35 protein-coding genes and 1 pseudogene (1 of these 36 only partly in view) are annotated in these 56176 nt (G+C 36.9%); 16 read left to right on the top strand and 20 right to left on the bottom strand.

Going from position 1 to position 56176, the window contains the following annotated elements:
* From B0A80_RS20980 to B0A80_RS01025, 9 genes and pseudogenes are all read left to right on the top strand, one after another.
* Positions 1-2039, top strand: a pseudogene (locus B0A80_RS20980) (PorP/SprF family type IX secretion system membrane protein); the annotation flags it as partial.
* A gap of 135 nt (positions 2040-2174) precedes the next feature.
* Positions 2175-19655, top strand: coding sequence for a T9SS type B sorting domain-containing protein (locus tag B0A80_RS01060; protein ID WP_165769206.1), 17481 nt, complete (start codon positions 2175-2177; stop codon positions 19653-19655).
* A 44-nt stretch (positions 19656-19699) separates the two neighbouring features.
* Positions 19700-20674, top strand: coding sequence for a PorP/SprF family type IX secretion system membrane protein (locus tag B0A80_RS01055; protein ID WP_070906579.1), 975 nt, complete (start codon positions 19700-19702; stop codon positions 20672-20674).
* A 158-nt stretch (positions 20675-20832) separates the two neighbouring features.
* Entirely contained in the window at positions 20833-22020 is a 1188-nt protein-coding gene (locus B0A80_RS01050) for a phosphoglycerate kinase (protein ID WP_026109916.1), read from the top strand.
* A 110-nt stretch (positions 22021-22130) separates the two neighbouring features.
* On the top strand, positions 22131-23978 hold the full coding sequence (locus B0A80_RS01045; RefSeq protein ID WP_089076121.1) for a LysM peptidoglycan-binding domain-containing protein: 1848 nt from the start codon (positions 22131-22133) through the stop codon (positions 23976-23978).
* 46 nt (positions 23979-24024) lie between these two features.
* Positions 24025-24993 (top strand): DUF4837 family protein, encoded by a 969-nt coding sequence (locus B0A80_RS01040; protein WP_089076120.1) that lies wholly within the window; start codon positions 24025-24027, stop codon positions 24991-24993.
* 210 nt (positions 24994-25203) lie between these two features.
* Positions 25204-25842, top strand: coding sequence for a DUF1579 domain-containing protein (locus tag B0A80_RS01035; RefSeq protein WP_089076119.1), 639 nt, complete (start codon positions 25204-25206; stop codon positions 25840-25842).
* A 140-nt stretch (positions 25843-25982) separates the two neighbouring features.
* Positions 25983-26429, top strand: coding sequence for a GNAT family N-acetyltransferase (locus tag B0A80_RS01030; protein WP_089076118.1), 447 nt, complete (start codon positions 25983-25985; stop codon positions 26427-26429).
* 188 nt (positions 26430-26617) lie between these two features.
* Positions 26618-28285, top strand: a complete 1668-nt coding sequence (locus B0A80_RS01025) for a S41 family peptidase (protein WP_089076117.1) — start codon at positions 26618-26620, stop codon at positions 28283-28285.
* 13 nt (positions 28286-28298) lie between these two features.
* Here the strand turns inward: B0A80_RS01025 and B0A80_RS01020 are convergent, their stop codons facing one another.
* The 4 genes from B0A80_RS01020 to rnpA form a co-directional block, all read right to left on the bottom strand.
* Positions 28299-29102: an OmpA family protein gene (locus B0A80_RS01020; protein WP_017495794.1), complete on the bottom strand. Its 804-nt coding sequence runs from the start codon at positions 29100-29102 to the stop codon at positions 28299-28301.
* Between the two features lie 4 nt (positions 29103-29106).
* Positions 29107-30744, bottom strand: coding sequence for a S41 family peptidase (locus B0A80_RS01015; protein WP_089076116.1), 1638 nt, complete (start codon positions 30742-30744; stop codon positions 29107-29109).
* A 2-nt stretch (positions 30745-30746) separates the two neighbouring features.
* Positions 30747-31574, bottom strand: coding sequence for a DUF4349 domain-containing protein (locus B0A80_RS01010; protein WP_089076115.1), 828 nt, complete (start codon positions 31572-31574; stop codon positions 30747-30749).
* Positions 31575-31654: 80 nt separating this feature from the next.
* Positions 31655-32059, bottom strand: a complete 405-nt coding sequence (gene rnpA / locus B0A80_RS01005; protein WP_017495797.1) for a ribonuclease P protein component — start codon at positions 32057-32059, stop codon at positions 31655-31657.
* A gap of 125 nt (positions 32060-32184) precedes the next feature.
* On the opposite strand from rnpA, the gene B0A80_RS01000 reads away from it, so the two are divergent.
* From B0A80_RS01000 to B0A80_RS00990, 3 genes are all read left to right on the top strand, one after another.
* Positions 32185-32925: a lysophospholipid acyltransferase family protein gene (locus B0A80_RS01000; protein ID WP_089076114.1), complete on the top strand. Its 741-nt coding sequence runs from the start codon at positions 32185-32187 to the stop codon at positions 32923-32925.
* Positions 32926-32975: 50 nt separating this feature from the next.
* A complete protein-coding gene (locus B0A80_RS00995) occupies positions 32976-33968 on the top strand; it encodes an acyl-ACP desaturase (RefSeq protein ID WP_070906263.1) in 993 nt (330 codons plus the stop codon).
* Positions 33969-34156: 188 nt separating this feature from the next.
* A complete protein-coding gene (locus B0A80_RS00990; RefSeq protein WP_089076113.1) occupies positions 34157-34810 on the top strand; it encodes an HD domain-containing protein in 654 nt (217 codons plus the stop codon).
* A 247-nt stretch (positions 34811-35057) separates the two neighbouring features.
* Here B0A80_RS00990 and B0A80_RS00985 read toward each other — a convergent pair whose 3' ends face one another.
* The 6 genes from B0A80_RS00985 to B0A80_RS00960 form a co-directional block, all read right to left on the bottom strand.
* Complete coding sequence (locus tag B0A80_RS00985; RefSeq protein ID WP_070906265.1) at positions 35058-35990, bottom strand: alpha/beta fold hydrolase; 933 nt, start codon at positions 35988-35990, stop codon at positions 35058-35060.
* A gap of 729 nt (positions 35991-36719) precedes the next feature.
* Entirely contained in the window at positions 36720-36842 is a 123-nt protein-coding gene (locus B0A80_RS00980; protein ID WP_083342470.1) for a FeoB-associated Cys-rich membrane protein, read from the bottom strand.
* Between the two features lie 6 nt (positions 36843-36848).
* Positions 36849-38948: a ferrous iron transport protein B gene (gene feoB / locus B0A80_RS00975; protein WP_089076112.1), complete on the bottom strand. Its 2100-nt coding sequence runs from the start codon at positions 38946-38948 to the stop codon at positions 36849-36851.
* The gene (locus B0A80_RS00970) at positions 38948-39187 is read right to left on the bottom strand and encodes a FeoA family protein (protein WP_017495803.1); all 240 of its coding nucleotides are present in this window, start codon (positions 39185-39187) and stop codon (positions 38948-38950) included. Before B0A80_RS00970 ends, feoB begins: the two co-directional genes overlap by 1 nt.
* Before the next feature lie 146 nt (positions 39188-39333).
* On the bottom strand, positions 39334-39999 hold the full coding sequence (locus B0A80_RS00965; RefSeq protein WP_017495804.1) for an SCO family protein: 666 nt from the start codon (positions 39997-39999) through the stop codon (positions 39334-39336).
* Between the two features lie 202 nt (positions 40000-40201).
* On the bottom strand, positions 40202-41125 hold the full coding sequence (locus B0A80_RS00960) for a DMT family transporter (protein ID WP_089076111.1): 924 nt from the start codon (positions 41123-41125) through the stop codon (positions 40202-40204).
* Positions 41126-41326: 201 nt separating this feature from the next.
* Between B0A80_RS00960 and B0A80_RS00955 the strand changes: the two genes are divergently transcribed.
* Positions 41327-43387: a M13 family metallopeptidase gene (locus B0A80_RS00955; protein WP_089076110.1), complete on the top strand. Its 2061-nt coding sequence runs from the start codon at positions 41327-41329 to the stop codon at positions 43385-43387.
* A gap of 272 nt (positions 43388-43659) precedes the next feature.
* Positions 43660-45720, top strand: a complete 2061-nt coding sequence (locus B0A80_RS00950) for a M13 family metallopeptidase (RefSeq protein WP_089076109.1) — start codon at positions 43660-43662, stop codon at positions 45718-45720.
* A 53-nt stretch (positions 45721-45773) separates the two neighbouring features.
* On the opposite strand, the gene B0A80_RS00945 is transcribed toward B0A80_RS00950, so the two are convergent.
* The 3 genes from B0A80_RS00945 to hemB all read right to left on the bottom strand — a co-directional run bounded on the left by B0A80_RS00945 (position 45774) and on the right by hemB (position 47690).
* Complete coding sequence (locus B0A80_RS00945; protein WP_017495808.1) at positions 45774-46220, bottom strand: GyrI-like domain-containing protein; 447 nt, start codon at positions 46218-46220, stop codon at positions 45774-45776.
* Between the two features lie 74 nt (positions 46221-46294).
* Positions 46295-46696, bottom strand: coding sequence for a c-type cytochrome (locus tag B0A80_RS00940; protein WP_070906272.1), 402 nt, complete (start codon positions 46694-46696; stop codon positions 46295-46297).
* A gap of 1 nt (position 46697) precedes the next feature.
* On the bottom strand, positions 46698-47690 hold the full coding sequence (gene hemB, locus B0A80_RS00935) for a porphobilinogen synthase (protein ID WP_089076108.1): 993 nt from the start codon (positions 47688-47690) through the stop codon (positions 46698-46700).
* 321 nt (positions 47691-48011) lie between these two features.
* Here hemB and B0A80_RS00930 point away from each other — a divergent pair, with 321 nt between their 5' ends.
* Together B0A80_RS00930 and B0A80_RS00925 are read left to right on the top strand one after the other, a co-directional pair.
* Positions 48012-48644 carry a hypothetical protein gene (locus tag B0A80_RS00930; protein WP_017495811.1) on the top strand — a complete coding sequence of 211 codons (633 nt, stop codon included), beginning with the start codon at positions 48012-48014 and terminating at the stop codon, positions 48642-48644.
* Between the two features lie 3 nt (positions 48645-48647).
* Positions 48648-50462 (top strand): hypothetical protein, encoded by a 1815-nt coding sequence (locus B0A80_RS00925; protein WP_089076107.1) that lies wholly within the window; start codon positions 48648-48650, stop codon positions 50460-50462.
* 72 nt (positions 50463-50534) lie between these two features.
* Here the strand turns inward: B0A80_RS00925 and B0A80_RS00920 are convergent, their stop codons facing one another.
* The 7 genes from B0A80_RS00920 to hemE form a co-directional block, all read right to left on the bottom strand.
* Positions 50535-51422 carry a fructose bisphosphate aldolase gene (locus tag B0A80_RS00920; protein ID WP_089076140.1) on the bottom strand — a complete coding sequence of 296 codons (888 nt, stop codon included), beginning with the start codon at positions 51420-51422 and terminating at the stop codon, positions 50535-50537.
* Between the two features lie 53 nt (positions 51423-51475).
* Entirely contained in the window at positions 51476-52417 is a 942-nt protein-coding gene (locus B0A80_RS00915) for a DUF4421 family protein (protein WP_089076106.1), read from the bottom strand.
* A 404-nt stretch (positions 52418-52821) separates the two neighbouring features.
* Complete coding sequence (gene tnpA / locus B0A80_RS00910; RefSeq protein ID WP_089076105.1) at positions 52822-53286, bottom strand: IS200/IS605 family transposase; 465 nt, start codon at positions 53284-53286, stop codon at positions 52822-52824.
* Positions 53287-53400: 114 nt separating this feature from the next.
* Positions 53401-54333: an oxygen-dependent coproporphyrinogen oxidase gene (gene hemF / locus B0A80_RS00905; RefSeq protein WP_089076104.1), complete on the bottom strand. Its 933-nt coding sequence runs from the start codon at positions 54331-54333 to the stop codon at positions 53401-53403.
* Positions 54323-54874 (bottom strand): GNAT family N-acetyltransferase, encoded by a 552-nt coding sequence (locus B0A80_RS00900; protein WP_089076103.1) that lies wholly within the window; start codon positions 54872-54874, stop codon positions 54323-54325. The genes hemF and B0A80_RS00900 overlap by 11 nt, the downstream gene beginning before the upstream one ends.
* Positions 54874-55254 carry a hypothetical protein gene (locus B0A80_RS00895; RefSeq protein ID WP_089076102.1) on the bottom strand — a complete coding sequence of 127 codons (381 nt, stop codon included), beginning with the start codon at positions 55252-55254 and terminating at the stop codon, positions 54874-54876. Before B0A80_RS00895 ends, B0A80_RS00900 begins: the two co-directional genes overlap by 1 nt.
* 89 nt (positions 55255-55343) lie before the next feature.
* Positions 55344-56176, bottom strand: the 3' portion of a protein-coding gene (gene hemE / locus B0A80_RS00890) for a uroporphyrinogen decarboxylase (RefSeq protein WP_089076101.1). Its footprint extends 193 nt past the window's final position; the window shows 833 of its 1026 coding nt (coding positions 194-1026); its start codon lies beyond the right edge, outside the window — the gene reads right to left on this strand; its stop codon occupies positions 55344-55346.

Below are 56176 nucleotides of genomic sequence, written 5' to 3'. Positions count from 1 at the left end.
AAGCCGATGCAGAAGCTCTTCAGGCAAAACTAGCTGCCGACGCTAAAGCGAAAGCCGATGCAGAAGCCCTTCAAGCGAAGTTGGCTGCTGATGCGAAAGCGAAAGCCGATGCAGAAGCACTTCAAGCTAAGTTGGCTGCTGATGCTAAAGCCAAAGCAGATGCAGAAGCCCTTCAGGCGAAATTAGCTGCCGACGCTAAAGCGAAAGCCGATGCAGAAGCTCTTCAGGCGAAATTAGCTGCTGATGCTAAAGCCAAAGCTGATATGGAAGCTTTACAAGCTAAATTACTTGCGGATGCGAAGGTAAAAGCGGATGCTGAAGCAACTGCGAAAGCGAAAGCAGATGCAGAAGCAAAACAATTACAGGAAGCGGAAGAAGCTCGTTTGGCAAAATTAGCTGCTGATGCAAAAGCAAAAGCAGATGCTGAAGCACTTCAGGCTAAGTTAGCTGCTGATACCAAAGCGAAAGCAGATGCTAAAGCGAAAGCCGATGCAGAAGCTCTCCAAGCGAAGTTAGCAGCAGACGCTAAAGCCAAAGCCGATGCAGAAGCCCTTCAAGCGAAGTTAGCTGCTGATGCTAAAGCGAAAGCCGATGCAGAAGCTCTTCAAGCGAAGTTAGCTGCTGATGCTAAAGCAAAAGCAGATGCCCAGGCTCTTCAAGCGAAGTTAGCTGCTGATGCTAAAGCGAAAGCCGATGCAGAAGCTCTTCAAGCGAAGTTGGCTGCTGATGCTAAAGCTAAAGCAGATGCAGAAGCCCTTCAAGCGAAGTTAGCTGCTGATGCTAAAGCGAAAGCAGATGCCCAAGCTCTTCAAGCGAAGTTGGCTGCCGATGCTAAAGCTAAAGCAGATGCGGAAGCACTTCAGGCTAAGTTAGCTGCTGATGCTAAAGCCAAAGCAGATGCAGAAGCCCTTCAAGCGAAGTTAGCTGCCGATGCTAAAGCGAAAGCTGATATGGAAGCTGCACAAGCGAAGTTATTGGCGGATCAAAAAGCGAAGGCCGATGCTGAAGCAACAGAAAGATTAAAAGCTGAGGAAGAAACAAGACAGTTGCAATTAGCAGAAGAAGCTCGTTTGGCAAAATTAGCTGCCGATGCTAAAGCTAAAGCCGATGCGGAAGCTCTTCAGGCTAAACTTGCTGCCGATGCACTTGCAAAAGCTGCTTCAGCTCCAAAAGATGATACAGCGAAAGCAATAGATAACTTATCTCAGTCTATCGAGAGCGCAAGTAAAATGCAGAAAGATTTATTGTCACAGTTTAATACAACAGTGGCAAGTAAACAAAAAGACTTGAACGACTTAAGAGAAGAGAATGATTTAAGTGAAAAAGGAATTTATAAAGAACCAAAACCTTTCAAAAGTGTGGCGGCTGAGAACAGTCAGCTAGAAGCTTTAAAATCTCAACTTGCTGAAGTAAATAAAGCACAGAAAGATGAAATTGCGAAGTTGACTAATTTATACAATGAAAGGCTTAAAAAGTTTCCTAATAAAAACGATGCTTTGAATAAGGCTTATCTGGAAAAGATAAACGAGTTAAAAGCAGCACAATTGAAAATGGAACAGGATAGTGCAACGTTACTTTCTAATTTAGAACGTATCAAGGCTGAGACTGAAATTGAGAAAAAACGTCGAATCAAACGTGCAGCATATGAGAATGATCAGGGCCGATATGCACAGGATGTTGCCGCTCTTAAGCGTATTAGAGAAACAACAAAATTAAGCAGTACGCCTCTAACAGCAAGTGATTTTGATTTCGGTGAAGACCAATCAAATATGCAGATTATCAAGAATATTAAGAATGCTGATGGTGGATATTATTTAATTATTGCAGTTCACAGCAGTGTTGAAAAACGCGATCAGTTCCTCGCTAAAGCAGTTGCAGCAGGACGTACAGATGTTAATTTCTTCTACAATGTAACGACAAGTAAGTATTACATCTATTATGAGAAATTTGACGGACTGTCAGAAGCTACAAAAGCGCTGGAAGCAAAAGGGACTAAGCCATACAATGGAAAAATGGCAATTGTGAAAGTGGAGAATTAATATAATTATTGAGAATAAAGCCCCGTCCTTTTTATTTTTGAGAAGGACATCTATTATAAATGTTTCAGAATGCTTTGATTTATTTTTTAACGCCCCTTAAAAAATAAAAGAGAAGGCAAAAACAAAATGAAGATTATGAAAAAACCTACTAACCTAAGATTGATTTTATTAGCTTTGATTTTTTTTCAAAGTTACGTTGTAATTTCTCAGAATCTTAAGTCATTTACTCCGAGATTTGACAAGAGGCTAAAAGGAGACATGTTGCTTATTGGTAATAATATTCTAAATAGAAATACCAATAACAGGGATCCGGAAGATGCCTATAATGGTTCCGGATACAATTCTGATTTCAGTATGGAATATATTGATATCGATAATGACAACAGTACTTTCAGTTCGAGTAGTGCGACTTTAACTGTACCAAAACCGGCTTGTTATAAAATTGTTTATGCAGGTTTGTATTGGGGAGCGATCCTACAGCAAAATGATCGTACAGGCATTGAAAAAGTAAAGCTTAAACTACCAACAGGTGGTTATAATGATATTACAGGTCAGATCGTGTATGATGCTAATGCAGCCCCAATTGGTGGTGACAATAACAAAGCATATGCATGTTATGCAGATATTACTTCTTTAGTGACCGGACAGGCTAATGCACAAGGTTTGTATACCGTTGCAAATGTTAAGTCTAGTGAAGGTTCTAATGGAGGAACAGGTTTATCAGCAGGTTGGTCTATTTTTATCGTTTATGAAGACCCAACTTTGCCAGCTAAATACATTACATCATTTGACGGTTTTAGCGGAATTGGAGGGGCAACTACTTTAGATATTCCTGTTTCAGGGTTCAAGACCATTCCTAAAGGTCCGGTTCGTGTAAAATTCGCTTTTGCTGCTTTAGAGGGGGATCAGCCGATTGCAGGGGATTATCTGCAAATTAACGGAATTCCAATTAGTGCTACAAATGCAGCAAATACAGCTATCAGAGCTTCAAATAACTTCTTTAATAGTAGTGTAACTTACGTTGATCCGGCTACGGATAAAACAGAAGATTTCTTAAATCGAAACCCTGCCAGTACTAACACCTTAGGGTATGATGCGGGTATTTTAAATATTAATAACCCCGGTACCCTTTTGAAACCGGGAGGTATTGTTATTGATAATAATGAGACTTCGGCAAATATTAGATTAGGAAGTACTCAGGACGTTTACTTTTATTATTTTAATGCATTTGCAGTAGATATTATTGAGCCTCATATTGTACTGACGAAAATTGTTAAAAATTCGGCAGGAACGGATATTGGAGGCCAGAATGTAGTATTAGGGCAACAATTAAATTATGAAATTGGTATTAGAAACTCAGGTAATGATGATGCTAAATCTTTAACCATTAGAGATCAGCTGCCAATTAATATTATATTTAATTACCCTGCAGATTTAAACCCGCTGCCAACGGGAGTAACGGTGCAAAGTTATGATCCTGCAACCAGAAGCATTGTTTTTAAAGTAGACGAATCTATTGTTAAAGCCAATACTCTAACAGAAAAAGTGATCAGCTTTAAAGTTAAAGTTGTTCCGGATTGTAATTCCTTGAGTGAAGCATGTTCTAATAGTATCGATAACTCTGCATATGCCACTTACAAAGGAACTTTAAATCCTGATTTCCAAATTTCAGATGATCCGAGTGTCAATACTAATACAGGATGTATATTAACTCCAAAAGCGACTAACTTTTTAGTAGGTGTTGATGGTTGTAAGTATACAGCAAACGTTACTTTATGTAAAGACACTGTAGATTTAGTTGCAGCAAACGGATATACAAGTTATACCTGGTATAGTGACGAAGCCCGTACAAAACAAATCGGAACAGGACAGACACTTACTGTTAAAGATCCGGGAACTTATTATGTATACAATTTGGCTGCGGCACCTTGTAGATCAATTTATCAGGCTATTACAGTAACCAGATTTGGTGCTACAAATACCAACCCTGTAATTCCTTATGCAAAAGCTCCGTATAAAGGAGAGGTCTTAATTTGTCCAAATAATGGAAAAGAGTTACCTAATCTTTTCTTATGTGGTGCAAATGATTCGAGACTAATTGAAACGCATATCTCAGATGGTTCTACCCTTGTTTGGGAAAAACTAGATGAAGCAAGCTGTACAGCGCCAAGTAGTCCAAATTGTGCTAACGAAGGAACTTCTTGTTCGTGGACTCAGGTTGCAACGGGACCAAATTATTTGGCTAAAATTGCCGGACAATATCGATTAACATTAAACTATGCCGGTGGTTGTTTTAACCGTTTTTATTTTAATGTTTTCACCAATTCATTAAGTCCTACAGAGAAACATACGGACATTATTTGCGGTAAACCAGGTACGATTACAGTAGGAGGTGTTCCTGCCGGATATGAGTACAGTATTAATGGAACAACTTATCAGGCTAGTAATGTATTTAATGTTACGACTGCGGGCTTCTATACAGTATATATAAGACTGGCAGGTGTAACAGGTAACACGTGTATTTTTACAGTTCCGAATATTCAAATCAGACAAAGGAATTTTAACGTAGTACAAGAGGTAACACAGCCATTGTGTTATGGTGAAAAAGGTAAAATTAAAGTAGCTGTAAACGATGCTAATGCACAATATTATTATAAACTTTATAATAATGGAACTTTATTATCGAATGTTGGACCGGTGCCGGATTCTGAATATACTTTTGATAATTTAAATACAGACCAGAATTATGTCGTAGAAGTTACAACAGATGATGGTTGTAAAGATACTAAGTACATATATGTTGGTAAGGTTTGGAATGAGTATAAAGCGACAGTTGCTTTAGTAGAACCTCTTACTGCATGTAGTGATGGAAAAATCAGAATCACAACAGAAGGAGGTAATTCACCTTACAACTATTTTATAAACAGCGATACTGTTTTTCAAACCAGTAATGAGTTTGTGGTAACAGCTCCGGGACTTTATACCATTAAAATTGTAGATAAAAACAACTGTACCATAGTAAGAACAATTACAGTTCCTGATAATGCAAAACCTGCTTATACTATTGATCATACCAATAGTAATTGTTATGATGGAAGCTCTAAGATAGAAGTAAAACTTACTGCCGGAGCAAACGGGTACACAATGGGGTATAGTATTAATGGTGGTGTAACTTTTCAATCTAATCCTGTTTTTTCTAATTTACAGCCGGGAACTTATGACGTAGTTGTAAGATACGGTATAGGAACGCCAATCAAGTATTGTACAGATCCTATACAAAAGATAACAATTACAGGACCAACTTCTGCTATTTCGGCTTCTGCCGGAGTTGCGGCTTTGGCCGGATGTACACTACCTGACGGTAGCGGTGCAAACCAGGGAGGAAAACTGCGTATCAATAACGTTCAGGGTGGAACTCCTGCTTATCAATTTAGTTTTGATGGTGGTCTTACATGGCAGGCATCAAATGAAAAAGACGTGTTGCCGGGTAATTTTATTTTACAGGTTAAAGACGCTTTAGGATGTATATTCGAAATTCCTTATCAGGTTACTTTAGATCCTAAACCTGCCGATCCAACGATCACAGTGGCTGATCCTGTTTTTGGGTGTAATGGTATGGCATCAACTACGGTTACGGTTACAAATCCGTCAAATAATTATACGTACGAGTATTATATTAACGGAACGCCTAACACGCCAATTACAAATAATGTCTTTACAAATGTTCCTTCAGGAACACATACTATAAAAGTTAAATACAAAGTTACTACGGTACCTACTTACAGTAACTTGTTAACAGAGGATTTTGGCAGAGGACCAGATACAACAACTCCGGGTATTCACCCTAATTATTGTTGGGAAAAGCAAGATGCTGTAGAAGATTGCGGTATTGGAGGTTATATGCCAATTTTGCTTAATGATGGGGAATATGTTGTGACTCAGGCTCTGTTGCCACAGCACGTAGCAGGTTTTAACTGGAATCTGCCTAAAGATAATACGGCAGTTATTAATAATACACCACAAATAAAAGACGGAAGATTTTTAGCCGTTAATGTTGGAGGTGTGGTACCAATAGGTGGTGTTTTGTATAAAAAAACCATCAATGACGTTATTCCAAATCAGGACATACAGGTATCACTTTATATGCTTAATTTATTAAGTAAAAATAATAATTTACCTTCTCCAAGATTAACCATACAACTTCAGAAAAACGGAGTTCTTATACCAGGAGCATCAAAGGATACACAAAGTATTCCTAGAGATGAGAAATGGCATAATACAACTGATCTTGGAAGCGGCCAGGTATTAACATTAAATCCTGGAAATAATACTTCTCTTGACTTTGTTATCTTATCATACAGCCAGGTTATTTCTGGTAATGATTTAGCGGTTGATGATATTTGGGTACGTCAGATTCCGGAGGTTTGTGGAGCTGAGAAAGATTTCCCAATTGTTATTGGAACAGATAAAGCATTTAAAGCTTCAATCGTAGGTCATAAAGATGTAACCTGTAATGGTGCTAATAATGGAGAAATTACCTTATCTGCACAAAATTTTGATGCCACTTATGGTTTTGATTACTCTTTAGATAATGGTGCAACATGGGTAAATTCTAAAACTTCACCGGTTACAGTTAAAAACTTGACGAGTAAAACGTATAATATTTTAATTCGTTATGATAATAAAGCCGGAACTTGTAGTTTTCCATTCGATCAGCCAGTAGGTACTCCTGCTGCATTAACAATTACGGCAAGTGTTACAAAAACTGCTACTTGTACTACAGGAGCAACTATTACAGCAGTTGCAGGAGGTGGAACACCAGCATATCAATATGAATTAAGAGCAGCAAATGGTATTACGGTAATAACTGCATTCCAGAATTCTGGCGTATTTGCAAATGTTCCTACCGGTACCTATACAGTTGTAACACGTGATGCATATACATGTTCTTCAAGCGCATCTGCACAGGTTAATGTTGTTGCACCAACAATGCCAACAGCATCTTTAGCTGCTACTAGTGATTATTGCGTTACCGGGACTAAAGGAGCAACTCTTGTTGTTACGGCTACAGGTACAGGAGCTCTAACGTATAGTTTAAATGGTGCACCTGCACAAACCAGCAATACATTTACAAATGTTGGAGCAGGAACACATACTATTACAGTTACTGACAGTAATAATTGTCCGGTTACCATAAACGGAATTGTAATTGCTCCTGAGTTAAAAGCAGCAGCTTCTATTACAAAAACATTGGATTGTACAACTCCAAATGCAACGATTAAAGTTGACATTACAGATGGAGTTGCAGCCTATACTTATAAAGTTAAAAAAGATGCAGGTGCTTACGGTGCCAGTGTAAATGTTACAGGTAATACGTTTAATTATCCTGCACCAACAGCCGGACTTTATACTTTTGAAATTACAGATTCTAAAGGATGTAAAGCTTATATAGATGCTACAATAAGTCCTATTACAAATCCAACAGTTACTGCTAATCTAACACAAATTACTTGTAATGGTCTTAAAAATGGTAGTGTACAGTTAGTTGGAGCAGGAGGTTCAGGCGGATATGAGTACAATTTTAATAATTTAGGTTGGTCAACAACTTCATTATATTCCGGTTTAGATCCAAATATTAGCTATTCTTATCAAGTAAGAGACAGTAAAGGATGTACTTCTGCTGTTGGAAATATTACATTAACGCAGCCAACTGCTGTGTCTGGAACTATTGGAGCTACTATTATTAAATGTGGTACACCAAGTACTGTACCAGCGGTAGTTACTGTTACTGGTTCTGGAGGAACGGGTGCTTATACTTACAGTTTCAACGGAACTGCAAACTTTACAACAACGAATACTTACTCAACAACAGCTGCCGGAACAGTTACGGCATATGTTAGAGATGCAAATAACTGTCAGTTTGGACCATTGTCAATTACAATTGGCGCTTTAGAACCAATTACAGATATCACTATTGTTGATAGTGGATATGATTGTTCTACAGTTCCGGCTGGTGGACGTGTAACTTTGACAGCGGTAAAAACTGGAAGTACAGCAAATGTTATCTATCAGATTATTTCTGGTCCTGCCGGATTTAACCCTGCGACAAATACAACCGGAAACTTTACATCACTGACTCCGGGAGATTATATCTTCCAGGCAACCGATACGGCTACTAATTGTTCATTCACAAAAGGACATACTATTAAAGCAACGTCAGATATTATTACAGGTGGTTCAGTACTTACAAGTATTCAATGTTTTGGTTCTACAGGAACTATTGAATTTACCGTAAATGGTGTTAAGGCAAACGGATATGATTATGTTATTAAAAACGCTGCCAATACAATCATTCAGCAAGCAACTGGTGTAAGTGCAGCTACAACTACTGTTGCAGTTCCTACTGCTCAGCCTGTAGGTGCATATACGATTACTGCAACAGACAGATTAACGAAATGTCAGTCTTCTTATACAGTAACTTTAACGCAGTCAGCTGCAGCTGTTGATGTGACTGCTGTAGCCACTACAGTAAATTGTAACAAATTTACAGCTGAGATTACAGCAACCGGAGCAGGAGGGACACCAAATTATACTTATGCTGTAGCAAGACAAAGTGCTCCGGTTCCTGCGGTTTATGCTTCAAATAATGTTCTAACAGTTGATACGGTTAACGGAACAGTATTAAACTGGGTAGTTTATATCAAAGATGCAAATGGTTGTTTGGATAACGTTCCTGTAAAAATTGATGTTGACGCTAAACCGGTTATTACCAGTGTGGTGGTTGACAATCAATGTCAGACAGGATCCGTTTCAAGTTTTACAATTACAGCTACTGCTACAGGATTAGTGCCTTTAACATATAGTATTGATGGAACTAATTTCCAGACTAGCAATACTTTTACAGTAAGCGCAGGATCTTATACCGTAACGGTAAAAGATAAAAATGGTTGTACAACAGCTGCTGCAGTTCCTGTAGTAGTTTATCCTAAAGTTGGTGCCTTAGCAGAGGTTACTAAAGAATTAGATTGTAGTGCAACTCCAAATGCAACGATTAAAGTTGATATTAGCGGAGGAAAAACTCCATATACGTATACTGTAGCGAAAGGTTCAGGAACTCCTGGCGGAGTTATTAATGTTACCGGAACATCGTTTACAATTTCTGTTGCTTCTGCTAATGCTGATAAATATACATTTGCAATTACAGATGCAAACGGATGTACTACTGCAACATCTGCTACCGTAGCTCCTATTGCACCTCCTACAGTAACTGCTGTAAAAGTGGATGCTTCATGTAACGGTTCTGCAACAGGTACGGTTCAATTAACAGGTGCTAATGGTTCAGGTGGATATACCTACAGTAAAGACAATGTTACTTTTGCAGCGGCTTCATTATTTGAAAATCTGTTAGCAGGTAACTACACTTTCTATGTAAAAGACAGTAAAGGATGTACAGGAAGTGTTAATGTTACAATAGGTGAACCTGTAAAATTAACAGCAAGTGCTACTGCTACTAACTTTACTTGTAGTGTTACCAATACGAAACAATCTGCGACTGTTACCATTACAGCAACAGACGGTACAGCTCCTTATACCTATAGTTTTAACGGAAGTGGATATACTGCTGCAAATACGTTAACAGTAAACGATAACGGAGCAGATCAAATCATTAGTTATTCTGTTAAAGATGCTAAAGGATGTACCACTGCAGTTCAACAAATTACAATTAAAAAACTAGACCCTCCTGTTATTGTTTCAATATCAGGTAGTGCAATTCTATGCTCACCAGCTGCAAGTACTACCAGTACTGTAACTGTTACAACAACAAATGGAGTAGGAGCTTTAGCTTATGTTATCACAGCACCAGCTTCTGCAACTTCAAACGTAACAGGTGCTACGACCGGAGTATTTACAGGATTAGTGGCAGACACTTATACTTTTAAAGTAACAGATGCAAACGGATGTTTTGCTATTCAATCTTATACAGTACTTCCATTAACTCCAATTGCAGTTGCTGAATCAAAATTAAGCGATGTTTTATGTAAAGGAGGAAATACCGGTTCTGCAAAATTCAGTATTTCCGGATTTAGTGCTACAGGAAATTATGCAGTAGTAATAACATCTACTCCTGCAGGATTGCCATATACAAATGTAACAACAGGAGATGTGATTACCTTAAACGGATTAGTTGCGGGTACTTACAACCTTGAAGTAACAGATAATACAACAAATTGTAAGGCAAACAAATCAATAACGATTACAGAGCCAGTAAATCCATTAGGAGGAACGCTTACAATTGTAAATGCTAATTGTAATGTTCCAAATGCACAGGTAACAGTTAATGCTACTGGTGGAACGCCAACATATTCTTATGCATTTGTACACAATAATGTGGCTCCTGTATCGACAGATTATAAATCAAGTAACACAGCTAATCTTGATCCTGCTATCTCAGATTGGGATGTTTGGGTAAAAGATGCAAATGGTTGTGTGATTAAATTAGACGCAGCAATTATTAAAGATGCAGTTCCGGATGTTACGGCTTCGGTTACTAACCAATGTACCTCTACAGGAACTTCATTTAGTATCAAAGCTGTGGGAACAGGAGGTATTGCTCCTTTAACTTACTCTATTAGCAGTGGTGTTGCACCATCTCCTGCAGATACTTTTACAGTAACGTCACCGGGTACTTATGTGATTACGGTAAAAGATGCAAATAACTGTACAGATACGGTTACAGTGACAGTAAATTCTGTTTTAACAGCCAGTGCAGTTTTAGTGAAAGATATTACTTGTGCGGCTCCTGTTAATGCAACAATTACAGTTAACGCCGGAGGAGGTTTAGCGCCTTACACTTATTTAGTTTCTACGGATGGTGTGACTTTTGGAACATCTCCTGATTTGATTGGAAATACATTTACAACAAATACTGCCGGAGATTATTATTTCCAGGTAACAGATGCTAGTGGATGTACAAAAATAACCAACAAAGTTGTAGTGACATCACCACAAACAGTAACAGGAACTGCTGCAAAAGTTGATCCTACCTGTAACGGTTATACAGATGGTTCTGTAACATTGACAGCTACAGCCGGAGTTTCTCCATTTACGTACAGTATTGATGGAGGTACTACTTTTGTAACTACAAAAGTTTTTGGAGGATTAGCTTCCGGAACGTATACTTATGTAGTAAAAGATGCTAAAGGATGTACTTCGGTACCTGCAACAATTACTTTGGTTAATCCAGCTCCAATTGTTGTTAATATCGTACGTAATGCTATTTTATGTAATTTAAATACGCCTGGTAGTTTTGATGTTAATGTAACATCAGGAGGAACAGCTCCGTATGTATATACATTATATGATAATGCTTTTACACAAATTGCAACCTACACAGAAACATCTACAGTAAATCCAACACCTGTTTACAAATTTGCAGGATTGAATTTTGGAGATTATTATATTACTGTTGTTGATGCAAATGGTTGTGAATACAGAAGTGGTAAATTGAGAATTGAAACTCCTCCTTACTTAAAGATGAGCGCTGTTGCAGATTCAAATAATTGTGCTACAGGTGTGAATGTTACCGTAACTACTTCAGGTGGTACGCCGGATTATAAATACTCTATTTTTGGACAACCTTTAACAGAAAGCCCTGCACAAACGAGTCCAACTTATACCTTTTTAGGTTTAAAACATGGAACGACTTACTTTTTACAAGTAAAAGATATTAATGATTGTATTTCTATTTTAGAATTTACAACGCCTCCACCACCATCAAGTATAAAAGTTACGGGAACAACTGTGACAGATGTTACTTGTAATGGAACTTCAACAGGAATATTGACGTTTACTGTAAGGGATTTTGATCCATCAATTACTACAGTAAATTATGAAGTATTAAATGCTTTAACCTTGTTACCGGTTTCACCGGCAATTAATAGCACATTAACTGGTCCATTAGGCGGTCCGGTTTCTGGAACTATTTCAACATTGAAAGCAGGAAATTATGTTCTAAGAGTTACTGAGGCAGGAGGAACACTTTGTTCTACTACATTTAGTTTTACAGTATCACAACCGGTTCAACCGCTTAAAACAACAATTACAAAAAATGTAAATGCTACTTGTAATGTTGGTGCACAAGTTACACTAACCACTATTGGTGGTACGGGACCTTATGAGTACGCAGCGGGTGCTCCTGGATTTACACCAACAACTTTTGGAACTAGTAATGTTTTGGTTTTAGATTATACTACAAGACAAAATTGGGATATTGTTGTACGAGATGCAAAAGGATGTATAGACAGAGTTAATACAACAATAGGCTTGGATCCTAGTCCGGTTATTGCATTATCAGTTGTAAATAAATGTGTGGCTGAAGGAGCCTATGTGGTTAGAGTTTCTCTTACTACAGCAGGAATTTCGCCTTACGAAATTAGTGTAAACGGTGGCGTATATGCACCTGTTACTATTACAACAGCTGTACCATATGACGTAACGGGTCTTAATTCAGGATTAAATACAATTAAAATTAAAGACGCAAACGGATGTGTTGATACTAAATCAATTACGATTGATAAACCACTAGGTGTAACACCAGTGATAACAGCATTGCCGACTTGTGCGAACAATGACGGAGTTATAACATTAACACCAATTGGTGGTGCAGGACCGTTTACTTATAGTATTGCGCCTCCTGTTGGAACTGTTGTTGGGAATGTTATTTCGGGAGTTCCTGCCGGAACTTACACCATAACGATTACAGATACAAATACGCTATGTACTGCAACAGCTCCGGTTGAGCTTTCTGCACCAACACCGGTAGATTTTGATGCTGTAGTAACGAATGCTACTTGTAATGGCTCACGTAACGGAACTATTACCGTAAACTTAGCTGCCGGAAGCGATAACCCGGTTTATACCTATTCTATTTTGCCTGTTCCGCTAGGAATGGTACAAACAAATAATGTATTCTCAAATCTTCCTGCGGACACTTATACAATTACGGTGTTTTCAGGCAGAGGATGTTCAGCATCTAAACCGTTTACAGTAGGTCAGCCACTTATATTAGATGCCACTGCAGCGGTTACAGACTACGCTTGTAATGCAAGTAATGTTGCACAGCCAGCTGTGGTAACAGTAAATGTTACAGCAGGTACAGGAACAGCACCTTACAAATACAATTTTGATGGTTCTGCTAACTATTTTGACGCTAATACGTTAACAGTATTAGACAATGGTGCAGTACAGACTATTCACTATTATGTAAAAGATGCTAACGGATGTTTATTTGATAATACAGTAACAGTTAATCCATACCAAAAAATTACAGATTTAACTTTTACGGGTGCTGCAATTACTTGTAATGCTCCTGCAACAAGTATTACAGTTACTGTAGCGGGTGGATATGCGATTACGAAATATGAAATCGTTTCGCCAACTGCAAGTGCAGTAAATAATGGTACTGTAAATGTTTTCAATGGTTTATTGCCTGGTACTTATGTTTTCAAAGTAACAGATGCTAATGGATGTTCATTCCAGAAATCATTAACAATAAAACCGGTAACTAATATTACAGTTTCTGGTCAATTAATTAAAGATGTAAGTTGTAACGAAGTAGCAGCAACACCTAATGGTTCTGTTGAGTTTACTGTAGGCAACTTTGCAGGAACTTATACGTATTCTATTAACGGAGTTGCGGTTGCGGGTACACATACTAATCCTAAAGTTACACTTACTAATTTAGCAGTAGGTAATTATAAAATAGATGTTGTTGACGTAGCTACTGGTTGTGTTGCAACAGCAAATGTGGATGTTAGCGAACCGGCAACACCATTACTATTAACACTAGTTTCTAATGTTAATGCGAATTGTAATTTTGGTGCAAAAGTAAGCGTTGTAGGTTCAGGTGGAACGCCTGGTTATACTTACGCTTATGCTGTGAGCCCAACGGCACCGGCAGCAGGAGCTTACAATACTAGTCCAAGCGCAGTTTTAGATCCATCTAAAGTTTGGATTGCTTATGTAAAAGATGCGAACGGATGTATTGCTCAGTTACCATTGACTATCGCGACAGATCCTCTACCATCAATTGACCCAATTACGGGTGTTTGTTACGATGGTTCTCCAGTAAATGTTACTTTGGTAGGTCATGGAGTTGGTCCATTAACATACAGTATTGGTAATGGATTTAAAACAAGCCCAGACTTTGTGCTTAACGCACCGGGTTCATACACTTTCTACGTGAGAGATGCTAACGGTTGTGATGCAACAACTCCATATGTTTACCAATTGGATCAGAAATTATTATTAGACGCTGTACTTCAGGATTTAACTTGTGCGGCTCCTAATATGGCAACTGTTACATTAACAGCTACGCAAGGATCTACTGTGTATACTAACTATGAAGTTTCATTTAATGGAGGTGGTTTTACACCAACAACATCTCCATACACAACTAATATTGCAGGAACCTATACTTTTAGAGTTACAGATAGTAAAAACTGTCAGTCAGTTTCAAAACCTGTAGTGGTGAATCCTATCGTGATGCCTACTATAGCTACTTCGGAATTCAACGTAAGTTGTAACGGAGGAAACGACGGAAGCATTACAATTACTGCCGGTAGCGGACTTGCTCCTTATGAATATAGTATTGATGGTACAACATATCAGGCATCGAATATTTTCGGAACATTAGGTCAAGGTTCTTATACAGTATACGTAAGAGATGCTAAGAAATGTGTAGTGAGTAAAACAGTTTCTATTTCAGAGCCAACTATTTTGAATGCTACTGCTGCAGTTACTCCATTTGGATGTACTGTAACTAATACACCACAGGATGCTGTAGTAACTTTAACGGCTACTAATGGTACACCAGGATATAAATACAGTTTTGATAATGGTGTTACTTTTGGAGATGCTTCAACATTAAATGTAAGCACTATAACAGCTCCTAGAACAGTGTTCTATGTTGTAATTGATGCGAATGGATGTAGAGTTTCAGGAAACGTAACGGTAAATCCTTACACGCCTCCTACTGATATGAACATTACAGCAACACCAATTTATTGTAATACTATGGGAGGAGTTTCTACTGCTACCGTAAATACGGTAACAGGTGGTGTAGGGCCTTACAAATACGAAATAGTTTCACCGGCAGCGGCTGTTACTAATAATACAACTGGTATTTTCCCTGGATTATTACCAAATACTTATCAAATTAAAGTTACGGATGCTAATGGTTGTAGTACAACAAAAGCTATCGTGATTAAAGAATCTGATAAAATTAAAGCTACTACTCAGTTATTAACGGATGTGTTATGTAATGGAGGAAGCACCGGTACGGCATCATTTGTTGTAAGCGGTTATATTACGCCTGCTGATTATATCTATTCATTGGCACCAGTTGCCGGAACAGCGACTAAAACAGGTGATGTTATAAGCTACACTGGTTTAGCTGCAGGTAAGTATACATTTACAGTAGTAGACAGAATTTCAGGATGTCAGGATCAGGTTGTTGACTTTGAGATTAAAGAGCCTTCAATTTTAGATTTTACATCTACTGCTACAAATACAAATTGTAACAATAAAACGGCTCAAATAACGATTACAGCAACCGGAGGTACTCCTGCTTATCGTTATGCTGCAGTTGTTTCATTGTCAGCGGCTCCTACGGTTTTTGGAACAAATAATGTTATTACTGTTGATACTAACAATGGTGCAAATAGAAATTGGGATATTTATGTACAAGACCTTAACGGATGTCCGGTAATGAAAACTCAAACTATTGTGGAAGATGCATTACCAACAACTCCGTCAGTGGCACCATTTAGCCAATGCCCGGATCCATTAAACGGAACGTATACCTTTACAATTACAGGAGTTACAGGTGTAGCACCAATTGAATATAGTATTGGTGGTGGATTCCAATCCAGCCCAACATTTACAGTAAGTACATCTGGTACTTATGATGTAACCGTAAAAGATGGAAATGGTTGTGAAGTAAAAACGACGGCAGTAGTTAATATTTTCCCAGCTTTGGCTTTAGATGTTAAGATCACAGCTTTACCAGACTGTAACACTAACAATGGAGCTATTACAGCTACAGCTTCTGGTGGTTCAACCCCAGCAAATTATAGCTATAGCCTAAATGGAAACTTTGGTCAGACATCAGGAATATTTACCAATATCGGTCCTGGAAACCACACAATTACTGTAACAGATGTGACTACAGGTTGTACCAGAACCGTTAAATTTGAAATTATACCTGCGACTCCAATTAAAGGATTTACTTTAGCACACACAGATGTTACTTGTAATACATTTACTAATGGAACGATCACTGCAACTATTGATGAAACAGGTGGAAATGACAACCCAATTTACTATTACAGTATTACAGCGGGACCAGTTCTTAGACCTAATCAAACTTCAAATGTGTTCACAGGATTACCAAAAGGTCAATATACAGTAACAGTTACATCTGGAAGAGGATGTAAAGATTTAGAAGATGTTGAAATTTTTGAACCAGCTCCAATTGTTGTTTCTAATGTTGTATTTACTCAGTTTGGTTGTACAGCAGGAACAAACACAAATACAAATGCGACAATTACAGTAAATACTGTAACTGGAGGATCTGGTAAGTATGTTTTATATCAATTCATGAAAAATGGGGTTGAAGTTCAAAATAGTACTTCAAATACTTATACTGTATTTGATCTTGCAGGAGGAATTTATACTGTAAATGTTTTCGACGATAAAGGTTGTGTTGGATCATCGACATCGGTAATCGATATTAAGCCTTTTATTAGCCTGGACGATGTTACAGTAACAGTGGATAAAGACATTACTTGTGTAAATAATGAAGACATTACTGTTAAAGCTGTTGTAACGGGTGGTACACCGACACCGACTCAAATAGTTTACACTATTAAAGGAATAGGCGGAAGTACTTTTACTGATACTAACACGACAGGAGTGTTTACAGCATTACCAATTGGTAACTATTTAATTACAGTTGAGAATTCGTTAACTGGATGTAAAATTGAGAAAGCCCATTACGTAACTAATCCAAATACATTCGAGATTAAAGCTACTCCGGTAGTAGCTGAAATTTGTTTTGGAACTGCTGATGGAAGTGTGAACTTAACTTTTGTTGATAATCAAAAACTTCCAAGTGATGATGCAGGTATATTTGATTACACAATTACAGGTCCTGTAAATGTTCCATTAACTCGTTCAGCAAATGCTGGTCCGGTTTCTATTACAGGTCTTCGTGCAGGTCAGTATACGGTAAACGCTACTTTAGTAGGCAAACCATATTGTTCAGTTTCAACTATTTTCTCAATAGGACAGCCTACCGCTGCTTTAGTTGTAACAACAACAAAATCTGAAATCACTTGTGTGGCAGGTAATAATGATGGCGAAATTTCAGCTACCGCAACAGGTGGATGGGATACGAATTACCAATATGAGTTAGTATTAAACGGAGCAGTTATTGCAAATAATACAGACGGTAATTTTACCGGATTATCTGCAGGTAATTACACAGTTAATGTTAAAGATGGTAAAGGATGTCAGGCATCAGCAACACAATCATTGAAGATTCCTGATCCAATTGTGGTTAGTGCAACAGCAACAGCTTCAGTATTACCATGTTTCGGAGACAGATCTGGAATAATTACGGTAAACCCTCCAACAGGTGGTCAGGGAAGTAACTATATGTACACCTTGAATATGTTGTCAGAAAATCCGGTTGTTTCATCAGGTCCACAAAGTAACCCTGTTTTCACAGGCTTACCGGCAGGAACTTACAGTATCACAGTTACTGACGGATTTACATGTTCTGCAACATCAGCAAATGTTGTAATTACAGAACCAACAGAAGTAGTTCCAAGTTTAGTGCTGGCAACGACACAAACTTGTAATACACAATCAACACTTACGTTAAGTGCAACAGGAGGTTCTGGTCCATATACATACAGTACCGATCAGACTTTTACAACAACAACTGGTTCATTTGCAACTTCTGTTACCTTCGCGGTACCAGTGGGTAAATACCAATATTATGTAAAAGATGCTAAAGGTTGTGTGGCGAAAATTTCTAACGAAGTTAAAATCGATCCATTAGAGCCATTAGTAATAGAATTAGATGTGACCAATGCAGTAGTAAAATGTATGGGCGAAGCTACAGGAGTTATTGTAGCAAATGCAAAAGGTGGTTTAGGAAACTATATCTATACTTTAGAAAATACTGCAGGTGGTGTGGTTAGACCGGCACAACCTACTGGCAGATTCGAAGATCTTCCAATAGGAACGTATGTTGTAAAAGTAGCTAGTGGTGATTGTCCTGCGACATCAGGCGCTATCGAAATTAAACAACCTGCTACAGCTATTCAGGCTACATTTACACCAACCAATGTTTCTTGTTTTGGAGAAAGTAACGGTCAGATCGTAGTTGCTGCAACAGGTGGTACAGGAGTTATTAAATATGCAATATCACCGGATTTAGATCAGTTTGATGTTAAAAACACATTTGATAAACTTGCACCAGGTAAATATACAGTTATAGCTCAGGATGAAAATGGTTGTTATGTTATCGATGAGATCGAAATCACTCAGCCAAAACCTTTAATCGTTACAGAACTTCCAAACTCTATGATTCCGGAAGTTTGTAAAGGAGATAAAGATGGAGCATTCAGTATCGAAGTTAAAGGAGGTACTGCACCATATAGTGTAAGTCTTGACAATAAAAACGGAACGTATACACAAGGTACGGCAACTCAAACTATATTTGATTTTACTAATCTTTCAGGAGGAGTTCATACCGTTTACGTTAAGGATGCTCAGGGATGTGTGAATGAATTTGTAGAAAACATGCCTTTACCGGTTGTTCTTGATCCAACTACCGTAACCAATTATGATTGTGTGAACAACGCTCAAACAAATATGGTAACCGTTTCAGTAGATGAGAGCAATACAGATCTTACACAAATAGATTATTCACTTGATAGTGATGTAGGTCCTTGGCAGGCAGCAAATATCTTTACCAATATTGCTCCTGGAACGCACTACATTGTAGCAAGACATACGAATGGATGTAAAGTACCAACGGCAAGTTTTGAAATAAGAGCTTATGAGAAGTTAACACTTGCTGAGTCAACAGGAAAACCTGAAATGAACATCATTTCGGTTACTGCAGCCGGTGGAGCACCTGCTTACGAGTACAGTTTCAACGGAGAGCCGTTTACTTCTTCTAACAAATACAAAATCTACAAAACAGGAGATTATGTAGTAGTAGTAAGAGATCAAAACGGATGTACAGCAACAATAACAGTTCATGCAGTTTATGTAGATGTGTGTCTTGACAACTACTTCACTCCAAACGGAGATGGTGTTTATGACACTTGGGGTCCTGGTTGTACAAACATTTACAACAACCTTGAATTCTCAATCTTCGACAGATACGGTCGTGTAATTGCCAAGTACCGTTACGGACAAAAATGGGACGGTAGATACAATGGTGCCGAATTACCATCAGGAGATTACTGGTATGTTCTTAAATTAAATGACGAGAAAGATGCACGTGAGTTTGTAGGACATTTCACTTTATACAGATAACAAAATAAGAGCCCCTAATGATGTTATCTAAAAAAATTATTACAATGAAAAAGTTTATTTTATCTTTAGTACTCATGGCTGTAACAACAAGTTACAGCCAAGAGTTAAACCTACCGGTTTTTACACAGTATTTAGCCGATAATCCTTTTGTTATTTCTCCGGCCTTCGCAGGTATCGGCGATAACCTTAGAATTAGAGCCAATGGACTTACCCAATGGGTAGGGATAAAAGATGCGCCGGACAACCAGTCGCTTTATGCCGATTTTAGAGTTTTGGACCGTTCAGGAGTGGGTGTCAATGTGTACAATGATAAGAATGGATATACGCGCCAGACTGGAGCTAAGATCTCCTTTGCGCACCACATTATTCTGGATTATTATTCGAAACAATACTTGTCTTTCGGACTTTCGTACAACTTTAATAGTTTCCGTATTGATATTGACGAATTCAATAACACCATCGAGCATCCTATTTTAGATCCAAGTGTAACGGACAATCGATATACCGCAAACAGCAACTTCGATGTAAGTGCTTTGTACCGTAACAAAGCATTTTATATCAGTTTTAATGCGAATAACGTACTAAAGAAAAACACTAACAAATACAGAGGAGTAGAGCCTAGTTTACTTTCCAATTATCAGGTATATACAGGATTTGTTTTTAAAGACGGAGAAAACAGCCGTATCGAATACGAACCATCGCTTTACTATCAATACTTTGCAAGTGATAAACGTTCTACAACCGATTTTAACTTCAAGTACAGACGTTACAACCGTTACGAGGATTATTACTGGATTGGAGTTTCTTACCGTTTCTTAAACGATCAGTTCCCAAAACCATTATCCGTTGGGCCAATGGTAGGTTTTATGAAATCTAAGTTCTACTTTGGGTATTCGTATCAGGTAATGTTTAACAATTTAGGGAATTACAACACGGGAACACACTCGGTAACTATTGGTTTCGATTTCTTGCAAGCCATTAGTAACTGTCCTTGTACACAAAGTCCGGTTCACGACTAAGCAAACATTTTTAGCGTTTTTAAAGTTAATTTGTTTTTTTTCATAAATTATATCGTTTTCGCTGTTACAGCGGGTTTATTTTTATATTTTTCAAATTTGTTGCAACCCTAAAAGTTCTATATTTGTTTTTCTATCAGAAAAAATTAAAAAATTATCAAATGAAAACTCTAAACGATTTCGACTTTAAAAATAAAAAAGCAATTATCCGTGTGGACTTTAATGTGCCATTGGATGAAAACTTTAATGTAACGGATGCTACACGTATCGAAGCGGCAAAACCAACTATCGATGCAATTTTAGCACAAGGAGGAAGTGTAATTTTAATGTCGCATTTAGGCAGACCAAAAGGAGCAGAAGATAAATATTCGTTAAAGCACATTTTAAAAACAGCTTCTGAAATCTTGGGAGTTCAGGTGAAGTTTGCTGAAAATTGTGTTGGAGAAGTAGCAAAAACTGCTGCTGCAAATTTACAGCCGGGAGAAGTTTTGTTGCTTGAAAATTTACGTTTTCACGCTGAGGAAGAAGCCGGAGATGTTGCTTTTGCAAAAGAATTAGCATCATTAGGAGACATCTATGTAAACGATGCTTTTGGTACAGCACACAGAGCACACGCTTCAACCACAATTATTGCCCAGTTTTTTCCAACTGAAAAATGTTTTGGAACCTTATTGGCAAAAGAAATAGAAAGTTTAAATAAAGTACTTAAAAATAGCGAAAAACCGGTAACAGCAGTTCTTGGAGGTTCAAAAGTATCTTCAAAAATTACCGTTATCGAAAACATCTTAGACAAAGTAGATCATATGATCATCGGTGGTGGAATGACATTTACATTCGTTAAAGCACTGGGTGGTAAAATCGGAGAATCTATTTGTGAAGATGACAAACAGGATTTAGCACTTGAAATTTTGAGATTAGCCAAAGAAAAAGGAGTTCAGGTTCACATTCCGGTTGACGTAATTGCAGCAGATAGTTTTTCTAATACTGCAAATACTCAGGTAGTAGATGTAAACGCAATTCCTGACGGATGGCAAGGTCTTGATGCAGGTCCTAAATCTTTAGAAAACTTTAAAAAAGTAATTCTGGAGTCAAAAACAATTTTATGGAATGGCCCATTAGGAGTTTTCGAAATGGAGTCATTTGCTAAAGGAACGATCGCTTTAGGTGATTATATTGCTGAAGCTACAGAAAATGGTGCCTTCTCATTAGTAGGTGGTGGAGATTCTGTTGCAGCAGTAAAACAGTTCGGTTTTGAAGATAAAATGAGTTATGTTTCTACCGGAGGTGGAGCTATGCTTGAAATGTTAGAAGGTAAAATTTTACCTGGAATCGCCGCGATTTTGGACTAAAAAATCACAATTAACATTTTTTTACATAGTTTTCTTCAATAAACTGTTTAAGTTTGTAAAACTAAGGTTTCTGTAATTTATTGAATTATAGAATTTTAAAAAAATGTTATATGATTGTAAAAAAAATAGCAATAGTGGTTTCCGCTTTTTTTTCTATTTCTGTGGTCGCACAGAATGTTGCAAAAGCAGATGCTGAAATTAAACCGGTTGTAAAAATATCGTATTTAGATTCTGTTAAAAGTACCTTCAAAAAAAATGAACTGGCAACACGTGTTGACAGTCTTTGGATGAACGAATTAGTAAGTCTCGATATTTACGACGATTTAACAAAAGACATTCAAACCATTAACACAGATGTAACAGTTGATGAAGAACTGCCTACAGATTTGCTAAAACAGCGATTGCAGGCAATGAATGGGAAATCACCTTTTAATATTGAATACAATCAGGGATTAGAAAACATCATAAAGTCATTTCTTAAGAATCGTAAAAAATCGTTTTCACGATTGATGTCTTTATCAGAATATTACTTTCCAATTTTTGAAGACGCTTTTGCCAAACAAAATGTGCCTTTAGAAATTAAATATTTAGCCGTTGTAGAATCTGCTTTAAATCCTAAAGCAGTTTCTAAAATGGGCGCCACCGGACTTTGGCAATTCATGTACGGAACCGGAAAACAATACGCACTTAAAATAGATTCTTATATCGATGAACGCAGTGACCCGCTTAGAGCAACTGCCGCGGCATCAGAATATATGACTAAAATGTTCAGCATCTTTGGTGATTGGGAATTGGTTCTGGCCTCTTACAACTCAGGACCAGGAAATGTGACCAAGGCCATTCGTCGTTCCGGTGGAAAAACAAAATATTGGGACATTCGAAGCCATCTTCCAAAAGAAACTCAAGGTTATGTCCCCGCTTTTTTAGCCACCATGTACCTTTTTGAATACCATAAAGAACACGGAATTAATCCACAAAGAGCCGTTGTTAAAAATTTTGAAACGGATACTGTTCAGATCAAAAGCCAAATGTCATTCAAACAAATTGCTGATTTGTTAGACATGCCGCAATCTCAAATTCAGCTTTTAAATCCATCGTATAAATTAAACGTAGTTCCCTTTTATCAGGGTGAGGAGCATTATCTGCGTTTACCGAAAGAGAAAATTGCCACCTTTGTTTCAAACGAAGACAAAATTTATGCCTATGTAGCTTACCAAGCGCAGAACAAAACCATTCCGGTTCAATTGGCGATGAGGACAGCCCCAAGAGCCAAATACATTGCGAAAGCCAAAGAAAAAGAAGAATCTCCTAAAGAAATTCAGTTTTACAAAGTTCGTAAAGGGGATAATCTGGGAGCAATTGCCGAAAAGTATAACGTAAGCATTGTAGATCTGAAGAAGTGGAACAACCTGAAATCAAACTCAGTGGCCTTTGGAAGAAATTTAAAAATTAAATCTGAAATAGAGGCAGTTGTTAAAAATCCTAAAGAAGCTAAAGCAACACTTGCAATAGATAAAAAATCAGAAGAGGCTATTGCTTCAGCAGATGATAAAGATAAAAATAATGCACAACCGCAGGAATATGTAGTAGCTGCCGGAGACAATTTAGGCAGTATTGCAAAGAAATTCGGTACGACTATTGCGGAGTTGAAAGAACTTAATAGTCTAACTTCAAATAATATTGGTTTGGGGAAAACATTAGTGATTTCTAAAGCAGTTCCTGAAATTGTAGATGAGAATGCTGTAACAACCGCTATTGCGTCAAACAATTCAATTGATTCGTTTAAGAAAAAAGCAACATCAAAAGCTTTGGGTGAAGACTATTATGTTAAAAAAGGAGATTCGTTGTATAGTATTTCTAAAAAATATCCGGGAGTAACCATTTCCGATATTAAAAAATGGAATAATATTAAAGACGGAGACATTAAACCCGGAATGAAACTTAAAATAAACGGATAATTCAAAATCTTATATAAATTTGGGTTTTATTTCATAACTTAAGAGAATGAATAAAACCCATTTTTTATTAATACTACTTCCGCTGCTGTTCATTTCATGCTTTAAAAATGACAAGCAGACTGAATCTGTGTCTGGAAAAACCAATACTATTTCCGTCATTATAGACGATCAATTGTGGTATGGAGAAGTGGGCGACAGCATCCGAAATAAATTTGCCTCACCGGTTTTAGGACTTACACAGGAAGAACCAATATTTACCATCAATCAGTATCCAGCTCGTTTGCTGGAAGGTTTTGTTACCGACAGTCGTAGCATTATAGTGGTAAAAAAAGCTGCTGCTGATAAGTTTGAAGTCACACACAGCGCCTCGCTGCCTCATAATACTTTTAGAATTTACGGAAAATCGGTAGATGATATCATTTGCAGTATCGAACTCAATTCAGCACAAATTATTAAGGTAATTCGTGATACCGAAATCAAAAAGATTCAGGAGGACAACAGCAAATCCCTGTTGAATCCGGCCATTATAAAAAACAAATTTCATGTCGATCTTCAGATACCCGTTGGATATGAATACATGTTGCACAAAAAGAACTTTATCTGGCTTAAAAAAGACATCATTAGCGGAAATACCAGTCTGCTCATCTATCAAATTCCGATTCGCAGTTTTGAAAAAAGCTCAAATGTAGTAGACAACATTATTCGCATGCGGGATTCGGTTGGTTATTACATCAAAGGCAAGGAACCCAAAACACGTATGATTACAGGAGAGGCTTATGCTCCCTATTTCTCGACGATTTTATTAGATGGAAAAAAAGCTTTTGAAACTAAAGGCACCTGGGAGCTTAAGAATGATTTTATGGCCGGACCTTTTATCAACTATGCCATTGTTGACGAAATGTATAACCGAATTCTGGTAATCGAAGGATTTTGTTATTCACCCTCCAACGAAGAACGTGATTTAATGTTAGACCTGGAAGCAATTATAAAATCGGTTAAAATTGATAAGAGGTAAATCCGTCGCTCTGAAAGAGCTTCAGCTAAAGCATAGTGCAACGCACTATGAAGCATGTAAAAGTTTGTTTGCGCCCTGAAAGGGCAAAAGCCCAATACCAAAATTATCAATTTGCAGCTTTTTATAGAAATCCTGTTAAGTTTTTAGTAATGAGGTGACAAACTAATTTTTCTTAATTTTGTTTTACAACTAACATTAAAACAGATCATTATGAAAAATTTAATTGCAGCATTATTACTAATCATGTGTTTTGCTTCCTGTAAAAAAGAGGCAAAGACAGCAACTGAAACAGTAGGCTCTTCGGATAGTATTAAAAAGGAAGAACCAATAGCAGAACAACCGGTTGATTCGGCAGCACAAATGAAAGCCTGGCAGGAGTATGCAACCCCTGGGGCTCCTCATAAATTAATGGCGGATGAGGTTGGAACCTGGAATTGTGACATGACTTTCTGGTCAGAACCAAACGGGAAACCTGAAAAAGCCACTTCAACAGCAAATGTTAAAATGATTCTTGGAGGGCGTTATCAGGAATCGAATTATCAGGGAACCATGATGGGGCAAGCTTTTGAGGGTAAAAGTACATTAGCTTATAACAATGCCAGTAAAGAATACACCACCACATTTATTGATAATATGGGAACCGGTATGCTGGTGGCAATGGGAAAGTACGATGAAAGTACCAAAAGTATGGAGCTAAAAGGAGACATGGTTAATCCCATAAACGGTAAAAAGACACCCTACAGAGAAATTTATACCATTGTAGATGCTAAAACACGTAAAATGGAAATGTTTGATGTAAAAAATGGGGAAGAGTTCAAGAGCATGGAAATCATTATGAAGAAAAAATAAGATTGGCATTTCATCATAAAGTATAAATCCTGGTTGCAGTTTGTAATCGGGATTTATAGTTAAGAATATTTGGTATAATTTTGTTTTTAGCGTAAGTTAAAACCGTAAACAATAAGACAAAAACAATAAACAAAGAGCAAATGGAGCTAAAATGGAAAATAAAGCCTTTTGAGGCGTTAAATGTAAACGAGCTATACGATTTACTCAAATTAAGAAGTGAGATCTTTGTAGTCGAGCAAAACTGCGTTTATTTAGACCTTGACGGTAAAGACAAGAAAGCATTACATCTGATTGGGGAATACGACGGCAAAACAGTAGCGTATGTACGTTTATTCGATGCGGGGATTAGTTTTGATAATGCTTCGATCGGACGTGTGGTGGTAGATGCCAATTACCGCGACCGAAAATGGGGACATGATCTGATGCGTGAAGCAATTGCAGCCATAAAATCAAATTTTGATAAAGATGCGATTACGATTGGAGCTCAATTGTATTTAAAAAAATTCTACGAAAGCCACGGATTCGTGCAAACCAGCGAAATGTATCTGGAAGATGATATTGAGCACATAGAGATGGTCAGAAGCTGATTGATAGTGAAGACGATTAGTTAGAGAATTATTTCTTTAGATTTTAAATTTTGTCAGAATCATATAGAAGTCTTATTTACTTTGTTAAGTAGATAAGACTTTCCTTTTTTTATGATTTGGATAACATTTTTGAAGACTGGATTTCTCTAATTTAGGTTGCGATTAATGTCTAATAAAATAAATAGTATATGAAAAGAAGAATACTGGTTTTTGTGTTTTTAGTTTTTAATGTCTTATGTTTTGGTAATAGTAGGGAGGTAAGTAGTGATGAAAATCAACGCATCGAAAATTTGGCGAGCCTTGCAAAAATTTGGGGATTTTTAAAATATTATCATCCCAATGTCGCTAAAGGTAATTTCAATTGGGATGAGCAATTGGTTACAATGATTCCTAAAGTTGAAAGCGCAAAGAACAGAGAGGATTTATCAAAAGTTTATTTGGACTGGATTGCAACCTTAGGCGTTGTAGAAGAATGTAAATCATGTAAAGATGTGTCCTCAAAAAATTATTTTGATAAAAACTTTGATCTTTCCTGGGCGGATAATTTAGCTGTTTTTACACCGGAGCTTTCTCGTAAACTTAGATACATTGAAGAAAATAGAGCACAAAGTAATAGCTACTATGTCACCAAAAGTTCAAGAGATAATGTTGAAGTCAGAAATGAATCAAAATATAAAGATTTTGAATATCCGGATAAAAATTATCGGTTACTAAGTTTGTTCAAATATTGGAATACAATTGAATATTTCTTCCCCTATAAATATTTAACGGATCAAAAATGGAGTACAGTTCTGGAGGAAATGATTCCTCAGTTTGAAAAAGCCAACAATGCGACTGAATATCAATTGGCATTGCTTGTAACCGTTATTAAACTTGACGATACACATGCAAGTTTGTATACGGATAAGAACTTTGAGTTTTTTGGGAAAAAATATATTCCGGCTTTCAGTAATGTAATTGAAAATAAAGTTGTTATCGTTGGAATTTACAGCGATTCACTCGCGAAAATAAATGATATCAGAAAGGGGGATATTATTGAAGAAATTGAGGGTGAAAATGCTTTGAAAATAATGGCTGATCGAAAAAAATACGTAAACGGTTCAAATAATAGCACCAAAGCTAAGAATTATAACCATTATCTGTTTAATGGTTCAACGGATTCAGTAAAAGTAAAAATAAGAAGAGATGATGTTGTTCTGGTAAAAATGGTAAAACGTTACAAAGGATCAGATTTAAAATCAAACTTGAGTCGCACCAAAGAAAAATTTAATTTGGATGCAAACAATATAGGATATATTAATTTGGCTAATATAGAAGTAAATGATCAGGACGAGATTATGGAAAAGCTGAATTCGACAAAAGCTTTAATTATAGATATTAGAAACTACCCTCCACTGATGCCTTATAGAATTGCCAGAAGACTAAGTTTTGAAAATAAAGAGTATGTCAAGTGTATTGCCCCTGATTTAAAATATCCGGGAAGGTTTATTTGGAAAAAATCTCTCGTGATAGAGCCATTAAAAAAATCATATTATAAAGGAAAAGTAGTTTTGTTGGTTAATGAAGAGACCCAAAGCAGAGCGGAGTTTGTGACTATGCTTTTACAAACGGGTGATAATGTTACGACTATTGGCAGCCAGACTGCGGCAGCGGACGGTGATGTGTCCCGACTTGAATTTTCCGGCTTTGAAACGGCTATAAGTGGACTAGGTGTTTTTTACCCCGATGGAACCGAGACACAAAGAAAAGGGGTCAAGATCGATATAGAGGTTCACCCAACAGTTAAAGGAATTCAGGAAGGGAAAGATGAGGTTTTGGAGAAAGCAAAAGAATATTTAGTAACAGAAAAGAGCTAGAGGATTATTGTTTTTAAATCTTAGTAATCAAAAATTCAACACGACGATCCAGATTATCTCCTTTTCCCAACGGGTATTTATTCCCGCAACCCTGATAAGTCATTCGGTTTTTGGAGATTTTTTTGGAGCTGAGGTAGTAAAAAACAGTTTTGGCACGGTTCCAGGAAAGCCTTCTTTCATTGGTGGCTCTGTCAATTCCGTCGGAGTAGATATCAGGGGTGCAGCAAACATGACCTCTGATTTCGAATTTTAAACCATTTTGTTTTTCTAAGATTGCGGCAACCTTATCTAATTCCTTTTTAGAGTTTGAAGTAAGTTTTGAACTTCCGATATCAAATAAAATATTGTCTAAAAAGATCTTGTCACCAATTTTAAGTTTATTAGGAAATGAGTTGTAAATTCCTTTACCAAAGCTGTTTTTCTTTACAGCAATTAAGTCAACCCGCCGGTTTCGGGTACGGGTTTCATGTAAGTTTTCAATAGTGTCAGGCCGTACAACCACACGGCCTTTTCCTTCCAGAATAACAATTTTGCCCTGGTTGAAGCCTGCGCGAACCAATAAGTTTTGGATGGTGGCTGCGCGATTGTTAGACAAACGAAAGTTGTATTCGTCGTTTCCGCGATCATCACAATAGCCATATATTTGTACCGACTCAACTTTAGAGGTGTCGATACTTTTAATAAAACGGTTTACAACTTCGGTTTGTTTCGGTGTAAGGTCGAACTTGTCAAATTCGAAATAAATGGTTTCAATAGGTTTTTGCTGTGCCGATAAATTGTAAATAAGAAACAGAAATAGAACTCTGTAAAGCTTCATTTTTTTACATTTTTAAAATCGTTTTATACTCGGTCTGGTTATTTAATACGTTTACTGCTTTTTTAATTTCTGAATTGTTTTTAATGTAATATTGATACAAACCTTCCTGATACTGATATCTTTTAATCAGTTCTTCCTGTATCAGGTTTCTGATCTCTTTTTGATTTTTATCCAGCAGAGTGCTTTCGCTTTTTTCAAGAGCAGCTTGTAACTGTTGGTATTCCGTAGCAATAGTTTCGTCTATTTTTTCATTTTTGGCTGCAGCCATCATATTTTTCAACGCCACTTCCGATTCCGTGTCAAAACTAATTTTGTTGGTTTTCAGGAACTGCTTAAAACTGCTGTAATCAGCATCTGTTATCGTTGGTGTTTTGTCTCCTAAGTTTGGATTCTTATAATAGTACGTGGTAGCATAATCAAAGATCCCATCATTTTTTAGCAAGGCCGTTGTAATCGGACTCATTTTGGTTTCGTCCAGTTCGATATCCGGTAAAACACCGCCTCCATCATAAACCGTTCTTCCTTTTCGGGTTTTAAAAGCATTGAAATTTTTAGCATCCGTTTTTTGAGCCACACCATTTTTGTCTTTATGGGCATAATCCAAAGCCTGAATACAACGTCCGGAAGGCGTGTAATATCGTGAGATTGTCACTTTCAACTGAGTTCCGTAAGTTAAGTCAACAGAGCGCTGCACCAAACCTTTTCCGAAACTGCGGCTTCCCAGAATTACGGCACGGTCTAAATCCTGTAAAGCTCCGGAAACAATTTCTGAGGCTGAAGCACTTCTGCCATTGACTAAAATGGCCAAAGGAATCTCAGTATCGACAGGTTCTTTAGTTGTTTTATAAATGTTGTTGTGTTTTTCGATTCTTGATTTTGTTGTTACAATAACCTCATTCTTCGGAACAAATAAATTACAGATATCAATAGCTTCATTGAGCAAACCACCCGGATTCCCTCTTAAATCCAGAACGATTTGTGTAGCACCGTCCGCTTTAAGTTTTTCCAGTGCGTCTTTCACCTCGTTGGATGCCTTTCTGCTAAAGTGCGCCAGAACAATGTATCCGGTTTTAGCATCGATCTTTCCAAAAAACGGTACCGATTTAATATCCACTTCATCCAAAACGAGTTGAGTGGTGAAGGTTTGCCCTTGTCGGAGATATTTGATGTTGATTTTCGTGTTTTTAGTTCCCTTCATTAATTGCGAAGCATCATCTTTAAAATCGGCGATCAAAACATCACCAATCTGAATGATTTCGTCTCCCGCTTTCAGTCCGGCCTTGTCGGCAGGATAGTTTTTATAAGGTTCACGAACAATTAAACGGTCTTTTTTTCTTGAGATCAAAGCGCCAATCCCGGTATATTCTCCGGTATTGTTGATTTTAAAATTCACCACATCCTGTTCGTTAAAATAAACCGTATAAGGATCCAGACTGCTCAGCATGCTTTTAATGGCTTTGTCCATCAAGTCACCCGGGTTGGTCTCGTCAACATAATTCGTGTTTACGGCTTTAAACAGCGTAGTGAAAATTTCGATTTGTTTGGCAATTTCAAAAAAGTCATCTTTGAAACTGGTTCCGATAAATAAAAACCCTGCAGCAACAGCAGGTATGATGAATTTCTTCTTGAAATAAGGATACATGATTATATTTTTTTTCTTTTAAATCTTTTTCTAATAAAGTAGACAAGTACGCAAAATACGATTATAAACGGCCATATACTAATGATCGAAATTAAAAAATCGGACAGGTTGAAAAATCCGGATTGAATAGCAGTCCATATTTTAGAACCATAAGAAATCTTAACGCCTTGTTTTTGAGCTATGGTTTTGTAAAATGATATCGTTACAGTACTTTCTGAAACGCGGCTTTCGAGGTATTTTAACTGACCTTCTTTGGCTTCAATTTCTTCACGAATAGCCGAAATTTGTTTTTCAATTTCCAATATTTCACTAATCTTAGTAGCTTTTTGTAAAATCTCTAAATAGCGGGCTTCAAGTTTACGTTTTGTGTTTAATCTTGAAGTTAGGTCAATGTATTGTTCGGTAACATTTTCTGCAGAAATCTCTTTTTGTTCAAAGTACGAAACACCCTTAGAAACCGCATTTATAAAAGAATCAAAGTTTGCACTGGGAACGCGAATCGTTATGGTTCTGTAAATGTTGTCATATTCTTTGCCTTCAGAATCATTCTGAATGGTGGCTTTATTGGCAACAATCGCAGTTTGGATTTGTTTGAAAGTATCCTCTAAATCATTGGTTTCGAATCGAAGTGAAGCCTGCTTAATAATTTTTTGTGATATCTGTGGCGCATCCGGGGCAGCGGGGTCATACTGTGCATCTGACGCTGCAGCGGATTCATTTTTTGGAGGAAGCTTGACGGCGCTAACCATCATATTAGCAGATGATTCCTCATTTTTACTGCAACTTGAAAAGCCTAAAAAGAGCAAGAATAAAAATAAAATATAGCGCATAATATTTCAAATTAAATTTAAAACTACAATTTTTTTATAATTTTTCGTATAATTTGATAAATAAAGTTGCCTTAAAACGATTACAATTCTGTTTTATTTTCAGAATCAGGGGTTTTATTTACCTGTTGAAGAAATTTCTCAAAAAGCTGAATGGTCTTGGTGTTGATTTCGTCATAAGACAGTCTGTCTTTCGTTTGATAAAAAAACATCAATGAGTAGGGCTGTGAAATGTTATCCAAAAGTAAGTGTTTGTTCAGTCGGTACGTTTCTCTTAGAACCCGTTTGAAGTAATTTCGGTCTACGGCCTTTTTGAAGTATTTTTTAGAAACCGAAACGCCAATTTTGATTTTTTCTGGTGAATTTTCTTCTGCCGGAGCATAAACCAAACGCAAAGGATATTTTGAAACCGATTTCCCTTCAGAAAACAGTAAAGTTATTGTGGTTTTGCTCTTTAAGCGTTCATTTTTAGGGTAAGTGAAGTTCATTTAATTCAGAAAAAATTTGCAAATTTTAGGGCAAAGGTACAATTAAACCAGAAAAACGGTTATTGTTTTCAATTTTTATACCGCTAAAAATTTATTTATTACTTTTGGGCATTAATTTTTTAAGCATGCAAAAGATAATTTCGTACCCCATTTCCTTAATTTATTACTTGTGTTTTGGTTTTTGTCTGGCGGTATTTCACCCGATACAATGGTTCTGCCTGAATGTTTTTGGGTATCAGGCACATAAAAAAAGCGTAGATTATCTGAATTTCTTCCTGTTAAGATGTACCAATCTGGTGGGAACAAGATACACCGTTAGTGGAGTAGAGGGTATACCAAAGGGAGTTCCAATCATTTTTGTTGCGAATCACCAAAGTATGTACGATATCGTGACAATGATTTGGTACTTTAGACGATTTCATTGTAAATTTGTAAGTAAGAAAGAGTTAGGAAGCGGAATCCCGAGTGTGTCTTTTAATTTACGCCATGGAGGATCTGTCTTAATCGACCGAAAAGACCCTAAACAAGCGATTCCGGTAATCAAAGGCTTGTCTGAATATATCGAAAAAAATACCAGAGCCGCTGTAATTTTTCCTGAAGGAACAAGAAGTAAAACAGGAAAACCTAAAGAGTTTGCACAAAGTGGTTTAAAAATCTTATGTAAATATGCGCCGTCTGCTTATGTAGTGCCGGTAAGTATCAATAATTCATGGAAAATGGTTCGTTTTGGAATGTTTCCGGTTGGATTAGGAAATCATTTAACCTTTACAGCACATAAAGCAATGGCCGTAAAAGATTATGATTTTGCCGATTTAATGGCTTTGACAGAAAAAGCAGTGGTAGAAGGAGTAAATGAGTATAAATAGATTTTTGTTTTAGTACAAACGAAAACTTAAATCCCAATCTTAAATAAGTAATGTCTATAAAAAACATTAGATTAGAAGTAATGCAGTTTTTGGAAAAAAACGTGGATAGCTTCGTTGAACAGTATTTAATTCCAGTGGAAAAAATTTGGCAGCCGTCAGACTTTTTGCCTAATTCTGAAGGAGAAAATTTCTTTGAGGAGGTAAAAGAGTTACGTGAAATTGCTAAAGAACTGCCTTATGATTTCTGGGTAACTTTAGTGGGGGATACCATCACTGAAGAAGCTTTGCCAACATATGAGTCATGGTTAATGGATGTAGAAGGAGTCAATCAGGTAGAAAACGGTGGAAATGGCTGGTCGAAATGGATCAGACAATGGACCGGAGAAGAAAACCGCCACGGAGACCTTTTAAATAAATACTTGTATTTGTCCGGTCGTGTAAACATGCGTGAAATCGAAATGACTACTCAGCATTTAATCAACGACGGTTTTGATATTGGAACCGGATCTGATCCGTACAAAAACTTTGTGTACACCAGCTTCCAGGAATTGGCTACTTATGTGTCGCACAACAGAGTGGCACAAATGGCAAAGAAATTTGGGGATAACAAATTGTCTAAAATGTGTAAAATGATTGCAGGCGACGAAATGCGTCACCATCATGCTTACAGCGAGTTTGTTACCCGTATTTTTGCCGTTGATCCAAGTGAAATGATGTTGGCGTTTCAATACATGATGAAACAAAAAATCGTTATGCCAGCGCACTTTTTAAGAGAATCAGGTCAGAAAATAAGCAGTGCTTTTGAGCAGTTTTCAGATTCAGCACAACGTATAGGGGTGTACACCGCTAACGATTATGTTGATATTATGCAAAAGCTAATCAACAAATGGGAAATTGATAAAATTTCAAATTTGACAGACGAAGCAGAGAAAGCGCGTGATTACCTGATGAAATTACCGGCCCGTATGGCAAGAATTTCTGAAAGACTTGTAATCCCTGCAGAATCTCATATCTTTAAATGGGTTGAGCCTGCCAGATTGTAAAGTACAGATTTCTGATTTTAGAGTTTAGATTTGTGAAACTTTAAGCAGAATAGCTGAAAAACATATTGTTGATTGTTGAGGTTTCAAAACTTTGACAATCAACAATTTTTATTTAAAGTACAAAATACCAGAGTAAATCTGTTTCACCAGCTTGAGGTGTGTGACATTTACCGCAAACTATAAATACTATGAATAACTCCGAACTTATAAATAAAACGATTGCTTTCGTAAAAGAGAAATTAAATGATGCCGAAGGTGGGCACGATTGGTTTCATATTGAGCGTGTTTATAAAAATGCACTTTTAATTGCCAAAGGAACTGACTGTGATCTTACCGTAGTGCAATTGGGAGCTTTGCTTCATGATATTGCCGACAGTAAATTTCATAATGGAGATGAGACTATTGGCCCTAAAACAGCTCGTTTATTTCTGGAATCAGAGGAAGTTGCTGAGGAAATAATTCAGCATGTAGTAAACATCATCGAAAACATCTCCTATAAGGGCGGAAATTTTGAAAAGAGGTTTTCTTCTGTAGAATTAGATATCGTTCAGGATGCGGACCGTTTAGATGCAATTGGGGCCATTGGAGTAGCAAGAGCATTTAATTATGGAGGGTTTAAGAATAGAACGCTCCATGATCCTGCAATTGCACCCATAACCAATATGACAAAAGAGGAATACAAAAAGAATACGGCACCAACGATCAATCATTTTTATGAAAAGCTTTTGCTCCTGAAGGATAAGATGAATACCGAAACCGGTAAGCAAATTGCCGCAGAGAGACATCGTTTTATGGAAACATTCCTGGCGCAGTTTTATGCGGAATGGGAGGGGGAGAAGTAGTATTTAGTCTCAGTTTTCAGTTTTTAATAGAGAAGAGGCTTAGACTCCGCTCAGCCTGACACCAGCAGAATGCTAGTGGAATGTCCCCCTGAGCGAAGTCGAAGGCTTGCGGAGTTGTAGTTTTTTTAGTCCCGGTCTCCGTCTCAGTTTTCAGTCTAAACAGCCATGGTGTCACCCTGAGCGAAGTCGAAGGCTTATGGAACCGTAAGTTTTTTTTAAACCTAAGTTTCAGTTTTTAGGCTCTCGATTACTTTGATGCCGTTTTCTGAACAAATGCCTGCACAGCGTTTTTAAATTCTTTGTTCTTCTCGTAATATAAAATGTGACCTCCTTTTATAATCTTTACTTCCCGGTTTGGAAATTGAAACATACGGTAGTGATCCGGTCCAATACTATGATCCTGCGATCCTGTGATTATAAGAACAGGTACTTTTATCAGTGAAGTTTGTTTGGTAAAATTGCTTAAGTAAACGGGCATGCTTAGTGCCTGCTGTCCAAAAGAATAATTTCTTTTAAAACTACTGTCGATACTATCGAGTTTTTCTACGTTCTGTTTGCTGTCAGATAATATCATGTAATCCTTGCCTGCTTTTTTAATGCGTTTCTTTGAAGCTATAAAAGTATCGAGTGCAGTTTCATTATTTTTTACCGTTATGTTTTCACCAAGTGTTTTGCCCATAAAATCAATCTGATTCAGCAACGAATCGTTGATATCCAATGTTGCATTTAAAAGAATTAAGCCCTTAACATGTTCCGGGTATTTTTGAGCGTATGCGGAAGCTAAGATTCCTCCAAAGGAATGCCCCATGATAAATACTTTTTCGGTATTCAGGGTTTTACGAATGTCTTCAATATCTTCTAACATTCTGTTGAGACTGTAATTGTTATCCGGGGAGGATGCGGAACGGCCACAGCCTCTTTGGTCAAAATAGCAAATAGTCAGTTTATCTTCAAGAACATTTCCTCCCATTTCTTCAAACGATTTGCTCCATGCGCCGGGACCACCGTGCAAAAAAATACAGAGATCACCTTTACCGGAAACTTTTAGAAACAAAGGAACTCCATCAGAAGTAACAACGGTACTATCGTTTAGTCTTGCAGGAGTATTGCTTTTCTGGCTGTGTCCATGATATCCAAAACACAAGAGCAAAAGAAAAAGGAAAGAAACTTTCGAACTCATTTTAGAATTTGTTGTTTGAGGTTGAACTTATTTGGTTTTTTAAAACCTGCTAAAAGTATAATTAAAACCACAAATTAAAAAATTAAAAGAGATCCTTTTGATTAGTATTTAGTTGATATATAGAGGAGTAAAGGTTTTTTTTCCGCCGAGACACACTAAGAAAACACAAAGCTTCACAAAGGATTTAAAATCTCTGTGAAGCTTTGTGTTTATTTGGTGAATTAATTATTCTTCTAAATTTAGGGTTTAAGTACTTTTAGTTTATGCGGTAAACCCAATCTATCTGTAAGATTGTGGTCATTATAAAAAGCAGATAAATTAGAAAATCCTTTTGTACAAAGACATATATACCTTTATTGAAATAATTAAAAGTGTTCTTTTTGGGTTCCATTAGCTTTAATAAAAGGTCATTGAAGTAGAACCAGAATATTAAATGAATACTAAAAAAGGATATCGTTCTAAAATCGGATGAATTTATTTTATTGTCAATGAGATTGTATTGGTGCGCTAAATAAACAATTATAAAAAAAGCAGCAATGCCTAAATTGATGTATCGGTTTAAAAGGACTTTTTTAGAAAGAATTAAAAATATGGACAGATTTAAGGTTATGAAGAATAGATAATAAATTAAATTAGTCATCTTTTAAATTTGCTTTTTTAGAATATCTGCCAGCTGTAAGGCTGAGCAAAGTTGTATGGTTTTAAATCTTTGTTCCTATGAATCTCCTTCTAAGAACATCCACAATTGTGATCGCCACAATCTTTCTTCTTTTTAGATTTCCAGAAGAACTTCTTGATGAGGTACCCAACGGCAATGAATAATATGATAAAGGCAATAATTTCTTGTACCATGATCGTTTATTTTAAAAGTTGATACGTTATAAGTGCGACAAAATAAGCAAGACCACTCATCAGGACAAGCTGCATGGCAGGCCATTTCCAGGAATTGGTTTCTTTCTTGGTGATGGCAAGCGTACTGGCGCATTGCATGGCAAAAGCATAAAAAAGCAATAAGGATATACCCGAGGCAAAATTAAAAATCTTATGACCCGTTTCCGGATTGATCTCTTCCTGCATTTTACTTCTTATGGTAGATTCGTTGTCCGTATCTCCAACACTGTATATGGTTGCAAGAGTTCCCACGAACACTTCACGTGCGGCAAAGGAACTAATTAGTGCAATTCCGATTTTCCAGTCGTAACCTAAAGGCGAAATAACAGGTTCTATGGCTCTTCCCATCAAACCGATATAAGAGTTTTCCAGTTTTTGCGAAGCGACTTCATTTTCAAACTGAGTTTCATCTAAAGTGGTATCTGCAAATCTCTCTTTTACAATAGTCTCGGCCTCATTAAAATCTTTTCCGGGACCATATGAAGCTAAAAACCACAAGATCACAGATATAGCTAAGATAATTTTACCCGCACCCACTACGAAAGCTTTTGTTTTCTCTACAACATTAATTGCAACGTTTTTGAACAACGGCAATTTATAGCTTGGCATTTCTACCACAAAATAAGTCTTTGAACTAATTTTTAATATTTTGTCCAGAATGTAAGAAGCAAGAATTGCGGTTGCAAAACCTAGTAAATACAATAACATCAACGCTAATCCCTGCATATTTAAGATTCCAAAAAGGCGTTCGTCCGGAATTACCAATGAAATAATGATTGTATAAACAGGCAGTCTGGCAGAGCAGGTAGTAAAAGGAGTGACCAGAATTGTAATCAGTCGTTCTTTCCAGTTTTCGATATTTCGGGTAGCCATAATGGCCGGAATAGCACAGGCCGTTCCTGAAATTAAAGGCACGACACTCTTTCCGGACAAACCAAATTTTCGCATGATTTTATCCATCAAAAAGACCACACGGCTCATATAACCACTTTCTTCTAAAATCGAAATGAACAGAAACAAAAAGGCAATTTGTGGGATAAAAATAATCACACCGCCAATTCCCGGTACAATTCCCTGAGAAAGTAAGTCGGTGAGAATTCCGCTTGGCAGTTCTGCGGCAACCCAGCTGCTTAAGGAAGCAAAAGAGCTGTCTATGAAATCCATAGGAATAGTTGACCAACTGAAAATAGACTGGAAGATCAAAAATAAAATAGCCAGGAAAATGACATAACCCCAAACTTTATGGGTTAAAACACGATCCAGTTTCGCTCTGATATCCTTTGCCATTGAGGCATCTACTTTTAAACCTTCTTTTAAAACATCGTTGATAAACTGATATCGTTTGATCGTTTCCTTTTGCTGTAAGCGTTTTAGTTCCGAATGTGATTTGGTAAAAGTGCTTCTGATTTCATTTCGATCCAGGTTCGAAAAATTCACATCCTGTGTAATTACCAGCCAAAGTTTGTACAACAACTGATTCGGAAAAGCTTCCTGTAGTTTTTCAAAATAAGCCTGATCAATAACTGATGCGTTCAGGCAAGGCTCATGCGGAATATTTTTATACGAAACAATTAGTTCTTTCAGTTCTTCAATTCCCAAACCTTTTCGGGAACTTACCAAAGCAATTTTCGTTTTTAGTTTTTCCTCCAGATAAGGAATATCCAAAGTAATACCTTTGCTTTCCATACGGTCTGACATGTTGATGACCAGAATCGTTGGAATTTCAAGATCTTTAATTTGAGTGTAAATCAGTAAATTACGTTTCAGATTTTCGACATCTGTAACCACTACCGCTACATCCGGATATAATTTGTCGTTTTTGTTGAGTAACAATTCAATAACCACACTTTCGTCCATAGAACTGGCATTCAGACTATAGGTTCCCGGCAAATCCAGAATGTTGGCTTTGATATTGTGTGGTAACTTACAGAAACCGATTTTTTTCTCAACTGTAATTCCGGGATAGTTCCCAACTTGTTGATTTAATCCTGTAAGCTGATTGAAAACAGAAGTTTTTCCGGTATTCGGATTCCCGATAAGGGCGACGTTGATATTTTGAATGCTCATTACAAATTGGTTTTGATAAGTTCAACTTCAATTTCACGAGCAGTTTCAACGCGAATGGCTACATGTGAGCCATTAATGTCTAAATACAAAGGGTCGCCAAAAGGCGCAATTTGCAGTAATTCAACTAAGTTGCCCGGCAAACAACCCATTTCTAGTAGTTTTAGAGGAATAAGATCGATATCAAAATCTTTGATAATGGCTTTTTCGCCTTTTTTCAGAGTGTGGATAGTATTTTGCAAGCTTATTTAGATTGAATTTAGATTGCAAAAATAGGCAATTATTCTTTATTTCAAGGTATTTAACACTTGCTGAAATGCTAAATCTTTCTAAAAATAAGGGATTTTAGACCGATTTTAATGAATTTCGCGATTGTTCTTTCGAGGGATTACTCCTGGCACAGAAAATTAATGTCTTCTAAAAGACGTTTAATTTCTTCCTTATTTGTTCCGTCATAAAAACCACGAACACGTCTTTTTTGATCCACCAAAACAAAATTCTCAGTATGCACCATATCGTAAAGCTGATCAGGACGTCCGAGTTTTACAGCCAGGTATGATTTTCGTGCCATTGTATAAATTTCTTTTTTATCGCCCGTAACCAGATTCCATTTGCTGTCGACCACACCATGTTTTATGGCATAGGCTTTTAGAACAGGGATACTGTCAACCTCAGGAAATACGGTATGAGAAAGCAACATTACTTTCGGATTGTTTAAAACTGCTTTTTGAACATCCTCGAGATTGGTCGTCATTTTTGGGCAGATTGAACCGCAGGTGGTGAAGAAAAAGTCGGCCACATATATTTTTCCTTCGTAATTCTTCTGAGTAATAGTATCTCCGTTTTGATTCACAAACGAAAAATCGGCAATTGTATGGTATTTGCTTTTATATTGAACCGTGCTGTCTACCAGTTCCGGATTTACATCGGCAGGATTGTAAATAGGTAAAGTTTTTTGCGGTTTTAAAGCCGAGTAAAATAAAGATATTGTAACGGTTGAAAATACAATAAGAACAATAAAGAATTTACGGTATTTGTATAGAAAAGATTTCATAAAAGCAATTTGGAGGCAAAAATACGAAAAGCACTTTTCAAAATCCTAAGAGCGCTTAGTTTTTAACAGGTTATAGGGAGTGAAATAGGGCTGAAAGCCCAAAAGCATGAGCATGACGCAACGCGCTATGAATGATAATGATGATAATTATACCCAAAGCCCTGTAAGGGCTAAAGCAGATTGACACCAAGAAACAAATTTTTTATTTTTTGGTTTTCCGAATAGTCTTGTTTACCAAATACAGTCCCGTTAACGTTACGATGGTACCAATCGCGATCGCCTGCGTGAGGGTTTCTCCAAAGATGAACGAGCCTAAAATCATCGCAACAATTGGATTGATGTACACATAAATACTGCTGATTTCTGTTGGAAGATGCTGCAGCGAATAGATAAATGCGATGAAAGTTAAAACCGACCCAATAAGAACCAGATAGAGAATAGACCACAAAGAAGGCAGTGGAATTTCGCTTAGGGGAATATTAACTCCCGCAGCTTCCGTAATTCCAAAAAGAAAAACACTGGAAATCAGCATTTGCAATCCTAAACTGAAATAGGGGTTAAAACTCGATGCTTTCTTCTTTGTTTCAAGTATTCCGAAAGCCCAGGTTATGGTAGAAGCCGTCATTAGTATAATTCCGAATTGAAAATCAGGTCGGAGAAAATCAGAGATATAGTCCATAAAAATAACACAAACCCCTCCAAAACTGATCAGGATGCCTATCAAAGCCATTTTGGCAATTTTCTGACCGTTAAAGAAGTTGATGATAATAATCCAGATCGGAAATAAAGCACTAATGATCGCTCCAAGTCCACTGCTCATGTATTTTACACCCCAGGTACTTAAACCGTTGCTGCATACAAAATTCAAAAAGGCGAGAATTAGGATCGTACGCCACTGTTTGCCTTTTGGCCAGGGCTGTTTTTTCAGAAGAAAATATCCGACATATAAAATTCCGCCTAAAAACTGACGAATGGTGGCCAGCTGTAAAGCAGGCATGTGTTTTACCCCTTCTTTAGAGGCCAGCCAGGTGGTTCCCCAAAAAAAACTTACCCAGCATAAAGCCAAAATCGGTAATCCGATAGCTTCAATTTTTCCTGAAACGGCATTCTGAATTTTTGCTTTCACATTTATTTAAATTCGGTGTAACAAATATTCGAAAAAGTATTCTAATATAGAGTTAAAAACCGATGATAAAAACATGAAAATATTTCAAAAGATCTGTTTTGATGTTATAATAATGGAGTTTTTGCAATTATTTTAAAAAATTTAACATTACGTTCCGGATATTAGGAATACGTTTGTACAACCACCAAAATTTAAATATAAATGAAAAGACAATTTAGCAGACCTTTGTTCTGCGCCCTTTTTTCAGCAGTTTCATTTACAGCAGTCAATGCTCAGAATGCAACTTCCAAAGAACCAGGTATTAATGTTTCGTACATGAATCCTAAAATCAGTGCCGGTCAGGACTTTTTTCAATATGTAAACGGAACCTGGCTGAGTAAAACTGAAATTCCAAGTGATCGTACCACGTGGGGAAGTTTTAATGAATTGATCAAAAAAACAGATAAAGACGCAATGTCTATTCTGAAAGAAGCTTCTAAAAATCCAAAGTACAAATCAGATACTGATCAGGGTAAAGCAGTAAACTTGTTTTCAACGATTTTAGATACAGTTGGGAGAAACAAAGCGGGTATAAAACCGCTGCAGCCTTACTTTAAAAAAATTGATGCGATTAAAAACATCGCTGATCTTCAAAAATACCTGACTGAAATTGGACAGGAAGGTAATAGTGTGTTTTTCGGAATTTATATTGGCGCCGATGAGAAAAACAGCTCTAAAAACTCCGTAATGCTTTATCCAAACAGATTAGGATTGCCGGATCAGGATTATTATATCTCTGAGGATAAAGATTCTAAAGAAAAGCGTTCAAAATATGTACTTCATTTGGCCAGAATGATGCAGTTTGCTGGTGAATCTCCGGAAAAAGCAAAGCAAAGTGCTGCCGGAATTTTAGCCTTAGAAACACAATTGTCAAAACCGAGATTGAATCGTGTAGAAAGCAGAGACAGTCGTTTGCAATACAATCCAATGACCGTTGCTGAACTTCAAAAATTAACGCCTGCCATTAACTGGGATGCTTATCTCTCAAGTCTTGGTTTGGCAAAATTGCAGAGTATAGTAGTGACAGAACCTAAATACATGAAAGCTTTACAAACTGTTTTTACAGAGAATAAAGTAGCACTGTGGAAAGAATACCTGAAATGGGATTTGCTGAACTCTTATGCAAGTGAACTGTCAACAGATTTGGAGACGGCTAATTTCGATTTTTACAGCAAGACTTTAAGAGGTGCAATCAAACAATTGCCACGTGAAGAAAAAGCATTGCAGGTGGTAAACTCAAGTGTTGGTGAAGCATTAGGTAAGTTATATGTAGAGAAAGTGTTCCCTGCTGAAGCAAAAGCAAAAGCGGTAGACATGATTCATAACGTAATTCAGGCATACAAAACCCGTATCAATAATTTGAGTTGGATGTCTGCGGCTACAAAGATAAAAGCGATTGAAAAACTGGACAAGCTTACTGTAAAAGTGGGGTATCCGGATAAATGGAAAGACTATTCGGCCCTTGAAATTAAAGGTGTAGCAGAGGGAGGAAGTTATTTCGAAAATATGGTAAATCTGTCTAAGTGGAATTTCAAAAAAGGAATCGACAAATTATACAAACCGGTTGATAAAACCGAGTGGGGAATGTCGCCACAGACTGTAAATGCTTATTTCAATCCGTCGTACAACGAGATTGTATTCCCGGCAGCAATCTTGCAGCCTCCTTTCTACAATTATCAGGCAGACGAAGCAGTGAATTACGGTGGTATCGGAGCGGTTATTGGTCACGAAATCTCTCATGGTTTTGATGATTCAGGGGCACGTTACAATGCCGAAGGAAACCTGGTAGACTGGTGGACACCGGAAGATTTAAAACAATTTACGGCACTTGGTACTGCTTTGGCTGATCAATACAGCGCTTTAGAGCCTTTACCGGGCATTCACGTTGATGGTAAATTTACGTTAGGCGAAAATATTGGTGATTTAGGAGGTATTAATGCTGCTTACGATGGTTTGCAGTTGTATTTAAAAGCACATGGTAATCCGGGATTGATTGACGGATTCACTCCGGAGCAGCGTTTCTTTATCTCATGGGCAACTGTGTGGAGAACCAAAACGAGAGACGAAGCCCTTAAGAATCAGGTAAAAACAGATCCGCATTCACCTGGAATGTACAGAGCTGTTGTTCCGGTTCAGAATGTAGATGCTTTTTACGATGCTTTCGGAATTAAAAAGGGAGACAAAATGTATGTCAATCCTGATAAAAGAGTAAAAATCTGGTAACAGAAAAATCATAGAAAACGACGCTAAACCAGCGTCGTTTTTGATTTCTGTAAAGTTCTTCCTCTATTTTTTTCTCACACAGATTTAGGAGATCTTTAATTTTAAGAGTGTACTACAAAAATAAAGGAGTGTAAACCATCTAACTAATCATCGGTATAGAAGCAGGCCGTGGTCTGAAGGCGTTCCCTGAGTCAATTTTATGTGAAAAATTTAACATGACGTTTGGAATAATTAGAATATGTTTGTGTATATACTAAAAACTACAAAGAAAAATGATCAAACAATTACGAAAACCAATGTTTTGTGTTGTTTCTGCAATGGTTAGCATTACCGCAGTAAACGCACAAAGTGCAAAACCAAAAGAGCCCGGTATCAATCTGTCTAATATGGATACCAAGGTAAGTCCGAAAGAAGACTTCTTTAAATATGTGAACGGGACCTGGTTAGACAAAACTGAAATTCCTGGTGATAGAAATTCCTGGGGAAGTTTCAATGAACTACGTCAGAAAACGGATAATGATGCACTTGCTATCTTAAAAGAAGCATCAAAAGATCCTAAGTACAAATCCAATACAGATCAGGGTAAAGCGATTGCTTTATTCAATACAATTTTAGATACTGTTGGACGTAATAAAAGAGGAGTTACACCGCTTCAGCCTTTCTTAAAAAAGATCGACGCCATTAAAAATGTAACAGATCTTCAAAACTTCTTTATCGAAATGCAGCCACAAGGCGGTATTGGTTTCTTTGGTGTTTTTGTGGGACCAGATGCAAAAAACAGTAACAAAAATACAGTTAACTTAGGTCCGGGTGGTTTAGGATTATCAGACAAAGATTATTACAACGCTGATGATAAAGATTCAAAAGAAAAACGTGAGAAGTATGAAGTACACGTTGCCAGAATGTTACAATTTATTGGCGAATCTCCTGCAAAAGCAAAAGAAAGCGCCAAGCAAATTCTGGCTTTAGAAATCGAATTGTCTGCTCCAAGATTAGACCGTGTAGAGCGCAGAGACCGTAGAAAACAATACAATCCAACAGCAATTGCTGATTTAAAAAAGAACACGCCTTCTATTCAATGGGAAAAATATTTTACCGGAATTGGAATGGCAAAATTGGATAGTGTAAATGTGGCGCAACCACGTTATATGATTGCTTTGGAAAAGACATTTTCTGAAAAGAAAGTAGAGGCATGGAAAGAATACTTAAAATGGTCTTTATTAAACAGAACTGCTTCGACTTTGACTACAGATATCGAAAATGCTAATTTTGATTTCTACGGAAAAACGTTGACAGGTGCTTTAAAACAACGTCCTCGTGAAGAAATGGCGTTACAGGTAATTAATACTGCTACCGGTGAAGCCTTAGGAAAATTGTATGTAGAGAAATTATTCCCTGCTGAAGCAAAAGACAAAGCAAAGAAAATGATTGCTAATGTAATGTTAGCTTACGAAAACAGAATTAATGCATTGCCTTGGATGTCACAACAGACCAAAGTAAAAGCCATTGAGAAATTGAAAAAACTAACCATTAAAATCGGATATCCTGATAAATGGAAAGACTATTCAGCTTTAGAGCTTAAAAATGTAGGGGAAGGCGGAACGTATTTTGACAATATGAGAAGTATCTCAAAATGGGCTTATGCTGAGAACCTGGCTAAATTAGGAAAACCGGTTGATAAAACAGAGTGGGGAATGTCTCCGCAAACGGTAAATGCTTACTTCAACCCATCTTACAACGAGATTGTTTTTCCGGCAGCGATCCTTCAACCGCCTTTTTACAATTATCAGGCAGACGAAGCCGTGAATTACGGTGGAATAGGAGCAGTAATCGGACACGAGATTTCTCACGGGTTTGATGATTCAGGAGCACGTTACAATGCTGATGGTAATCTTGTAGACTGGTGGACACCGGAAGATTTAAAACAATTTACAGCTCTTGGAGGAGCTCTTGCAGCACAATACAGCGCTTTAGAGCCTTTACCAGGAATTCACGTTGACGGTAAATTTACTTTAGGTGAAAATATTGGTGATTTAGGTGGAATAAATGCAGCTTACGATGGATTGCAATTGTATTTGAAAGCCAATGGAAATCCGGGATTAATTGACGGATTTACGCCAGAGCAGCGTTTCTTTATTTCATGGGCTACGGTATGGAGAACGAAATCAAGAGATGAGGCTATAAAAAGCCAGGTTAAAACAGATCCGCATTCACCTGGAATGTACAGAGCTGTAGTGCCAATTCAAAATGTTGATGCTTTTTACAAGGCTTTCGATATTAAAAAAGGAGACAAAATGTACATTGATCCTGATAAAAGAGTTAAAATCTGGTAACAGAAAACCTATAAAAAACGGCGCTAATTTTAGCGCCGTTTTTGTTTTTGTATTTATGAGATCGCAATATAGATATCAACTTCTGCATCTTCAGGATTTTGAGCCTGTTCTCCGTAAATTTCAAAATCTTCGGTATAAAGCCTGTCTAAATCCGAGTTCCAAATTTTTATCCATTCGTTAATCACAATGCCGTCGGCCAGATTGCCTTTGGCAGTAAATTTTTGGTAATGAACTCCGGAGATCGTTTTGGCAACCATTCCTTCCGGAATAACAGTTAGATTTTCTACTACACAGCCCAATATTGTGGTATAAGGACGTGTATAATCCTTTTCATAGTCCGTATAGATACAATAGATCGCATTACTAGTTTTATTGGGAATTTTTTGAAGAATTCCTTCTGACATAAATCGATTCCAAAGTGCCGGAATATCTGTTCCCGATTGGCCATTTTCGTTAGTCGTTCTTATTGAAATACCAATAACATTGAATTTTTGTTCCATCTTACATGTTTTTTATTAAGCTGTAAAGGTAAAATGACGCAATGACAACAGTATGTCAGCAGGAAACGATAATCTTACTTTAAATGGCTGTAAATATAGGTTTCAATCGCTTTTAGTTCTTCATCCGACATCGCCTGTGTTACCGGAAAATTAGTCTTCATAACGGCAAACTGACTCGGATCAACAATAGGGTCAGCTTTTCCTTTCAGGAAAGTAACAATGTCTCCGTTTTTGTCTTTGTATATTTTGGCTATTTCCTGAATACTTGGGCCAATTACTTTTTTGTCCGGCTGATGACAGGAGAAACAGTTTCCCTGTCCTTCAAAAATTTGTTTTCCAAATTCTTCCGGAGTTTTGGCTTTTGCTGTTTCTCCTTCTGAATAAGCTTCCGTTGTAGTTTCAACTGGCGTTTCTGCAGTTTCTTTTTTACAGGATGCAAACGCTAAAATGGCTGATAAGAATAGTATTTTTTTCATGTTATTTGTTTAGTAAGACTGCTGCTTCTTTGGCAAAGTAAGTCGAGATAATACTGGCGCCTGCGCGCTTAATGCAATATAGTTGCTCTAACATAATTTTGTCGTGATCAAGCCACCCTCTCTCTGCTGCGGCCTTTACCATAGCGTACTCACCAGATACCTGGTAAACGGCAACCGGTACATGAACGGCATTTTTCACCTCACGAACAATGTCTAAATAAGCGATTCCCGGTTTTACCATAACGATATCTGCACCCTCTTCAACATCTAATAAAGCTTCACGAATTCCTTCAATTCTGTTGGCATAATCCATTTGGTACGTTTTCTTATCTTTTGGGATATTTTGAGAATCTACAGGAGCAGAATCTAAAGCGTCACGAAATGGCCCGTAAAATGCCGAAGCATATTTGGCACTGTAACTCATGATTCCCACATTGTGATGTCCGTTTTCTTCCAATGCTTTTCTAATGGCTAAAACCCTTCCGTCCATCATATCACTTGGCGCAACAAAATCGGCTCCCGCCTCTGCGTGACTTAAACTCATTCGGGTTAAAGCATCAACCGTAGGATCATTCAAAAGCTGTCCATTTTCGATAATCCCGTCATGACCATAAATTGAATAAGGATCGAGAGCCACATCCGGCATTACAATCATTTCAGGAACAGCATCTTTTATTGCACGGATGGTTTGCTGCATCAAACCGTCTTTGTTCCAGGCTTCGACACCTTTATTGTCTTTTAAATGATCGCTGATTTTTACGTAGATGTTCACCGCTTTAATTCCTAAATCCCAGGCTTCTTTTACTTCTTTAATCGTATTGTCCAGAGAATGACGGTAAATTCCCGGCATAGACGGTATGGCTACTTTTACATCTTTTCCTTCAGTAACAAACATCGGAAGCATAAAATCCTGTGGACTTAAACTAGTTTCACGAACTAAAGAACGAATGGATTCATTGGTTCTTAAACGGCGGTTTCTTTGTAATGGGAACATAAAAATTTAGATTTTAGATTTTAGATTTTAGATTGCAACCGATTTCTTCGAAATATGATGGAGAATCCTACTTTCTAAAGTGTATTGTTTTTTGTTTTTTTGAAGATTGTGTTACTTTTTAATAAGTGCCACAAAGTTAAAGAAAAAGGAACAGAATAAGGCGTTTAGCCCCCGGTAGAATCCGTTAATATTATCTAAAAATTTGCAGAATATGGCAGTTATGTCTTCGTTCGTAAAGTTTCAAAAAGCAATTGGGGATGTAAATTTAGAATTAACTTTCAGGCTCTGGTTTTTTTGAATATTTACCTATAAATTTGTCTAATGAAGAAATTTCTCGCATTATGTTGTTGTTTACTGCTAACCAGCTGTTTCGAAATAACAGAAAGAATCAAACACCATGACGACCAAAGTGGAGAGTACACGCTGATGGTTGACTTTTCGAAATCATGGTTTAAGACAAAATCGGCCATGTGGATGGAAGAGGTTGATGGTGTAAAAATCCCAAACGAACAGGAAATCACCAAAAAACTGGAAGATTTTAAAGTCAAAGCCTTAAAAATTGACGGTATTACCAACGTAACCACTAAAACTGATTTTGATCAGTATGTTTTTATTATCAAACTCAATTATGCCAATCTGAAAGCGCTCAATGCTGTTGTTAATACGATAAACAATCAGAGCAATCAAGTTCATTTTAGCAGCAATGCCAAAAGTTTTGAAAGGATCGCCTCTTATCCGGTTCCTGAAAAAGTAGTAAAAGATCCAAAGAAAAAGGAAGATCTGGAAGCGGCAAGTATTACAGCGATTTATACTTTTGATAAAGATGTTAAGGCCGTAGAGAATCCGAACAGCAGAATTTCACCAAACAAAAAGACCGTTTTCTTAAAACAAAGTATGTACAGCGTACTTAAAAAATCGGCCTTAATGAACAATACAATCCAATTAACCCCTTGATTTATGAAGCAATTTTATATTTTATTTTTAGTTTTAGCCACGCATTTGACTTTTGGACAGCTCAATTCAAAATCCTACGATTATTTTGTACAGTTTAACGGAGATCAGCTTTCGAAAAAAGTAAGCGTTGATCAAATAGTAAATCATCCGCTAATTAGTAAATACAAAGAAGGCAAAGCCAGTCTCGATCTTAAGAAGTATGCAGCTCTTTTTAAATTGGATCAAAAGATAACCGTTCATGGTAACTTCACGGACAGTATTCCGTATTATCAGGTGACGCTTCCAATTAAAAGCAAAGAAGCGGTGAAGGAGTTCTTAATTGAAGAGCATACAAAGAATAAAAATACAGATTCAGTTGAGGTTCCCGTAATTCAGGATTATGGCAAATACGCTGTTTTTACACCAAAAAATCAAAAGACTTCATTTGTCTGGAACGATAATTATCTGGTGTTGGTTGAATTGACTAAAAAATACAAGCCAAAATCATACGACTGGGAAGACAGAACGCAGGATTCTATTGCGATAGATGAACCTTATCAGGAAACTTCAACGGAAACAACAGCAGAAACTGCGCAATCGGCTGAAGAGGCTGCGGCTAGTGCTGCAAAAGAAACAGAAGAAGCTGTAGCGGTGTCTAATGCAGCATACGAGAAAGCAGAGCTTGATTTTAATCTTTTGCAAGCCGAACAACAAAGCCTTTTTATCAAGTCACTATTCGAAAATGGATTCACCACACCTGTTTCTGAAAAAATAAATAAGGCTGCCGATATTTCGTCCTGGCTGAATTACAGTTCGGCGATGACCAGTTTAAATTCAGCTTATGGTCTTTTATCAAAATTCACCAGTTACAATAAGTTTTTACCCATGCAGAATAATGCGGCAAATATGGTAAAAGGAATTAATCTGGATTTTTATTTTGAGAATGATAATGCCCGTATTGAAGAAGTGATTGAATATGCTGAACCAATGGCGCAGATTGTTGGGAAAATGACGGACAGAAAGATCAACAAAAATATTTTCAACTATTTTCCTGATGAAAACCCATTAGGATATATGTCTTATCATATCAATACTAAGGCGGCACTGGAAAAATTTCCAACGTTAGTGGCAGATTTATTTCAAAGTCAGTATTTAGTAAAGGAAGATTTGACGGTTATTACGGATTTAATTTCGACAATCGTAGATGAAGAAGCTACTGCAACGCTTTTTGATGGTGATTTAAGTATGTTTTTGTATCACGTAAATGAAGTTGAGGTGACTAAGAAAGTATATGGATATGATGAAAATTACGAAGAGAAGATAACAGAGGAAAAAGTGAAGAAGAACATTCCGTTATTCTCTATGGTATTTACCTCGACGCATCCTACTTTTGGTGATAAGTTAATCCAATTGGGACTTCGCAAAAAAATCCTGGAGCAAAAAGGAGATTTTTATGAAATTTTTGGAACGGAAGACTATGGGACTATTTTTATCAAAAAAGACAAAGATGTGGTTTTGATAGCCAATACTTTAGATTATTTTAATGATGGAAAAGGACTTTTTGTTAAGGAAGCAAAAAAGGAGTTAAAGAAAAATTACATCTCCGGAAAATTAAATTTTGCAAGAGCATCATTTTCTTATGAGAATTCAGGCAAAGCAAAAGGGAAAGATTCAGAAAAATTGAAACGATTGTCAGAGCAGTTTAGTGATATTGCCGTACAGTCTCCTAAAAAACTGATCGATAACAAATTGAAATTTGAGTTGAGATTAAACGCTTCAAAATCAGATAAAAATATCATCTTGCAAACGTTGGATTTAGCAGAAGAATTGAGTAAATAATCTAAAGCTCACTATAAAACTAAAATTCCCGAAAGAGATCTGATCTTTTTCGGGGATTTTTTTATTCTGATTTTAGAGGATTGATGCCTCATAAATTCCGTTAATGGATTTTCCAAGTTTTGAATTAAATTCATCATCAGACTGACCAAACGTTAGCCCTTCCGAAAGTGCTCGCGAGAAGCTGGCAATCAATCCGTGATTTAGGGCCAGTTTTTGGTTGGCCTCTTCCTGCGCATAACCTCCGGACAATGCTACTACACGTACCACATGAGGATCGGACATTAATTCTTCGTAAAAATCATTTACGGTTGGAATCGAAAGTTTCAGCATCACTTTTACTTCTTTGTCCAGTAAATTAAGCTGCCTGATGATTTCTGCTTTTAGAATTTCTTCTGATTTTTCTTTGTCGGGGCTATAAATATCGACCTCAGGTTCAATAATTGGTATAAGGCCTTTATTAAATATTTGAAGTCCTATTGCAAATTGCTGTTCAACGACTTCGCGAATTCCAGTAACATTGGCTTCTTTGATTACAGATCGCATCTTGGTTCCGAAAATATTGCGTTCTACAGCGCGAGTTAACAATTCGTTCAGATTAGAAATAGGTTTCATGAGTTGTACCCCATTTTCGAGCTCAGCAAGACCTTTGTCTACTTTTAGAAAGGGAACGATATTTTTATGCTCCCACAAGTAATCAGCAGTCCATTGTCCATCGATTTTGCGGTCCATCGTATTTTCGAACAAAATAGCCCCCAGAATATATTCGCTGCTAAAGGCGGGACTTTTAATAATTCGGGTTCTCATTTCATGTACGAGGGTGTACATTTCTTCTTCGGTTGTATAACTGCTTTCCTGTACACCGTATTGCGCTAATGCTTTTGGTGTACTTCCGCCACTTTGATCTAATGCAGCAATAAATCCTTTTCCGGTCTGCATGCGGTTCAATTGTTCTTTATTCACATTTGCCATACTATTTTTTTTAGATTTTAGAATGAAGATTTTGGATTAAAAAATTACAAACCTATTTTCTGATTTACTTTATCGTAAACTTCTTTTATTTTTTTGGGTGGATCAAATCGGTAACCGGCAGAAAGTTTTAAAGTGGCAACATTATCATTCAATCGCGGATTGACTTTATCGTCCTGAGCAAAACTTACTGTATTAATGCTTGCAAAAGCAAAGAAACGGTCATTATTGTAGGCCAGTTTTAAATTAAAATCGGCTTGATACAGCGCAGATGAATCGCCGTCAATATCATTAATTCCAACCCCTAAAGCAATTCCGGCACCAATTAAAACGCGTTGACTAATTACAAAATTATAAAAATAGGAGGGTGCTATCGAAAAAACATAGATATCGGCGTTTGAAGAATCCGGTGTATTATTTAGATTGAGATTGGTATAATAAAAAGAAAAAGTCGGAATAAAACTTCCGGAGCTTTTGGTCTGCCATTCGTTTTGGCTTACCAATGTTTTAAAAGAAAACTTAGGATTGAAAACATAAGCGGTAGATCCGCCAATTTTCGTGGTGCGCATATCCGGCAATTGTGCCATTATATTATCATCACTGATATAAAATCCTTTCTGATTGATAAAAGTAAAGGACTGCATCCATTTTTTATAGTAAAAACGGGTATTGAAATTAAAATGCTTGGAATGGGAATCGCCTTTATTTTGGCTCAGAAATTTTGGAGCGAAACCAACAGAAACATCAATGATTTTATAATTCAGATTAAAACCAATCTGTTCTCTTCTATTCGGAGTAAGATTAAGAAATGTTTGTGAATCCTGTGGGCCTGAAGCAATCTGAAAACTATTTGAAGTGTCTATATAATAAACGCTGCCGGTAATTTTATCGTTATAGGATTTAAAATAAGGATTCTGCAGTGAATCGTTTTGAGCAAAACACCCTAAAAAACTCCCGAGAAATACGATATAAATCAGTTTTAAGTTCATTGGTTAAAAATTGCAATTATCTGATATTGGTTCAGAATTTAACAAAGAGGAATTATTATTTTTTAATAGGTCACCCCTTCGGGGTTTAAAAACTAAATCTACAAAAAAATATACAAATATGTCGTCCTGTTGGGACTTGGTTATGTATTGTCTTGAAATAGCTATAAATATGTCGTCCCGTTGGGACTCTGATATGGATCATTTAAAAAAAACTATAAAGATGTCGTCCCGTTGGGACTCTGCTATGTATTGGTTTAGAATTTTTTTGAGGTATTGTATTCGTTTTAGAATTCTATTATTTTTTACAGAGCTCCGAAGGAGCAGCATATCTATAACATATGAGTATTAGATTTTTAAGCTCCAAAGGAGCGATATATTTATTGCGATATGTTTGTAATGATATATTATTCGTTTACATCATCAAATAAATATTCGTTTTTAAAATCAACGTTAAACAATTTTAAAAAACCGATATATTCCTTTTTGAATGTTTTTGTTTTGTGATGCTCTTCTTGATTTTCAATATATCGTATAACATTTGTCAAATGGGAATGGCTATATGAAAAGGCCCCAAACCCGGTTTGCCATTCAAATTTTCCATTTACCCACTTCCTGTCATTTATGAATTTTGAAGAATTTGCCTTAATATCTCTTACTAAATCCGATATTGACTTATCCGGTTTTAACCCGATCAGGATATGAATATGATCCGGCATTCCGTTAATAGCAATTAGTTTTTGACCTTTATTGCTAATAATGCCGGTCATGTATTTATAGAGTTCGTCTTTCCAATTTTTGGAGATCAGATTTTGCCGGCCTTTAACGGTGAAAACGATATGAATGTATAATTGAGAATAGGTGCTTGCCATACTAACAGATTTTTATAGATATCATCCTTATGGGTTTAAAGACTAAATCTACTAAAATCTATTGATGGGATGTTATTTTTTGAAAGAAATTTTCTACAATAAAATAAATAGACTCTATTGCAATTCAATCCAGTCAACTGGATTCTCTAACACCTGAATCAATTTTTCCTCAACACTTCCGGCTTCCGCATGATGATCGTAAACCCACTGCACGTGCGGAGGTAGACTCATTAAAATACTTTCAATTCTTCCGTTGGTTTTCAAACCGAACAACGTGCCTTTATCATGAACTAAATTGAATTCGACATAACGGCCACGACGGATTTCCTGCCAGTTTCTGTTTTCGGCGGTGTATTCCAGATTTTTTCTTCTTTCTACAATTGGAACATAAGCTTCAAGGAAACTGTTGCCCACTTTGGTTACAAAATTGTACCAGTCTTCCATTGACATGGTTTCGGTTGCTTTGCAATAATCAAAGAACAAACCACCAATACCTCGGGCTTCGTTTCGGTGTGCATTCCAGAAATAGGAATCACATTGCTTTTTATACTTAGGATAAAACTCTGGATTATGCTTGTCGCAAGCCGTTTTACAGGTCTGATGAAAGTGAATAGCGTCTTCTTCAAACAAATAGTAAGGAGTTAGATCTTGTCCGCCGCCAAACCACTGCTGAATTACTTTTCTTGGACCTGTACTGAGCGAAGACGAAGTATCGTACATTTCAAAGTAACGCCAGTTCGCATGAACTGTTGGAGCCATTGGGTTTTTAGGATGAAGAACCAGACTTAATCCGCAGGCAAAGAAATCGGCTTCGTCTACATTAAACATTTTCTGCATGGCTTCCGGTAGTTTTCCGTGAACGGCCGAAATATTGACACCGCCCTTTTCGAAAACGGTTCCGTTCTCGATTACACGTGTTCTTCCACCGCCGCCTTCAGGGCGTTTCCAAAGATCTTCGCGGAATTTTGCAGTTCCGTCAACCGCTTCTAATCCGGCACAAATCTGATCTTGTAATTGTTGTATGTAAGCGTAAAATTTATCTTTCATGGATATTGTATTCTGATTTGAGTAATCCAAAGTAAACAACATCTTCTAATGTTCCGTCACTGTTTTTAAATTCCTCTCTTAATATTCCTTCTTGTTTAAAATGATGTTTTAAAGCAATCTGCTGACTTGCCTTGTTGATTTTTGAAGTACAGATGAATACTTTATTCATGTTTAAAGTATTGAAGCAAAAATCTAAGGTTTCGGAAACCATTTTTGAAGTAATTCCTTTTCCCTGATAATCTTCATCAACAAAATAACCCAGTTCACATTTTGAAATGCGATTGTCAATGCTTTTGATGCACAAATAGCCAATTATTGCATTGGTTTTGTTATCTCTTGGATAGAAAAAGTATCCTTCTTTGTGATTTTCTTTGTCTTGGTTGAAAGCAAGAAACTGTTTTGTTTTTTCGAGATCCGTACAGAAAGAAAGTGTGACCGGAAATGTTTTTTGAATGTGGTTTCTATTCTTTTCGATGAGGTTGTAAAATTCCTCAGGAAGAATATTGGCAATCGTATTTGTTTTCCAATCTGTAAAAACCATTAGGATCTGTTTTTGGCCGAAGCAATTTTAGTATTTATCCCGAAAGAGAAAACTTTACTTTCTTGTTGGATATATTCATAAACAGCCAAAGCTTTATGGGTAAAATTATGATTTTCATCCTTAGAGAATTCGATTAAAATATCTCCGAATTGCTCTAAATGTTCCCAATCAAAATGAAGCTGTATTAATAATGTGATCAAATCTTCATTTTTTTGACAGGATAAAGTTTCAAAATCTAGCCCGATTTCTTTCAGCTGATTTTCAATATTTTCTTTTTCCTTATTATTCAAAGGATAAGGAACAAAAACAAGTGATCGTAACGTCTTGAGGACGTTATCAATTCTTATTTTTTCTTCGTCTCTTAAACCTTTGTTCAGCATTTTTTTAGTTTTTGGTATCAGTCCCAGTTTTCGGTCTCAGTTTTCGGTTTGCCGGCAGAAAGCAGAAAACTGAGACTGCGTACTGAAAATTAGTTTCCGTATTCTTTAACCGCGTCAATAAACGCTTTAGCGTGATCTACAGGGATATTTGGTAAAATTCCGTGACCTAAATTTACGATATATTTGTCTTTTCCGAATTCGTCGATCATTTCGTGAACCATTTTTTTGATGGTTGGAATTGGAGAAAGCAATCTTGAAGGATCAAAATTACCTTGTAAAGTAATATTTCCACCTGATAAATAACGAGCATTTCTAGGAGTGCAAGTCCAGTCTACACCAAGTGCTGAAGCTTTACTTTTACCCATTTCGCCTAAGGCAAACCAGCATCCTTTTCCGAACACAATAACAGGAGTAACTTCTGCCAATGCATCAATAATTTGGTTGATGTATTTCCAGGAGAATTCCTGATAGTCAACCGGAGAAAGCATTCCTCCCCAAGAATCAAAAATCTGAACGGCATTAACACCCGCTTTTACTTTTTCTTTTAAGTATAAAATCGTCGTATCTGTAATTTTTTGTAATAAAGTGTGTGCTGCAATCGGGTTTGAAAAGCAAAATCCTTTAGCAGTATCAAAACTTTTAGAGCCTTTTCCTTCAACAGCATAACAAAAGATTGTCCAGGGTGAACCAGCGAAACCAATTAATGGCACTTCGTCGTTCAGCATTTCTTTAGTCAATTTAATGGCATCAAAAACATATCCTAAAGTTTCATTTACATCCGGAACAAAAACCTGATTCACCTGCTCCATTGTACGAATAGGATCCGGAATAATTGGACCTAAATTGTCCTTCAATTCTACATGAATACCCATTGCACGTGGAACTACTAAAATATCAGAGAATAAAATGGCAGCATCCGGAG

Source organism: Flavobacterium tructae, assembly GCF_002217475.1.
GTDB lineage: Bacteria > Bacteroidota > Bacteroidia > Flavobacteriales > Flavobacteriaceae > Flavobacterium > Flavobacterium tructae.
The sequence above is the reverse complement of the archived record's forward strand: the minus strand, read 5'-3'. Positions and strand labels throughout refer to the sequence as shown.

Excerpts from the sequence above, each read along its gene's own strand:
- B0A80_RS01060 (WP_165769206.1), top strand. The coding sequence starts at position 2,175 with ATGAAAAAACCTACTAACCTAAGATTGATTTTATTAGCTTTGATTTTT.
- B0A80_RS01055 (WP_070906579.1), top strand. The coding sequence starts at position 19,700 with ATGAAAAAGTTTATTTTATCTTTAGTACTCATGGCTGTAACAACAAGT.
- B0A80_RS01050 (WP_026109916.1), top strand. The coding sequence starts at position 20,833 with ATGAAAACTCTAAACGATTTCGACTTTAAAAATAAAAAAGCAATTATC.
- B0A80_RS01045 (WP_089076121.1), top strand. The coding sequence starts at position 22,131 with ATGATTGTAAAAAAAATAGCAATAGTGGTTTCCGCTTTTTTTTCTATT.
- B0A80_RS01040 (WP_089076120.1), top strand. The coding sequence starts at position 24,025 with ATGAATAAAACCCATTTTTTATTAATACTACTTCCGCTGCTGTTCATT.
- B0A80_RS01035 (WP_089076119.1), top strand. The coding sequence starts at position 25,204 with ATGAAAAATTTAATTGCAGCATTATTACTAATCATGTGTTTTGCTTCC.
- B0A80_RS01030 (WP_089076118.1), top strand. The coding sequence starts at position 25,983 with ATGGAGCTAAAATGGAAAATAAAGCCTTTTGAGGCGTTAAATGTAAAC.
- B0A80_RS01025 (WP_089076117.1), top strand. The coding sequence starts at position 26,618 with ATGAAAAGAAGAATACTGGTTTTTGTGTTTTTAGTTTTTAATGTCTTA.
- B0A80_RS01020 (WP_017495794.1), bottom strand. The coding sequence starts at position 29,102 with ATGAAGCTTTACAGAGTTCTATTTCTGTTTCTTATTTACAATTTATCG.
- B0A80_RS01015 (WP_089076116.1), bottom strand. The coding sequence starts at position 30,744 with ATGTATCCTTATTTCAAGAAGAAATTCATCATACCTGCTGTTGCTGCA.
- B0A80_RS01010 (WP_089076115.1), bottom strand. The coding sequence starts at position 31,574 with ATGCGCTATATTTTATTTTTATTCTTGCTCTTTTTAGGCTTTTCAAGT.
- rnpA (WP_017495797.1), bottom strand. The coding sequence starts at position 32,059 with ATGAACTTCACTTACCCTAAAAATGAACGCTTAAAGAGCAAAACCACA.
- B0A80_RS01000 (WP_089076114.1), top strand. The coding sequence starts at position 32,185 with ATGCAAAAGATAATTTCGTACCCCATTTCCTTAATTTATTACTTGTGT.
- B0A80_RS00995 (WP_070906263.1), top strand. The coding sequence starts at position 32,976 with ATGTCTATAAAAAACATTAGATTAGAAGTAATGCAGTTTTTGGAAAAA.
- B0A80_RS00990 (WP_089076113.1), top strand. The coding sequence starts at position 34,157 with ATGAATAACTCCGAACTTATAAATAAAACGATTGCTTTCGTAAAAGAG.
- B0A80_RS00985 (WP_070906265.1), bottom strand. The coding sequence starts at position 35,990 with ATGAGTTCGAAAGTTTCTTTCCTTTTTCTTTTGCTCTTGTGTTTTGGA.
- B0A80_RS00980 (WP_083342470.1), bottom strand. The coding sequence starts at position 36,842 with ATGGTACAAGAAATTATTGCCTTTATCATATTATTCATTGCCGTTGGG.
- feoB (WP_089076112.1), bottom strand. The coding sequence starts at position 38,948 with ATGAGCATTCAAAATATCAACGTCGCCCTTATCGGGAATCCGAATACC.
- B0A80_RS00965 (WP_017495804.1), bottom strand. The coding sequence starts at position 39,999 with ATGAAATCTTTTCTATACAAATACCGTAAATTCTTTATTGTTCTTATT.
- B0A80_RS00955 (WP_089076110.1), top strand. The coding sequence starts at position 41,327 with ATGAAAAGACAATTTAGCAGACCTTTGTTCTGCGCCCTTTTTTCAGCA.
- B0A80_RS00950 (WP_089076109.1), top strand. The coding sequence starts at position 43,660 with ATGATCAAACAATTACGAAAACCAATGTTTTGTGTTGTTTCTGCAATG.
- B0A80_RS00945 (WP_017495808.1), bottom strand. The coding sequence starts at position 46,220 with ATGGAACAAAAATTCAATGTTATTGGTATTTCAATAAGAACGACTAAC.
- B0A80_RS00940 (WP_070906272.1), bottom strand. The coding sequence starts at position 46,696 with ATGAAAAAAATACTATTCTTATCAGCCATTTTAGCGTTTGCATCCTGT.
- hemB (WP_089076108.1), bottom strand. The coding sequence starts at position 47,690 with ATGTTCCCATTACAAAGAAACCGCCGTTTAAGAACCAATGAATCCATT.
- B0A80_RS00930 (WP_017495811.1), top strand. The coding sequence starts at position 48,012 with ATGAAGAAATTTCTCGCATTATGTTGTTGTTTACTGCTAACCAGCTGT.
- B0A80_RS00925 (WP_089076107.1), top strand. The coding sequence starts at position 48,648 with ATGAAGCAATTTTATATTTTATTTTTAGTTTTAGCCACGCATTTGACT.
- B0A80_RS00915 (WP_089076106.1), bottom strand. The coding sequence starts at position 52,417 with ATGAACTTAAAACTGATTTATATCGTATTTCTCGGGAGTTTTTTAGGG.
- tnpA (WP_089076105.1), bottom strand. The coding sequence starts at position 53,286 with ATGGCAAGCACCTATTCTCAATTATACATTCATATCGTTTTCACCGTT.
- hemF (WP_089076104.1), bottom strand. The coding sequence starts at position 54,333 with ATGAAAGATAAATTTTACGCTTACATACAACAATTACAAGATCAGATT.
- B0A80_RS00900 (WP_089076103.1), bottom strand. The coding sequence starts at position 54,874 with ATGGTTTTTACAGATTGGAAAACAAATACGATTGCCAATATTCTTCCT.
- B0A80_RS00895 (WP_089076102.1), bottom strand. The coding sequence starts at position 55,254 with ATGCTGAACAAAGGTTTAAGAGACGAAGAAAAAATAAGAATTGATAAC.